The 57,249-nt window shown below is 58.9% G+C and carries 53 protein-coding genes and 1 pseudogene (1 of these 54 only partly in view); 15 read left to right on the plus strand and 39 right to left on the minus strand.

Annotated features, from left to right (window positions below; all coding sequences use genetic code 11):
- Window positions 1-840: 840 nt before the first annotated feature.
- From ACP2AU_RS13820 to mpl, 4 genes are all read right to left on the minus strand, one after another.
- The gene (locus tag ACP2AU_RS13820; protein ID WP_426376785.1) at window positions 841-2,775 is read right to left on the minus strand and encodes a hypothetical protein; all 1,935 of its coding nucleotides are present in this window, start codon (window positions 2,773-2,775) and stop codon (window positions 841-843) included.
- Window positions 2,776-2,921: 146 nt separating this feature from the next.
- Window positions 2,922-4,061, minus strand: a complete 1,140-nt coding sequence (locus ACP2AU_RS13825; protein WP_426376786.1) for an acyl-CoA dehydrogenase family protein — start codon at window positions 4,059-4,061, stop codon at window positions 2,922-2,924.
- Between the two features lie 121 nt (window positions 4,062-4,182).
- The gene (locus tag ACP2AU_RS13830; RefSeq protein ID WP_426376787.1) at window positions 4,183-4,806 is read right to left on the minus strand and encodes a flavin prenyltransferase UbiX; all 624 of its coding nucleotides are present in this window, start codon (window positions 4,804-4,806) and stop codon (window positions 4,183-4,185) included.
- The gene (gene mpl / locus ACP2AU_RS13835; protein WP_426376788.1) at window positions 4,799-6,193 is read right to left on the minus strand and encodes a UDP-N-acetylmuramate:L-alanyl-gamma-D-glutamyl-meso-diaminopimelate ligase; all 1,395 of its coding nucleotides are present in this window, start codon (window positions 6,191-6,193) and stop codon (window positions 4,799-4,801) included. The genes ACP2AU_RS13830 and mpl overlap by 8 nt, the downstream gene beginning before the upstream one ends.
- A 145-nt stretch (window positions 6,194-6,338) precedes the next feature.
- On the opposite strand from mpl, the gene ACP2AU_RS13840 reads away from it, so the two are divergent.
- Complete coding sequence (locus tag ACP2AU_RS13840; RefSeq protein ID WP_426376789.1) at window positions 6,339-7,601, plus strand: 6-phosphofructokinase; 1,263 nt, start codon at window positions 6,339-6,341, stop codon at window positions 7,599-7,601.
- Between the two features lie 65 nt (window positions 7,602-7,666).
- Here ACP2AU_RS13840 and ACP2AU_RS13845 read toward each other — a convergent pair whose 3' ends face one another.
- Window positions 7,667-7,921: a GrxA family glutaredoxin gene (locus tag ACP2AU_RS13845; RefSeq protein ID WP_426376790.1), complete on the minus strand. Its 255-nt coding sequence runs from the start codon at window positions 7,919-7,921 to the stop codon at window positions 7,667-7,669.
- 127 nt (window positions 7,922-8,048) lie between these two features.
- Window positions 8,049-10,175, minus strand: a complete 2,127-nt coding sequence (locus tag ACP2AU_RS13850; RefSeq protein ID WP_426376791.1) for a methyl-accepting chemotaxis protein — start codon at window positions 10,173-10,175, stop codon at window positions 8,049-8,051.
- Window positions 10,176-10,232: 57 nt separating this feature from the next.
- On the opposite strand from ACP2AU_RS13850, the gene ACP2AU_RS13855 reads away from it, so the two are divergent.
- The gene (locus ACP2AU_RS13855) at window positions 10,233-10,661 is read left to right on the plus strand and encodes a YqaA family protein (protein WP_426376792.1); all 429 of its coding nucleotides are present in this window, start codon (window positions 10,233-10,235) and stop codon (window positions 10,659-10,661) included.
- On the opposite strand, the gene ACP2AU_RS13860 is transcribed toward ACP2AU_RS13855, so the two are convergent.
- The 11 genes from ACP2AU_RS13860 to ACP2AU_RS13910 form a co-directional block, all read right to left on the minus strand.
- On the minus strand, window positions 10,658-12,064 hold the full coding sequence (locus ACP2AU_RS13860) for an ABC1 kinase family protein (protein ID WP_426376793.1): 1,407 nt from the start codon (window positions 12,062-12,064) through the stop codon (window positions 10,658-10,660). The two genes, ACP2AU_RS13855 and ACP2AU_RS13860, sit on opposite strands and share 4 nt — an antisense overlap.
- 173 nt (window positions 12,065-12,237) lie before the next feature.
- Window positions 12,238-12,876, minus strand: a complete 639-nt coding sequence (gene lipB, locus ACP2AU_RS13865) for a lipoyl(octanoyl) transferase LipB (RefSeq protein ID WP_426376794.1) — start codon at window positions 12,874-12,876, stop codon at window positions 12,238-12,240.
- A 1-nt stretch (window position 12,877) separates the two neighbouring features.
- Window positions 12,878-13,156 (minus strand): HP0495 family protein, encoded by a 279-nt coding sequence (locus tag ACP2AU_RS13870; protein WP_426376861.1) that lies wholly within the window; start codon window positions 13,154-13,156, stop codon window positions 12,878-12,880.
- A 32-nt stretch (window positions 13,157-13,188) separates the two neighbouring features.
- Entirely contained in the window at window positions 13,189-14,352 is a 1,164-nt protein-coding gene (locus tag ACP2AU_RS13875) for a D-alanyl-D-alanine carboxypeptidase family protein (protein ID WP_426376795.1), read from the minus strand.
- 56 nt (window positions 14,353-14,408) lie between these two features.
- On the minus strand, window positions 14,409-15,296 hold the full coding sequence (locus ACP2AU_RS13880; protein WP_426376796.1) for a septal ring lytic transglycosylase RlpA family protein: 888 nt from the start codon (window positions 15,294-15,296) through the stop codon (window positions 14,409-14,411).
- 109 nt (window positions 15,297-15,405) lie between these two features.
- Window positions 15,406-16,548 (minus strand): rod shape-determining protein RodA, encoded by a 1,143-nt coding sequence (rodA, locus tag ACP2AU_RS13885; protein WP_426376797.1) that lies wholly within the window; start codon window positions 16,546-16,548, stop codon window positions 15,406-15,408.
- Complete coding sequence (gene mrdA, locus ACP2AU_RS13890) at window positions 16,538-18,445, minus strand: penicillin-binding protein 2 (protein ID WP_426376798.1); 1,908 nt, start codon at window positions 18,443-18,445, stop codon at window positions 16,538-16,540. The genes rodA and mrdA overlap by 11 nt, the downstream gene beginning before the upstream one ends.
- Before the next feature lie 8 nt (window positions 18,446-18,453).
- Window positions 18,454-18,924 (minus strand): 23S rRNA (pseudouridine(1915)-N(3))-methyltransferase RlmH, encoded by a 471-nt coding sequence (rlmH, locus tag ACP2AU_RS13895; protein ID WP_426376799.1) that lies wholly within the window; start codon window positions 18,922-18,924, stop codon window positions 18,454-18,456.
- 2 nt (window positions 18,925-18,926) lie between these two features.
- Window positions 18,927-19,277, minus strand: a complete 351-nt coding sequence (gene rsfS / locus ACP2AU_RS13900) for a ribosome silencing factor (RefSeq protein ID WP_426376800.1) — start codon at window positions 19,275-19,277, stop codon at window positions 18,927-18,929.
- Between the two features lie 93 nt (window positions 19,278-19,370).
- On the minus strand, window positions 19,371-20,021 hold the full coding sequence (gene nadD / locus ACP2AU_RS13905; RefSeq protein ID WP_426376801.1) for a nicotinate-nucleotide adenylyltransferase: 651 nt from the start codon (window positions 20,019-20,021) through the stop codon (window positions 19,371-19,373).
- 4 nt (window positions 20,022-20,025) lie between these two features.
- A complete protein-coding gene (locus ACP2AU_RS13910; RefSeq protein WP_426376802.1) occupies window positions 20,026-21,282 on the minus strand; it encodes a glutamate-5-semialdehyde dehydrogenase in 1,257 nt (418 codons plus the stop codon).
- Between the two features lie 138 nt (window positions 21,283-21,420).
- On the opposite strand from ACP2AU_RS13910, the gene ACP2AU_RS13915 reads away from it, so the two are divergent.
- Genes ACP2AU_RS13915 through ACP2AU_RS13925 form a run of 3 tightly spaced genes read left to right on the plus strand, consistent with a single transcriptional unit; the run spans window position 21,421 to window position 24,880 of the window.
- Window positions 21,421-22,437: a GGDEF domain-containing protein gene (locus ACP2AU_RS13915; protein WP_426376803.1), complete on the plus strand. Its 1,017-nt coding sequence runs from the start codon at window positions 21,421-21,423 to the stop codon at window positions 22,435-22,437.
- On the plus strand, window positions 22,434-23,432 hold the full coding sequence (locus tag ACP2AU_RS13920) for a GGDEF domain-containing protein (RefSeq protein WP_426376804.1): 999 nt from the start codon (window positions 22,434-22,436) through the stop codon (window positions 23,430-23,432). Before ACP2AU_RS13915 ends, ACP2AU_RS13920 begins: the two co-directional genes overlap by 4 nt.
- Complete coding sequence (locus tag ACP2AU_RS13925) at window positions 23,429-24,880, plus strand: VTT domain-containing protein (protein WP_426376805.1); 1,452 nt, start codon at window positions 23,429-23,431, stop codon at window positions 24,878-24,880. The genes ACP2AU_RS13920 and ACP2AU_RS13925 overlap by 4 nt, the downstream gene beginning before the upstream one ends.
- A gap of 7 nt (window positions 24,881-24,887) precedes the next feature.
- On the opposite strand, the gene ACP2AU_RS13930 is transcribed toward ACP2AU_RS13925, so the two are convergent.
- Window positions 24,888-25,466 (minus strand): LON peptidase substrate-binding domain-containing protein, encoded by a 579-nt coding sequence (locus ACP2AU_RS13930; RefSeq protein WP_426376862.1) that lies wholly within the window; start codon window positions 25,464-25,466, stop codon window positions 24,888-24,890.
- A 41-nt stretch (window positions 25,467-25,507) separates the two neighbouring features.
- Entirely contained in the window at window positions 25,508-26,761 is a 1,254-nt protein-coding gene (locus ACP2AU_RS13935; RefSeq protein ID WP_426376806.1) for an HDOD domain-containing protein, read from the minus strand.
- A 155-nt stretch (window positions 26,762-26,916) separates the two neighbouring features.
- Between ACP2AU_RS13935 and ilvD the strand changes: the two genes are divergently transcribed.
- The gene (gene ilvD, locus ACP2AU_RS13940; RefSeq protein ID WP_426376807.1) at window positions 26,917-28,752 is read left to right on the plus strand and encodes a dihydroxy-acid dehydratase; all 1,836 of its coding nucleotides are present in this window, start codon (window positions 26,917-26,919) and stop codon (window positions 28,750-28,752) included.
- Between the two features lie 64 nt (window positions 28,753-28,816).
- Here the strand turns inward: ilvD and ACP2AU_RS13945 are convergent, their stop codons facing one another.
- Window positions 28,817-29,221, minus strand: coding sequence for a peptidoglycan-binding domain-containing protein (locus tag ACP2AU_RS13945; RefSeq protein WP_426376808.1), 405 nt, complete (start codon window positions 29,219-29,221; stop codon window positions 28,817-28,819).
- Between the two features lie 116 nt (window positions 29,222-29,337).
- Entirely contained in the window at window positions 29,338-30,420 is a 1,083-nt protein-coding gene (locus ACP2AU_RS13950) for an AI-2E family transporter (protein ID WP_426376809.1), read from the minus strand.
- Between the two features lie 132 nt (window positions 30,421-30,552).
- On the opposite strand from ACP2AU_RS13950, the gene ACP2AU_RS13955 reads away from it, so the two are divergent.
- The 3 genes from ACP2AU_RS13955 (at window position 30,553) to ACP2AU_RS13965 (ending at window position 32,262) form a co-directional block, all read left to right on the plus strand.
- Entirely contained in the window at window positions 30,553-30,903 is a 351-nt protein-coding gene (locus ACP2AU_RS13955) for a hypothetical protein (protein ID WP_426376810.1), read from the plus strand.
- 84 nt (window positions 30,904-30,987) lie between these two features.
- Window positions 30,988-31,239 carry a hypothetical protein gene (locus tag ACP2AU_RS13960; RefSeq protein WP_426376811.1) on the plus strand — a complete coding sequence of 84 codons (252 nt, stop codon included), beginning with the start codon at window positions 30,988-30,990 and terminating at the stop codon, window positions 31,237-31,239.
- 123 nt (window positions 31,240-31,362) lie between these two features.
- Window positions 31,363-32,262, plus strand: coding sequence for a haloalkane dehalogenase (locus tag ACP2AU_RS13965; protein ID WP_426376812.1), 900 nt, complete (start codon window positions 31,363-31,365; stop codon window positions 32,260-32,262).
- 8 nt (window positions 32,263-32,270) lie between these two features.
- Here ACP2AU_RS13965 and ACP2AU_RS13970 read toward each other — a convergent pair whose 3' ends face one another.
- The gene (locus ACP2AU_RS13970) at window positions 32,271-33,059 is read right to left on the minus strand and encodes an acyl-CoA thioesterase (RefSeq protein ID WP_426376813.1); all 789 of its coding nucleotides are present in this window, start codon (window positions 33,057-33,059) and stop codon (window positions 32,271-32,273) included.
- Window positions 33,060-33,257: 198 nt separating this feature from the next.
- Here ACP2AU_RS13970 and ACP2AU_RS13975 point away from each other — a divergent pair, with 198 nt between their 5' ends.
- A complete protein-coding gene (locus ACP2AU_RS13975; RefSeq protein ID WP_426376814.1) occupies window positions 33,258-34,772 on the plus strand; it encodes a DEAD/DEAH box helicase in 1,515 nt (504 codons plus the stop codon).
- Between the two features lie 24 nt (window positions 34,773-34,796).
- Here ACP2AU_RS13975 and ACP2AU_RS13980 read toward each other — a convergent pair whose 3' ends face one another.
- From ACP2AU_RS13980 to ACP2AU_RS13995, 4 genes are read right to left on the minus strand one after another with little or no spacing between them, the layout of a single operon-like run.
- Window positions 34,797-35,312: a dihydrofolate reductase gene (locus ACP2AU_RS13980; RefSeq protein WP_426376815.1), complete on the minus strand. Its 516-nt coding sequence runs from the start codon at window positions 35,310-35,312 to the stop codon at window positions 34,797-34,799.
- A gap of 14 nt (window positions 35,313-35,326) precedes the next feature.
- A complete protein-coding gene (locus ACP2AU_RS13985; RefSeq protein WP_426376816.1) occupies window positions 35,327-36,166 on the minus strand; it encodes a thymidylate synthase in 840 nt (279 codons plus the stop codon).
- Entirely contained in the window at window positions 36,163-36,951 is a 789-nt protein-coding gene (lgt, locus tag ACP2AU_RS13990; protein ID WP_426376817.1) for a prolipoprotein diacylglyceryl transferase, read from the minus strand. The genes ACP2AU_RS13985 and lgt overlap by 4 nt, the downstream gene beginning before the upstream one ends.
- A gap of 10 nt (window positions 36,952-36,961) precedes the next feature.
- Window positions 36,962-37,759 carry a sulfite exporter TauE/SafE family protein gene (locus ACP2AU_RS13995; RefSeq protein WP_426376818.1) on the minus strand — a complete coding sequence of 266 codons (798 nt, stop codon included), beginning with the start codon at window positions 37,757-37,759 and terminating at the stop codon, window positions 36,962-36,964.
- 92 nt (window positions 37,760-37,851) lie between these two features.
- Here ACP2AU_RS13995 and ACP2AU_RS14000 point away from each other — a divergent pair, with 92 nt between their 5' ends.
- The 4 genes from ACP2AU_RS14000 to dxs all read left to right on the plus strand — a co-directional run bounded on the left by ACP2AU_RS14000 (window position 37,852) and on the right by dxs (window position 41,889).
- Window positions 37,852-38,625: an NRDE family protein gene (locus ACP2AU_RS14000; protein WP_426376863.1), complete on the plus strand. Its 774-nt coding sequence runs from the start codon at window positions 37,852-37,854 to the stop codon at window positions 38,623-38,625.
- A 57-nt stretch (window positions 38,626-38,682) separates the two neighbouring features.
- Window positions 38,683-38,940, plus strand: a complete 258-nt coding sequence (locus ACP2AU_RS14005; RefSeq protein ID WP_426376819.1) for an exodeoxyribonuclease VII small subunit — start codon at window positions 38,683-38,685, stop codon at window positions 38,938-38,940.
- Window positions 38,940-39,836, plus strand: a complete 897-nt coding sequence (gene ispA, locus ACP2AU_RS14010; protein WP_426376820.1) for a (2E,6E)-farnesyl diphosphate synthase — start codon at window positions 38,940-38,942, stop codon at window positions 39,834-39,836. The genes ACP2AU_RS14005 and ispA overlap by 1 nt, the downstream gene beginning before the upstream one ends.
- Window positions 39,837-39,957: 121 nt before the next feature.
- The gene (gene dxs / locus ACP2AU_RS14015) at window positions 39,958-41,889 is read left to right on the plus strand and encodes a 1-deoxy-D-xylulose-5-phosphate synthase (RefSeq protein ID WP_426376821.1); all 1,932 of its coding nucleotides are present in this window, start codon (window positions 39,958-39,960) and stop codon (window positions 41,887-41,889) included.
- Window positions 41,890-41,936: 47 nt separating this feature from the next.
- Here dxs and ribA read toward each other — a convergent pair whose 3' ends face one another.
- The 6 genes from ribA to ACP2AU_RS14045 form a co-directional block, all read right to left on the minus strand.
- Entirely contained in the window at window positions 41,937-42,548 is a 612-nt protein-coding gene (ribA, locus tag ACP2AU_RS14020) for a GTP cyclohydrolase II (RefSeq protein WP_426376822.1), read from the minus strand.
- 126 nt (window positions 42,549-42,674) lie between these two features.
- A complete protein-coding gene (gene moaC / locus ACP2AU_RS14025; protein ID WP_426376823.1) occupies window positions 42,675-43,163 on the minus strand; it encodes a cyclic pyranopterin monophosphate synthase MoaC in 489 nt (162 codons plus the stop codon).
- Window positions 43,164-43,251: 88 nt separating this feature from the next.
- Window positions 43,252-44,241 carry a Nudix family hydrolase gene (locus tag ACP2AU_RS14030; RefSeq protein ID WP_426376824.1) on the minus strand — a complete coding sequence of 330 codons (990 nt, stop codon included), beginning with the start codon at window positions 44,239-44,241 and terminating at the stop codon, window positions 43,252-43,254.
- On the minus strand, window positions 44,222-45,439 hold the full coding sequence (gene argJ / locus ACP2AU_RS14035) for a bifunctional glutamate N-acetyltransferase/amino-acid acetyltransferase ArgJ (RefSeq protein WP_426376825.1): 1,218 nt from the start codon (window positions 45,437-45,439) through the stop codon (window positions 44,222-44,224). Before argJ ends, ACP2AU_RS14030 begins: the two co-directional genes overlap by 20 nt.
- A 101-nt stretch (window positions 45,440-45,540) precedes the next feature.
- Window positions 45,541-48,279, minus strand: a complete 2,739-nt coding sequence (secA, locus tag ACP2AU_RS14040) for a preprotein translocase subunit SecA (protein WP_426376826.1) — start codon at window positions 48,277-48,279, stop codon at window positions 45,541-45,543.
- Window positions 48,280-48,368: 89 nt separating this feature from the next.
- Complete coding sequence (locus tag ACP2AU_RS14045) at window positions 48,369-49,325, minus strand: M23 family metallopeptidase (RefSeq protein ID WP_426376864.1); 957 nt, start codon at window positions 49,323-49,325, stop codon at window positions 48,369-48,371.
- Between the two features lie 213 nt (window positions 49,326-49,538).
- Here ACP2AU_RS14045 and ACP2AU_RS14050 point away from each other — a divergent pair, with 213 nt between their 5' ends.
- Entirely contained in the window at window positions 49,539-49,991 is a 453-nt protein-coding gene (locus ACP2AU_RS14050) for a DUF721 domain-containing protein (RefSeq protein ID WP_426376827.1), read from the plus strand.
- An 11-nt stretch (window positions 49,992-50,002) separates the two neighbouring features.
- On the opposite strand, the gene lpxC is transcribed toward ACP2AU_RS14050, so the two are convergent.
- The 7 genes and pseudogenes from lpxC to murG form a co-directional block, all read right to left on the minus strand.
- Window positions 50,003-50,917 (minus strand): UDP-3-O-acyl-N-acetylglucosamine deacetylase, encoded by a 915-nt coding sequence (gene lpxC / locus ACP2AU_RS14055; protein WP_426376829.1) that lies wholly within the window; start codon window positions 50,915-50,917, stop codon window positions 50,003-50,005.
- Window positions 50,918-51,287: 370 nt separating this feature from the next.
- Window positions 51,288-52,277, minus strand: a pseudogene (gene ftsZ, locus ACP2AU_RS14060) (cell division protein FtsZ); the annotation flags it as partial.
- Window positions 52,278-52,378: 101 nt separating this feature from the next.
- Window positions 52,379-53,614, minus strand: coding sequence for a cell division protein FtsA (gene ftsA, locus ACP2AU_RS14065; protein ID WP_426376830.1), 1,236 nt, complete (start codon window positions 53,612-53,614; stop codon window positions 52,379-52,381).
- A gap of 36 nt (window positions 53,615-53,650) precedes the next feature.
- A complete protein-coding gene (locus tag ACP2AU_RS14070; protein WP_426376831.1) occupies window positions 53,651-54,490 on the minus strand; it encodes a cell division protein FtsQ/DivIB in 840 nt (279 codons plus the stop codon).
- Complete coding sequence (locus tag ACP2AU_RS14075; protein WP_426376832.1) at window positions 54,483-55,460, minus strand: D-alanine--D-alanine ligase; 978 nt, start codon at window positions 55,458-55,460, stop codon at window positions 54,483-54,485. The genes ACP2AU_RS14070 and ACP2AU_RS14075 overlap by 8 nt, the downstream gene beginning before the upstream one ends.
- Complete coding sequence (gene murC, locus ACP2AU_RS14080) at window positions 55,453-56,898, minus strand: UDP-N-acetylmuramate--L-alanine ligase (RefSeq protein WP_426376833.1); 1,446 nt, start codon at window positions 56,896-56,898, stop codon at window positions 55,453-55,455. The genes ACP2AU_RS14075 and murC overlap by 8 nt, the downstream gene beginning before the upstream one ends.
- A protein-coding gene (gene murG, locus ACP2AU_RS14085) for an undecaprenyldiphospho-muramoylpentapeptide beta-N-acetylglucosaminyltransferase (protein WP_426376834.1) crosses the window boundary here: on the minus strand, window positions 56,891-57,249 show its final stretch. It continues 733 nt past the right edge of the window; 359 of the gene's 1,092 nt are visible here — the last part of the coding sequence; its start codon lies beyond the right edge, outside the window — the gene reads right to left on this strand; the stop codon is at window positions 56,891-56,893. The genes murC and murG overlap by 8 nt, the downstream gene beginning before the upstream one ends.

Below are 57,249 nucleotides of genomic sequence, written 5' to 3' on the forward strand. Positions count from 1 at the left end.
ACCGAACACGGCCATTGGAGGAGTACCCCCATCCAGGCTGCTGGAGGTAGCTTAACCTCTACTCAAAAGTGTGGTTAAAAATGGGGGGATTACATTCCCAAGGACGACCAAGGATGTTGTCTACAAGGTTTGGCTTCGCTGTTTCAGTTTTTCGCCGGAAGTTGCAGGCATCTTAACCAGACTGACGACTTATCAAGATGAGCTACCACAAGGTTGGAAAACAAGTGGCTACCTTGCAAACCTGGTGTTTTGGGAGCGGGAACCCCAACTGGTTAGCCAACTAGAAAAACAAGGATTAGCCTACAGCCGCTTTATGGATGATATATCGATATCCAGTCGGAGAAGCCTGGTTAATGGAGAAAAGCGCGCAATCATATCCAGCGTTTACGCTATGCTTTTCGGTGAAGGTTACGCGCCCAAGCGTTCAAAGCATTCTATTGTGACACCAGCCCAACCCATGCAAGTTACTAGCCTAAACGTCAACGGCAGGAAACCTACGATTCCAAAGCAACAGCGCCACGCTGTTCGGGCTGGAATCTTTAAGTTAGAAAAGCAAGCACTTGAAGACAACACAACAGACGATTTCTGCAAAAAGTGGAAATCACTATCTGGCAAGGTTGGTCGAATCACCACTCTCCACCCGAAGGAAGGAGTAAAACTGAGACGACGGCTAAATTCGATCAAGCCTCCACTCAATCGCTAACCAGGGGCAGCCCCTGCGAAAATGGCCTAAGAACACTTTCCCCTAAAGTTATTCAGTAATCAGCGTCAATTCATCAGCTGGTTTTATGCTGCGTGAAAAAGCGGCAGGTGTGTTACCCACCGCTCCGCCACTACTCTCTACTCTGACAATTTATTCAGCAGATACTCGGAAAGCGTCTGATACCGGTACTCCACCGTGGCATAGGCCCTCTCCGGGCGGTCCAGAGGGCCATCACCGCAACTGGATGTTGCCACGGCGTCCACCAGGTAGGCGGCCTGCAGCAAGTCGGTTCGCCGGGGATCAAGCTCTTCACTGCTCAAGCCGCGATAAAACAGCTGCCACTGGAATGCGCCATTGGCCGATGCCACTTCCGGCAGGCCCGCCATTGCTTTATCGAAAAACGGATACCTCAACAAACGGGCAAACGAGACGCCGTTGCGTTCATCAATATCGTATTCGTAGGCAGCCGCGCCGAAAAGATCCGGCACGGTGCTATCACTGGTAAACGACAACGGGAACAGCCGGGTAACATACTGGCCATTTCGGGCCTCGTCATTGGTGGACGCACCGGCCGGCTCACACGACGCATCACCCGCCGAGAACAGAACCCCCGACTCCAACTGGCTGGCTGCGGTTTGCCGGTACCCGCTGACCAGATCAAAAGGCGCCTGAGCGCTATCCAGAGCGCTTGTCGGTGCATTGGCAGACTCCAAGGTCAGAACAAGGTCATCCGGGCGGCCCGGGACAGTCTCTACCAGCGTGCCTGCCTCTTCATCCCACTGCCAGGCAATATCACTGACACCATCGAGCTCGGTCACCCCCTGGGCAACACCCAGTGTATCGGCATGGCAGGTGGTGGCGGTATCCAGGCTGGCTTCTCCTTCTTCCCAGGAAAACTCCAGCCGCTCATGCACACCGCCAGCGTCGTATTTATCAGCGCTGTCTGACGACAGGGAGGCCGACGGCAACCACGGCGTTCTCAGGTTAGTCAGATAGCCATTGACCTGAAATACGCGAGCCAACTCAGGCAGGGAGACGCCCATACACCCACGGCTGGAGACCGCCATTAATTGCCCGGCTTCGCTGTATTCGAAGAACAACTCCGCCGAAAGCCCCAGATCCGAGGTATTGGCTGGCACGGTATCGGAACGGGTTGGCCGCGCCGAAATACGCTGGCTCACCAGCAATCTCGGATTACTGATCTCTACATCGACCTCGGGTAATGCGAGGGTTTCAGCATCAACGTTGGCGTAATTACCCCCGGTTGCCGCCGAATTCACCAGTGCCATCACCTCCCCTGCGTTGCGCACCAGTGAATAGCCCAACAGATAAACACCATCCTGTGGCAGGTGCCGGCTCTCGCCACCATCGCTGCCATTATCGACGAGATATTGGTTATAGGCCTCGGGAATCTGGCTGGCCATAAACCGGGCAAAGGCGCGGGCGTAGGCGTGGGCGCGGTCGTCGTTGCCCAGAATATAGTCTTTCCAGAGGTTGATCCCGTCCAGGTCAGCAAGCCGGTAATACTGGATAGGTGCATCGGAATTCCATTGCCCGGCCAGAGCGCGGAATCTGGCCAGAGTGGTCAGTGGCGTGACGTTGGTGACTCCGGGGCTCGCCGACATCACAAACGCCCGGTCAACGGGCTCGTCGCCGTAGTGGCGCTCTTCCAGGGTTTGCCCGGGAATGGCAAGGGCATAGAGCGGATACTCCCGCGGGTCGAGGTCCGGCCCCAGCGACGGCGGAACGTCCAGGGCGGAGACATCGAGAGAGAACTGCCCGCCGGCGCCACTCATAACCGTTGGCTCGCCGGCTTCCAGCCGGTGAATGCCGCCGTTTTCAAGCTCAACCTCGACCGGCCCTGCCGTGTATTGGCCGTTGCCGTCGATATCAAGCCAGACTCTGGCGTTACTGAGATAGCCGTCAATCACACGCCCCTCGTAAGGCGCACGCTCACTGTAGGACACGCCATCGAAGTCGCGGCCATCCACCGGGAGGTCATCGGATTCATCACCACACCCGACAAGGGCGAGTGACAACAGGGGTACGGAGAGACTGATCAGGCATTTCATCGCAGCAACCATTTATCCTTGTTAGAGGTTGTGCTGCTACTGTAGGAGATGTGCCGCCGGGAGACCTTGACAGGCTTGGCAAATTGTAAAGTTTGGTAACGGGCAGACCCCGAAATCTGCCAGGGCCTGCACATTGGCTGGCTTGTTCAGAACGAGCGGGCCACAATTTCTTTCATGATTTCATTGGTGCCCGCGTAAATGCGCTGCACCCGAGAATCCGCCCAGGCCCGGGCAATGGGATATTCCCACATATAGCCATAGCCACCGTGCAGTTGCACGCATTCGTCCATAACCTTGCACTGAAGGTCGGTGGTGTGTTGCTTGAGCATGGCGGCCGTCGGAATGTCCAGCTTCTTGTCCAGATGCAGCTCCAGACAACGATCTGTAAACACCCGCGCGGCGGTGATTTCCGCTTTCAGTTCGGCCAGTTTGAAACGGGTGTTCTGGAACGCAATCACGGGCTTGCCGAAGGCCTTGCGCTCCTTCACGTAATCCAGGGTCCACTGCCAGGCCGCTTCCGCCGCCGCAACAGCGGTCAGCGCCACCTGCAAACGCTCGGCGGGCAGCTCCTGCATCAACTGGAAGAAGCCCTGCCCCTCCCGGCCTCCAAGCAGGTTGTCCGCCGGCACTTCAACATCCTGGAAGAACAGCTCGGAGGTATCCTGCGCCTTCATGCCGACTTTGTTCAGGTTCTGGCCTTTTTCGAAGCCCTGCCATGCTGTTTCCACAATCAGCAAGCTGGTGCCTTTCGCCCCTTCTCTGGGATCGGTTTTGGCGACCACCACCACCAGGTCTGCCAGCTGGCCATTGGTAATGAAAGTTTTCGAGCCATTCAGAACATAATGATCGCCCTTGAGCACGGCGGTGGTTTTCACACCTTGCAAATCCGAACCCGCGCCGGGTTCTGTCATCGCAATCGCCCCGATCATCTCACCGGATGCCAGTTTGGGCAGATAATGCTTTTTCTGCTCTTCCGAGCCGTAATTAAGGATGTAAGGGGCCACGATGTCGGAGTGCAACGTCCAGCCGATACCCGACAGCCCGGCCCTGGAGATCTCCTCCATGATCACCGCCGAGTAGCGGAAATCTGCACCAACACCGCCGTACTCTTCCGGAAGCATGGGGCAAAGAAAGCCCAGCTCTCCGGCCTTTTGCCAGAGTGCGCGGCTAACCTGACCATCCTTTTCCCATTGATCGTGGTAAGGCGCTGCCTCCTGTTCCAGAAACTTGCGAACGGAATCCCGGAAGCCTTCAAGATCGGCGTCAAACAGAGTGCGTGGAATCATTGCTGAACCTCGGTGAACGGGTTGATTATCGTTGTGTTCAGCAAGTCTGTGGCGGGGCGGGTTTTCCCTCAATGGTGAAAACCATCAATCGCTTTGGCCAAAACCATCGCCCCGGGCAGGGTCAGTCTGTTTTTTTATCCCCCCAACGGGGCACCAGGGTTTGCGGCAGATCCAGGTGGTCCAGCATCCGCGCCACCATAAAGTCCACCAGATCGTCTATCGTCTCGGGGTTGTGATAGAAACCCGGGCTTGCAGGCATGACCACGGCTCCCATTCGGGTCAGTCGAAGCATATTGTCCAGATGCACTTCCGAATAGGGTGTCTCGCGCAAGACCAGAATCAGCTTGCGGCGTTCCTTCAGCGCCACATCACCGGCACGCTCAATCAGGTTATTGCTGGCTCCGGTGGCCAGGGCTGACAGGGTGCCGGTGCTGCAGGGGCAGATCACCAGCGGGGCTTTCTCGCCAGAACCGGAGGCCGGCGGCGAAAACCATTCTTCCCGGCCAAACACCTGCACCTGGCCATCGCTCGCTCCCGCATAAGCTGACAGCGCTTCCGCCATGGCCGGCGTTGAACCCGGCAAACGAAACTCGGTCTCTGTGGCGATCACCACCTGCGCCGCCTTGCTGATCATCACATTCACTCGGCACTTCTGCGCCACCAGGCATTGCAGCAGTCGCAAGCCGTACTGAGAGCCGGAAGCGCCGGTAAACGCGAGATTAATCACCGATGATGGTTCAGCCACAACGTGTCTCCAACTCTGCCAATAACTTACGATGAATACCGCCAAAGCCACCGTTACTCATGATCACGATGTGGCAAGTCTCCGGCAGTTGGTCCAGGGCCTTGTCGATCAACGCCCTCACCGAATTCTCTACCGAATGATGATCCAGAGCATCGTGCTCGGCCCGCCAGCCGTCAACCAGCTCCGGCAACCAGTCCATCTCACTGAGGTTGCCCCAGAGCACCCGGTCTGCCGCTTCGGTACTGGGAATCAGAGTCTGCTTGTGCACACCCTGCTTCATGGTGTTCGACCGTGGCTCAATGATGGCAAGGATCGGTTCGTCACCCACCTGGTTACGCAGCCCCTCCAGCGTAGAGGCAATCGCCGTAGGGTGGTGGGCAAAGTCGTCATATACGCGCACGCCGCCAATTTCGCCCACCAGCTCCATCCGGCGTTTCACACCGGAGAACCGGCACAGAGCCGCTACCGCATGGTCCGGGGTAACCCCCACATGGCGGGCAGCGGCAATGGCTGACAGAGCATTCCGGACATTGTGCAGGCCGGTCAGGTTCCACTTCAGTGTCGCCACCGGTTGTTCGTGGTGAATCACCATAAAGCGGCTGCCATCCTCGGCCAGCAGTTCGGCCCGCCAATCGGCAGTGCGGCTGATTTCGCTGCCTATGGCGGTATCCTGTACCGGAGTCCAGCAGCCCTGCCCAAGGGCATTATCCAGGTGACTGTCCAGCGCCGGCCGCACAATCAACCCCTGCGACGGCACTGTGCGCACCAGGTGATGGAACTGGCGCTCAATGGCTTCGACATTGTCGAAGATGTCAGCGTGATCAAATTCCAGATTATTGAGAATGAGGGTGTTGGGGCGGTAATGAATGAATTTGGAGCGTTTGTCGAAAAACGCGCTGTCGTACTCATCCGCTTCAATCACAAAAAAATCACTGGTACCCAGTCGCGCAGACACCGGGAAATCCTGAGGCACACCACCAACCAGATAACCGGCATCGAACCCGGCCTGGTCGAGAATCCACAGCAACATGGCGGTGGTGGTGGTTTTACCGTGAGTGCCGGCCACAGCCATGACCCAGCGGTGGCGCAACACCGCTCTGGCCAGCCATTCCGGCCCCGACATATAGTCAATTCCCCGGTTAAGGACCGCCTCCACTTCCGGATTCCCCCGGGACATGGCGTTGCCAATCAGCACCAGATCCGGCGCCGGCTCCAGATTTTCAGGCCGGTAGCCCTCCATCAACGCAATGCCCTGGGCCTCCAGCTGGGTACTCATGGGCGGGTAGACGCCGTGATCAGAGCCGGTCACGGTATGCCCCAGTTCTCTGGCAATCACCGCCAGGCTGCCCATGAACGTGCCGCAGATGCCCAGGATATGTATGTGCATTAAGGTCTTGCCTCCGGTTTGAAACTTGCCAAGCCTCTACCATACTTTTGGCGGGGTCAAGAGCCGGTATGTGCTCATGAAAAACCGCGGTGTTTGGCGTATCATCTGCGCCATTCGTTGAACCACCAGGAGGCTTCAGCCCGAGATGGCTATCAAGAACGCGTTTTACGCCCAGTCCGGCGGGGTTACCGCCGTTATCAATGCCAGCGCTTGCGGTGTTATCCAGACCGCCCGCAAATACCCGGACCAGATCGGCAAGGTCTATGCCGGCCGCAACGGCATCATCGGCGCCCTGAAAGAAGAACTGATCGATACCAGCCTGGAATCCGATGAGTCGATCCAGGCCCTGATCCACACCCCGGGCGGCGCTTTCGGCTCCTGCCGCTACAAGCTCAAGAACCTCTCCGAAAATCAGCGTGAGTATGAGCGTCTGATTGAAGTGTTCCGGGCCCACGATATCGGTTACTTCTTCTATAACGGTGGCGGCGACTCCCAGGATACCGCCTATAAAGTCTCCCAGCTTGCGGAGAAGATGGGCTACCCGATTACCTGCATCGGCGTGCCCAAGACCGTGGATAACGACCTGCCGTTTACCGACTGCTGTCCTGGTTTTGGCTCTGTGGCCAAGTACATCGCCACCTCCACTCTGGAAGCCAGCCTCGACATCAAGTCCATGTGCGAAACTTCAACCAAGGTGTTCATTCTGGAAGTGATGGGCCGCCATGCCGGCTGGATCGCAGCAGCTGGTGGGCTCGCCGGCGAGGGCGACGGCGAGCCGCCGCACATCATTCTGTTCCCGGAAGTGCCGTTTAACCGGGAGAAATTCCTGGAGCGCGTGGATCACTGCGTCAAAGAATATGGCTACTGTGTGGTGGTCGCCTCTGAGGGTGCCCAATACGAAGATGGCCGCTTTGTTGCCGATGCCGGTGCCAAAGATGCCTTCGGCCATACCCAACTGGGCGGCGTCGCACCGGCGCTGGCCAACATGGTGCGCCAGGCGCTCGGCCATAAATACCACTGGGCTGTTGCCGACTACCTTCAGCGCGCTGCACGCCATATTGCCTCGGCAACGGATGTGGAGCAGGCCTACGCGGTCGGCAAGGCAGCGGTAGACATGGCCCTTTCTGGCAAACAGGCCCTGATGCCCACCATCGTGCGGGAACAGGCGGAACCTTACCGCTGGACCATCGGCGAAGCTAACCTGAGCGAAGTGGCCAATCAGGAAAAGAAGATGCCCATCCACTACATTCGTGATGACGGCTTTGGCATCACCCAGGACTGCCGGGCCTACCTTCAGCCCCTGATCGCCGGCGAGAGCTTCCCTCCGTTTGATAATGGCCTGCCCAGGGTCGCGAAGCTGAAAAACCAGCTGGTTGAAAAGAAACTCCGAACCGAGTTCGAGATCTGATCATCCCCGCCAAAAAAAAGCCCGGCATCAACGCCGGGCTTTTTTCTGTTACACATACCGCTCTGTCAATTGGCCATATCAGCCGTGTGGCGGCGAACATAGGCCGAAAACTCGTCGAAGCCGCCTACATACTCGGACCCCACCAGAATCTGGGGCACCGTGTACACCGGGCGCCCGATGCGATCGGCAATGTCCTGCTTGGTCATGTTCTTTTCAATCATGTCGACCCACGTGAACGGGATGCCACGGGATTCACACAGATTTCTGGCAGCAACGCAGAAGCCACAACTTGTGCGGCCGTAGATGGTGACCTGATCCATAAAACCTCCAAAAATGGGCCGGGGCCATACCCCGCATCGAAACTGATGCCATGATGCCAGCCCTCGCCGGGAAAGGAAATTGATCCTGGCGATGACCACGATAGTGGCCACCGCTACGGACGGCCGATCAGGTTTTCAGGCGGCCCAGTTCGGTATCCAGTACCTGCACCTGCCCATCAAGAGAGTCGCCACTCTGGCGCACTCTCTGAGCCAGTTCCCGCAAGTCATTGGCCGCATCCCCGATCTGCGTCAGATTCCGGTTAATTTCCTCACTGACCGAGCTCTGCTCTTCGGCAGCGGTGGCCACCTGCGTCACGTGCTCGACAATCGTGGCAATACGCTCAACCACCGTTGCCAGCGAATGGCCGGCTTCGCGGGTTCCGTCGACGGCGCTGGTTGCCCGTTCAACTCCAGCCCCGATAACCGTGACCGCGCCATCCACATCCTCTTTCAGGCGCTCAATCATGTCGCTGATTTCATCGGTCGAGGTCCGCGTGCGCGAAGCCAGTGTCCGCACTTCATCGGCCACCACGGCAAATCCCCGGCCTTGTTCACCAGCCCTCGCGGCTTCAATCGCAGCATTCAGTGCCAACAGGTTGGTTTGTTCCGCAATGCCCCGGATCACCTCGAGAATGCGATTGATTTCTTCGCTACGCTGGGCCACCTGACCAATGGCCGTACTGGCCTGCCCCATATCTTCCGCCAGTGCATCCACGCCCCGGGTCGCGGTGTCCAGCGTATCCTGAGTAAATTTGATGCCGTCCCGGGCGGCCCTGGCATTATCCGCCGCTTCGCCGGCAAAGCCGGCGACCTCACCGGCCGCGGCCGACATCTCGTTCATGGCGGTGACCACGCTGTCTATGTCATTGTGCTGGCGACTGGTCTGCTCGTCGGTATCGCGGGCGATCGCACCCACGTCGGCGGCCTGGCTGCGCACCTGGGCATTGACCCCCTTCAGATCGTTGATCATGTCGCGCAATCGCGCCAGAAACGCGTTGAAGCCACCGGCCAAATCAATCAACTCGGCATGGGTGTCAATATCCAGTTCGTGGGTAAGGTCGCCCTCGGCGCTTGCCAGGTTGCGCATCCGGTCGCGGATTTCATCCAGCGGACGGGTGACCGAGCGTACCAGCAGAATCAGCACACCAATGGCCAGCACCACCACAAAAATACCGACCAATAACTGGCGGTCGGCGGTGGCGCCAATCTCGGCCTTCAAAAGGTTTGTAATGTCGTCGACCTGCGCCAAAGCAATGTCTCTTGGCAATTCAATCAGCAAAGACCAGGTTCGGCCGGGCAGTTCAATCTGAATCGGATAGGCAACGGCCAATTCGTCACCAATTTCAAGGTGACCGTCCTGCAGGTGCAAAGATGCCAGCTCGGCTGCCAGTTCCGGTATCGCCTCTCTCAGGGGGCGCCCCAGTTGCTCCTGATAATGGCTGGAGGCTACGATCAGCCCTTTTTGGCTCAGCAGGGTAACTTTCGACTGTCCGTCGTATAGATCACGGCTCACCTGCTCAATGGTCGGCTGCAACGTCGACAGGTTGATGTCGGCACCAACCACGCCCGCAAACCTCCCGTCCTTCAACAGGGGCACAACGAGACTGGTCATCAGGGCAAAGTAGCCTTCGCGAACCTCTTCTTCGTATGGCTCAATCAGGCAGGGTCTCAGATTGTCACGGGGGCAGAGATACCATTCTGCGGTCCGGGTACCGAACTCATCCCGGTCATCCTCATATTTCTCGGCGGGATCTTCGGTCCGGGCAAACTCGACGCTACCACCCTGCTCCCGGTAATACGCGATTTCCAGCGTACCCTCGTCGCTGCTGTGCTCCTCCACACCCCCGGTGAAAAAAATATCCTCGTCATCGTAGGCATTGGGCTCAAAGTGGGCATAAAGCGAATCAAGATTTTCACGGGATTTCAGCACCGCGCCAACGGCTTCCTGCAAGTCCCGACGGCTCAGCCGCCCCGAGCTGTCCGCGTCAAAATTTCGGCTGATCATACTTCGTACTACATCAGGAGTCTGGTAGGCCGTCGACAGAAAGCCCGACACCACTTCCCCATACTGTCCAGACACGGCGTCTAACTGGTCAACCACCACCTCTCCCACGGTGGCCCGGACATCCTCCGCCAGCCGACCTTCCATCGAATTGAGCGACATCGTTGAGGTGACTATCATGCTGGTGCCCATGACCAGCAAAAGCGCGATCACCAGCACGTAGAGCTTGATGCGAAGAGAGAGATGTTTCATATACATTGAAACCTTTTTCTGTGAGGCTTAACCAACATCCTAGAGCATGGAGGCATTTTGGCCTATCTGACCCTGTTCCTGACCTCCTTTGCCGCTGCAACACTTTTACCCGCCTACTCCGAGATACTGCTCGGCACGCTGGTCGGCCAGAACTATTCCCTGCTCTGGCTCTGGTGGTGGGCAACGCTGGGCAACACCCTGGGGTCGGTTGTTAACGGGGTTATCGGCCGGCAGGTGGATCGCTTTAAGGACAAACGCTGGTTTCCGATCACCGAACTGCAACTGCACAAGGCCAGAAACCGGTTTAATCGTTACGGCCAGTGGTCATTGCTGCTGGGCTGGCTGCCGCTGGGTGGCGATGCACTCACCCTGGTGGGCGGCATCATGCGAGTGCCCTGGCTGAATTTCATCATCTTGGTGGGTATCGGCAAGGGGCTACGGTACGGCTTTGTGATCTGGGCCGTGCAGACCGCGACGGGGCATTAGGCCTCGCCGTCGTCGTAGAGATATTTGCGCAGAAGCTCCTCGCCATTGAACTCGGAATTCAACACCGCAATAAACGTGTAGACGCCAATCAGTTTGCGATTGAGAAACACAAACTCCTTGGGTGGAACCCGAAAATAACGGCTGATGGCCGATCTCGCCGCCTGTTTGGCCACCCGCGACGGTAAATCGCTCTGTTTCCAGCGATACTGGCCACGGCTGTTAACCGCATAATCCGGCCATTGGCCGCGGTCTTTCGCCAGAGGCTCGAGCACCGACATACACACCTTGCCGAATTTCTCCAACACCTCTGGCGGCCAGTCCTTACTCATAAACCGAAGCTTAACGCCCCCCTCGATGACCTGCGCAAGATCCTCTTCGTAGGACGCCCGGATCATCTGGATCACCGGCTGCAGGAATTCGGATGAGTAACTCTGTACCGCCCCGAAATCCAGCAAGACAATGCGGTCGGTATTCGGGTCTTCGCCCTGTTCGCCGGCAATACGAATGCGATAATTGCCAAAATTGGGGTCGGTCTGGATCTCGCCCCACTCGAACAACTCCCGGAAGAACAGCTCCAGCGCCGCCTGCCCCAGGGCACTGCGCCTGTCCAGGGGCAACTCCCGCACCGCCACGGAACTCACCGAGTGACCGTGTTCATAGGTAGACGCAATGATGTGGTCGGTCGAATACTCCGGCAAGACCCGTGGAACCACGAAACGGAGATCGTGGCGGAGCATCTGCCGGAATTTTTCGGTGGTTCTGGCCTCAAGCCGGTAATCCACCTCCCGGTGCATCATCACCCGCACTTCTTCAAGCCAGTCATTAAATTCCGGGCCGAAGCTCACCAGCCGGGCCACTTTCAGCAGATGGGCAACGGCATTCAGGTCGCTGTCGACGGCATCGGCAACACCCGGGTACTGTACTTTCAGTACCAGTTCCAAACCATCACTGCGGCGAACGGCGCGATGCACCTGCCCCAGTGAAGCCGCACCAATCGGCTCGGGATCAACCTCAAGCTCCGCCAGGCGCCCGGCACCGAGTTCTTCTTTGAGTACCCGCTCGATGGCCGGCCACTCAAGCGAGGTCGTCTGGTCTTCCAGGGTATGCAGGGCTTCGGTGACTTCTTCCGGCAAGAAGTGCTCACCGTACAGGGCCATCACCTGGCCAATTTTGACCACGCTGCCCTTTAAACGGCCAAGCTCGTCCACCAGAAAGCGAGCCTGGCTGGACAACATGGCCCGGTGCCGCTGCTCACGGGTTTCTTTGCTGCTGAACCAGTTGGTCGCCATGTGCGAGGCCATGCGGGTGCCGGCATACAGTCCGGCCCGGGTCAGCGAAAGCCTGCGCTCAAAGCTACCGGTTTTGATGCGGGAGACGGATTTTCCGGATCGGCTGGAAGACATGAGGAACCTGTATCTGTCAGGAAGAATGAATACCTTGATGCACCTGACTATTATACGGATCGAAGCGGACAACAACCTAACCAAGTCGGCGCATCCGGGCCGCTGTGGCCCAAGAAGCACGATATCAAGCCATCATGTCGGGGCTAAATGAGGCTTCTTTGGGGTTCGGCCCGTCACCAACCCTGGCGATGCTCTACCCTCTGGTGCCCGAGACCTGCAACCAACTCTGTGATCAGCCGCCCTTCCAGATCGTACACCGAGGCCCCGGGCTCGAAGTCACTGACCTGACACATCGACATCCCGGCATATCCGCAGGGATTAATCCGGGAGAAAGGCTCCATATCCATGTTGACGTTCAGCGCCAGGCCGTGGAAAGAACACCCCCGCCTCACCCGTAATCCCAGCGAGGCGATCTTGGCCCCGTTCACGTAGACACCGGGTGCATCGGAGCGCGGCGCCGCGTCAATACCGGAAGGCGCCAAAGAACGCACAATGGCTTGCTCGATGGCACTGACAAGGTTACGGACACCCAGTTTATGGCGCGTCAGGTCAATCATCAGGTACACCACCAGTTGCCCCGGCCCGTGGTAAGTCACCTGACCGCCGCGGTCTACCTGGATGACAGGGATATCGCCGGGCAACAGAATGTGCTCAGCCTTTCCCGCCTGGCCCTGGGTGAACACACGGGGGTGTTCCAGGCACCAGAGTTCATCCACCGTGTTTTGGTCCCGGTTGGCGGTGAACGACTTCATCGCCTCCCAGGTTTCCATGTACGGCTGCTGGCCGAGCGACCGGACAATCAGATCGGCCATGTCACAACACCATGTGCACGCGGCCGCTGGCTTTCAGTTCCTCGAACAATGCCTTGAGCTGGTCTTCTCCGGTCGCCACAATTTTTAGCTGGACCGAAGAAAAACGCCCCTTGCTGCTGTCCGTTACGGAAATATCCGCCTGGGTTAAGCCGGGAGAATATTGCTCGACCACTTTCACCACAAAGTCGGTGAAATCGGGCGCGGCATCGCCAATCACTTTGATGACATAGTCACAGGGAAATTCAATTTTTGGTGCTTTCGGCTCACTCATGCCGCAGATTACTCCCAGTCGGCGTCAATAACGCGCCAAACTCAGTTAAACAGTTGAACAAAAAATAGCTTGATGGCATCCCAGATGCGCTTGAAGAACCCGCCCTCGGGCACTTCAGTCAGCGCCAGGACAGGCTCATCCACCACGGTTTCACCGTCCAGCACCACGCGAACGCGGCCAAGCTCGTCTCCGACTTTAATGGGTGCTTTGATCACAGAATCAAGATCAACAACCGACTCCAACTGGTCACGGGAACCGCGGGGAATGGTGACGTACACATCCTCGGGCATTCCAACAGACACAGAATTGACCTGCCCACCCCAAACATGCGAAGACATCAGCTCCTGACCGGCTCCGAACAAGCGCGCCGTTTCGAAATACCGGAAGCCATAATTCAGCATCTTCTGTACTTCCTGAGCCCGGGCTTCGGCACTGCTTGTGCCCATCACCGTCGCGATCAGACGGGTGTTATTTCGCTTTGCCGATGCGACCAGGCAGTAACCGGCTTCCTGGGTGTGCCCTGTTTTCAGGCCATCGACACTGTCGTCACGCCACAACAGGCTGTTGCGATTGGGCTGGCGAATGTTGTTGTAGGTAAAATGCTTCTGCGCGTACAGGGGATAATTCTCGGGGTAATCCTGAATAATGTGCTGTGCCAGAATGGCGAGATCGTAGGCGGTTGAGAAATGGTCGGCCGACGGCAGGCCGGTCGCATTCTCAAAATGACTGTCCTTCATGCCCAGCAACTGCGCCTGCTGGTTCATGATGTCAACAAACGCGCCCTCACTGCCGGCAACAAATTCCGCCAACGCCACCGAGGCGTCGTTGCCGGACTGGATAATGACACCTTTCAGGAGCGCCTCCACCGGTACAGACGTCCCTTCCTGCACAAAGGTTCTGGACCCCTCGGTGCGCCAGGCCTTGACACTGATCGGCACCATGTCCTGCATAGTGATCCGCCCTTCGTCCAGCTCGCGCTCGACGATATAGGCCGTCATCATCTTGGTCAGGCTGGCCGGGGGTAAGCGCTCATGGCTGTTGTGCTCCATGATCACCCGCCCGCTGAGCGGATCCATCAATACCCAGGAACTGCCGGCAATCTGCGGCGGCGACGGGATCAGTACGGCCTGGGCCGAGGCCTGACCAGTCATCAGCAACAGGGAGAAAACCAGAAACAGGGTTCGCGTAACAGTTTTAAAAGCCATGGATAGTTTCATTCGTCGTCAGATGTATGTCTTATGGAATTCTGAACTCAATCGGTTCAGTGCGAATCGGTCAGAACGATAGACTGCCGGAACCCTCTGGATTCAAGCAAATCCTGTGCGTAACGCGCGTCGACCTCATTATTGAACGGTCCTACCTGGACCCTGTGGAAGCGGCCATTATCCGTGGTAATTTCACGAACTCTCACCGGGTTTTCCAGCACGCCTTTCAGGCGCTCGCGCATGGCTTCAGCCGGGTCCCGCTGGCTGAAAGCACCGAGTTGCACAAACAGCGCATCGCCAGGCGCAGGTACCGTTGCCGCCGGCTTCGAAGACACCTCAGGCGATGCCGTTCCGGCCGGACCGAAGGGAGCTCCCGCCAGGAACATACGGCCGTCGGGGCGAATGGTGATGGCCGCCACCTCCACTCTCGCCGTTCCATGTGACTGGTAACCCAGCTTCTTGGCTGCAGCATAGGACAGATCAATCAGCCGGTCACCATGAAAGGGCCCCCGGTCATTCACCCGCACGATCACTGAGCGGCCATTATCCAGGTTGGTCACGCGAGCGTACCCCGGTATCTGCAGCGACTTGTGTGCCGCAGACATGGCATACATATCGAAAATCTCGCCGTTGGAGGTTTTGTGGCCGTGGAACTTTTCGCCATACCAGCTGGCCGTGCCACGCTGCACATACCCCTCGTTGCTGTCGAGCACATGGTAGCGCTTGCCCCAGACGGTATAAGGCGATTTGTTACCCGCCGTTCTAGGGGCCTCGTAGCGGGGAACCGCATCGGCCAGGCCCGTGGCATCAAAGCTGCCGGAAGGCGCCCGATCCTGTTTCAGGGTATAACGGGAGGAATGATCAACCTCAGGGCTGCTGGCGCAGCCTGCCAGAAGTGCGACTAGAGCCAGTGCGGGAAGCCGCTTTTCTGAAAGCCTGATCATGTCCGTTTGCTACCCCAACCCAGTGTATGAAAACCGCCACTACTGACCGTCAATATTGTAACGGGTTCCCTGACCTCTGCACCATTACCGGGTGGCCATCATTACCCGCTCAGGCCGTGATCATCCGGCGATGGGTATGAATGGACATCAACACCCCGAACGCGGCCATCAGCGTGACACTGGACGTACCGCCGTAACTGATCAGCGGCAGAGGGACTCCCACCACCGGTAATAGCCCGCTCACCATGCCGATATTGACAAAAATGTAGATGAAGAACGTCATGGTCAGAGCACCCGCCACCAGGCGACTGAACGAATCCTGAGCGGTCACCGAAATATACAGACACCGCAGGATAATCAGGAAGTACACCGCCAGCAGTATCAGCATTCCGACAAATCCGAACTCCTCTGCCAGCACCGCGACGATGAAGTCTGTGTGGCTCTCGGGCAAAAACTCAAGATGGGACTGAGTCCCCTGCAACCAGCCCTTACCCTCGAGCCCGCCGGAACCAATGGCCGTTTTCGACTGAATGATGTTCCAGCCGGCGCCGAGCGGATCACTCTGAGGGTCCAGCAGTGTCAGCACCCGCTGCTTCTGATACTCCCGCATGACAAAAAACCACATCAGCGGGGCTGACACAGAGACCATGGCAAGGAAGGCAGCAATCAGCTTCCAGCTGATGCCTGCAAAGAACACCACGAAAATGCCCGCCATCCCCACCAGCAGAGAAGTACCAAGATCGGGCTGCTGGATAATCAGAAACATGGGAAGCAGAACAATTACCAGCCCTGCCATAATGCGGGGGAAAGAAGGTGGCAGGTAATAGCGCGACAAATACCAGGCGGCCATCATCGGCACAACGAGTTTCATGAACTCCGAGGGCTGGAATCGGGGCAGGCCGGGCAACGCCAACCACCGCTGGGCACCCTTGGCCCCCACCCCCATCACCAGCACGGCCACCAGTCCAACCAGCCCCATGCCATACAACCAGGGCGCCCAGCGACGGAACACCGCAGGGTCTAGCTGGGCAAACACGAACATCACGACAAACGCGACACCAAGGCGAATACCCTGGGCTTTCACCACCTCGATATTCCGGTCGGCGCCACTGTATAGAACGAAAAGGCCGCCCCCAACGAGCACAAGCAAAAGCCCGAGGAGCACCGGGTCCAGATGCAGCGCCGACCAGACACTGCGAGGCCGGCCAAGTTCGCTGCGACTTTGCCCACTCCAGAGATGACTACCGGCCATCGGCGTTCACCTCTGCCAGCCCCGAATCGCTCACCACGGAGGCAGGCTCGTCAGAAGGAAACTCTTCCAGCCAGGCATCAAACAATGCCCGGGCAACCGGGGCCGCAACACTGCTGCCACCCCCACCGTTTTCAACAATAACAGCGACCGCAATTTCCGGAGCCTCGGCCGGGGCAAATCCGACAAACAGGGCATGGTCACGTAACCGTTCACGGATTTGCTCCTCGTCGTATTCTTCATCCTGAGCGAGACTGAACACTTGCGCGGTACCGGTCTTTCCGGCCATCCGGTAACTGGCACCCTGAGCCGCCCGCCTCGCGGTGCCCCGGGCACCGTGCATTACTTCTTCCATGGTATCGACCACGTATTCCCAGGTTTCCGGGTCCTTCAGTTGCAGAGGCTCGCGGGTCGGCTCGGGCAGCAGCTCTTCCACCGGACGATCGCCCCGGACGTCTTTCAGCAATCTCGGCTCCACCCAGTCCCCCCGATTGGCTATCAGCGCGGTCGCCGTCGCTAGCTGCATGGGCGTTACCAGTAAAAATCCCTGGCCGATGCTCATGTTCACCGAGTCTCCGGGGTACCAGGGTTCATTTTTCACTGCCCGTTTCCAGTCTGCGGTCGGCAGCAGACCATTCAAGGCGCCGGAGACGTCCAGCGTGGCGTCTTCACCGAAACCAAAGCGGGCCAGGTAGTCCGACATCACGTCTACCCCCATATCCGCGCCGACTTCATAAAAATAAACATCATTAGACCTGGCCATGGAATACTTCAGATCCACCCAGCCATCGCCCGACCGGTTCCAGTTACGAAACCGCCGGCCGCCCTCTCGTAACTGGAAATACCCGGGGTCCCAGATTCGCCGGTCCTTGTCGGTTACGCCGCTGTCCAGCGCGGCGACCGCCATCATCGGCTTGATGGTGGATGCCGGTGGATACTGCCCCCGAAGGGCGCGATTAAACAACGGCTTATCAATGCTCTGGCTGAGCGCACGATAATCTTTGACACTGATGCCCGTCACAAACTTGTTGGCATCGAACCCGGGCACGCTGGCCAGGGCCAGAATGCCTCCGGTCGACGGCTCAATGGCGATAATGGCACCGCGCCGCCCCTCCAGAAGTTCATAGGCACGGCGCTGCAAGCGCAAATCCAGCTGCAGCTGAAGATCTTCACCGGGCACCGGGTTCACGCGTTCGAGGACACGGAGAATACGGCCCCGGGCATTGGTTTCAACGTGCTGATAGCCCACTTCCCCGTGCAGAGCCGCTTCATAGAAACGCTCAATACCGGATTTTCCGATGTAGTTGGTGCCGGCGTAATTGACCGGATCGATGCGCTGCAGCTCTTCCCGGTTGATACGGCCGACAAATCCCAGCACATGGGCCGTCAAGTCACTGTGCGGGTAATAACGCACAAGTTCCGCCTCTACCTCAACACCGGGAAAGCGATGTCGGTTCACTGCCAGGCGGGCCATTTCGGTTTCGTCGAGGTCGTAACTCAGGGGGATGGCCTGAAACGGACGCCTGGGTTCACGCAACCGGCGCTCAAACCGCTCCAGGTCCTCATCAGAAATACTCAGATCGCTGGTCAGGCGAGCCAGGGTATCATCCATGTCGCCAACCCGCTCCGGTGTGACCGTCAGGGTGAAGACGGGCCGGTTCTCCGCCAGCAGAACGTTGTTCCGATCATAGACCAGCCCCCGGGGCGGCGGCACCGACTGCACCTGAACGCGGTTTTTATCTGACAAGGTCGTGTAGGTGTCATGCTCGACAATCTGCAGCTGATACATCCGGGCCAGCAAGCCCGCCATCAACAGCATGACAAACATCAGCATGACCAGCGCCCGTCGCTGAAACAGCCGGCGCTCCGCAGCGGTATTTTTCAGTTCGCCCCAGGCCATGTAATGTCCTAGGCCCGGTGGTATGGGTGATTACGGGTGATGGTCCAGGCCCGGTACAGTTGTTCGGCCAGAACAATTCTGACCAGAGGATGGGGCAAGGTAAGGGGAGACAACGACCACTGCTGGTCCGCCCGCTGGCGGCAGGCCTCTGCAAGGCCGTCCGGGCCGCCCACCAGAAAGGCCACGTCCTGGCCGTCCTGCTGCCAGTTTTCCAGCTGCGACGCCAGTTTTTCCGTCGACCAGGGACGACCGCCCACTTCCAGTGCCACCACGCGGTCACGGGGGCCCAGCGCAGACAGGATGGCATCGCTCTCGCGCTGCATCAGCCGCGGAATGTCCGGATTTTTACCCCGGTGGGCCGTGGCGATTTCAGTCAGTTCGAGGGGCAACTCAGGCGGCATCCGGCGAGCGTAATCGTTGTACCCCGCACTGACCCAGTCGGGCATTTTCTGCCCTACACAGATCAGACGCAGGCGCATAACTATTCGCTACCTGCAGCACCAAGATCCGGAGCATCCCGCCAGAAGCGTTCCAGATCATAGAATTCCCGGGTCGCGGGCATCATTACGTGAACAACGACATCACCCAGATCAACCAGAATCCAGTCGCTGCCACCATCACCCTCGACATTTGCGGCTCTGACGCCCTGCTCTTTGGCTTCGATCACCACCGAATCCGCGAGGGATTTGACGTGCCGGTTGGAGGTACCCGATGCCAGAACCATAAAATCGGTCACGCTGGTGCGGTCGCGAACATCAATGATGCTAATATCCTGGGCCTTGATATTTTCCAGTGCGTTAACGACCAGATCTTTCAGTTGTTCAGCCTGCATAATTACCCTGTTGTACGGGTACCGGCCGGAATGGCCACCCGATCAATGTTATTCAAACGCGATTGTAGCATCAAAGACTGCTGTGAATAACTCCTAACGCACCTGGCCGCTCCGGGCACCGTAAAGCTTCCAGGCATCAATGTTCTGGCACACGACGTCCGGAGTGAGGTAACGCACCGAGCGACCGGCCGCAATACGTTGCCGGATACCGGTTGCAGAAATGTCCAGTAACGGCGGGGCCAGTTCCAGCGCAAAACCGGCCGGGCGGGAATGCAAGTCAGCCGGACACCCCGCGCGACGCTCTTCCAGGATTCGCGCAGCTTCACTGCCCATGGGCAATTCTGAGCCAGGCCGCTGCACCACCACGATATGAGCAAGTTCGGGTATTTGCTCCCACTCCCGCCAACGGTGAAACGACGAGAACGCATCGGTCCCCACAACCATCACCAGCGGGCAATCCGGGCCAAGTTCGGCACGCAAATGTCGAAGTGTATCGGCCGTAAACGATGCCCCGCCCCGGCGCACTTCCTGTTCATCAAGGACCAGGGCCGGCTCGGGGGCAATCGCCTGCCGGATCAGCTCCAGCCGTTGCTCCGCGCTTGCGCCGGTCTCGCCCCGGTGAGGCGGAATATGACTGGGCACCAGGTGGATGCGGGCTACCGACAACGCCTCGGAAACCTCCAGTGCCAGCCGAAGGTGACCGTGATGAATCGGGTCAAAGGTCCCGCCATAGATCACGTGCACGACGTTATACCCGAACGTGTCCGTCGCCGAACACCACGTATTTCTGCGACGTCAGCCCCTCGAGACCAACCGGCCCACGGGCATGAATTTTGTCTGTAGAGATACCGATCTCGGCCCCCAGACCATACTCGAAACCGTCAGCAAACCGGGTTGACGCATTCACCATAACGGAGCTCGAATCCACCTCTGTCAGGAACCGGCGGGCCCGGGTGTAATTTTCGGTAATGATGCTTTCGGTGTGCTGGGAACTGTAGTGGTTGATGTGCTCGATAGCACCGTCAAGCCCCGCGACCACCCGAATCGCGAGAATCGGCGCAAGATACTCCGCGTGCCAGTCCGCGTCGGTGGCCGGAACAATGTCTCCCACAATGGCACAGGCCTGCTCGCATCCCCGGAGTTCTACCGATTTACTGCGGAACTGCTCCGCCAGCAACGGCAACAGGTCCCCGGCGATCTCCTGATCAATCAGGAGGGTCTCCATGGTGTTGCAGGTGCCATAACGCTGGGTTTTCGAATTAACCGCCACTTTCAATGCTTTTTCAGGGTCCGCGTGGCTGTCGATGTAGACATGACAAACACCATCCAGGTGTTTGATCACCGGCACCCGGGCGTCGCGGCTGATGCGTTCGATCAGACCCTTGCCGCCGCGGGGTACAATGACATCCACGTATTGCGGCATGGTAATCAGCTCTCCCACGGCCGCGCGGTCCGTGGTATTCACCACCTGGACAGCCGCTTCCGGCAGCCCGGCGGCAGCCAGCCCCTGTTTGAGACACAGGGCAATGGCCTGGTTGGAATGGATGGCTTCAGACCCGCCGCGTAAAATAGTGGCGTTACCGGATTTCAGGCAGAGACTGGCCGCCTCGACGGTCACGTTGGGCCTTGATTCGTAAATAATGCCGATGACCCCCAATGGCACCCGCATTTTACCCACCTGAATGCCTGATGGACGGTAGGTCATATCACTGATCACGCCCACAGGGTCCGGCAGTGCTGCCACCTGGCGCAGCCCTTCAATCATGGTATCAACCCGGTCAGGGGTAAGCTCGAGGCGGTCCAGCATTGCGCTGTCCAGGCCATTTTCACGGCCGCGTTCCAGGTCCTTGCTGTTGGCCGTCACAAGCTCTGCGCGGGCGGCATCAAGGGCGTCGGCAGTGGCCAGAAGTACCTGGTTCCGTTCCGCCGTGGAGGCGCGCGCGACGGCCCGTGAAGCGGCCCTGGCCTGCTGTCCGAGCTCCGACATGTAGGTTGCTACATCCATTGATTTACCTTCCGTTATGCAAACGTTTTCCGACACAAGAGGCGGTTACTTTACCTTTCCCGTTTCAAGTCCGCACCCCAAACGACTATTATAGCGCTGCACAGGATTTCATGGACGCGCCAGCGAAGGACAGAGCCAATGCCCCAAACCGCCGAAAAATTTCTCCCCGGCAAGTTTTCCCGCAGCGGGTTCATTGCCTTTGGCCTTACCACCGGGCTTTGTCTGGCCGCGGGAGAGTTGCTGGCAGGCGTTGCAGCGGCCGCTGCTGCCGGCTTGTGCCTCGCTGGCACGCACCGGGGCAAGGACCGCCAGGGCCGGCCCTGGACGCAACTGAGGGCTTTTTTCCTGGTCACGCTGGTGCTGGCCCTGGTTGCCGCCATCTGGACCGGGCCCTGGTCTCTCAGCCACTGGCTTTATGCGCTGCCTCTGGTGCTGTTCGCGATGGCACCGGTTTATCTTGCCGCCCCCGTCACGCTGGCGTTCATGTTTTTCGTGCTGGCCGGAACCCAATGGGCGGTTGCCCTTCCGGACCGCCACCAGATGATGACCGCCCTGGTGCTCACCACCCTCCTCGGGGCGATACTGGTGTTCATGCGTGAGTACAAATCCCGCCAGCTGGCTCCGCTGCGCCGTACCGACGAACTGACCCAGGCCGCCAGCCGGGAGTATCTTTCAGCCGATCTGCACAAAGAAATCCAGCGCAGCGAGCGGGAAGGCACTCATATGTCGGTGATGATGATCGGGCTGGATACCCACCTCAGCGATGTCGATCCGGATGCAGACATCCGGGCCATTCTGCCCCGGATTGGCCGTTACCTGCATTCCCAGCTGCGGGACTTTGACACTTACTACCGGGTCGCCGATTTGCAGTTTCTGGTGATACTTCCCGGCACCAACACGGCCGAAGCTGCCCGCACCGCCGAGCAGGTTCGAGCAGGCCTTTGCACACTGCTGGCCTCTCATGGCCTGAAACTGACCGTCAGCACTGGCGTCGCCGGCCTTAACATCGGAGACGACGCCGACAGCCTGCAACAAAGTGTGGCCAATGCCCTGCGCCGCGCCCAGCAACAGGGCGGTAACCGCACACAGACCTACAGCAATCCCGCCGCGCCCAACAGCGCCGGTGAGCATCCAGCCTCGGGGGGCCACCAATGACCGAGACACGGCTCAGAACCTGGACTCATGCCGCCGGCTACAGTCTTGCAGCACTGTTTACCATAGCCCTGGCGCTGCAGAATCTTCGCTACGGCTTTTATCAGTTATTCTATCTGGCTCTGGCCATGACGGCACTGCTGCTTGGCGGGCTGGTGTATACCTGGTTATGCCGGCGCCAACAGTTATCGGCACCCGGGCACCTGATCATCCTGGCCGGATTGAACAGCGGCCTTATTGCCGGTGTCCTGACCATGGACGCACCGGGCATCAGCCACTGGGCCATGCCATTACTATCGCTGAACCTCCTCATTCTGCCGTTACGCCACGGGCTCACCCTCTCTGCCCTGCTACTGGCACCGGTACTGGTGGTGACCTGGCTGTCGGGCCCTGCGGCCACCGCACTGCTCACCACAATCGGCTTGCTGGCCTTGCTGGCGATCACGGCGATGTATATCTGGCACTATGACCACATGGCGCAGTCGGCCCAGGACCTCGCCATCACAGACCCGGTCACCGGGGCCCATAACGCGCGGTTTCTGGACGAAACCCTGCAAAAAGAGATCAGTCGGGCTATTGCCACCGGCCACGCCTTGTCAGTCGTCAGCCTGAGCGTGGACCATGCCGATGAGATCCGCGACCTTCACGGCAAACCGGGTATGCATACACTGATGCGCCACATCACCGGGACCCTGTTCGACATCATCCGCGCCGGCGATTCTCTCTACAGCATCAATGGCTCGGATTTTTTCCTGATACTGCCGTTTACGCCGGAGGAAGGTGTCCGGGTGATTGCCGAACGTATTCGCCGGACCCTCAGCGAACATGACTGGCCCGAGGTGGGCAAGATTTCGGTGAGCCTGGGCTGCACCACACGGGGCAATGGCGACACCAGCACGCATTCACTGCGTGACCGTTCGCTGGCGGCCATGCAGCAAGCCCGGAAACGGGGGGCGGATTCCGCCTGGTACAGCCCGGGAGAGCCCGTCAAGGCATGACCGAAAACTGGCTGAACGAGCTCACAGACTGGGTCGCAGGCAACCCCGGCTGGTTAGTCGCTGCCCTGTTCCTGACGGCTCTGATCGAATCTCTGGCGATTGCCGGCATCATTGTCCCCGGGGTGGCCCTGTTGTTCGCGTTTGCCGCCCTGGCCGGGAAAAGCGGCCTGCCCTTGTCAGAGGCCCTGCTCTGGGCAGGGCTTGGCGCCGTGGTTGGCGATGTCATCAGTTTCGCGATCGGTCGACTGCTGCAGGGGCGACTGAACACAGTCTGGCCCTTCAGCCGATATCCCCGCCTTATCGCCCGTGGCGAAACCTTCTTTCGGGCTCATGGCGGCAAAAGTGTCGTCATTGGCCGTTTTGTTGGCCCGATAAGACCGGTTATCCCGCTGATTGCCGGAGCGCTCACCATGAGTTGGCAGCGTTTTCTGGGCTTTAATCTGCTCTCGGCGGTTGGCTGGGCTCTTGTGTATATTCTGCCGGGTTTTTTCGTGGGCTCGGCACTCGCCAACGAGATCAAGCCACCACCTCACTTCTACCTGGTTCTGGCGACCAGCGGTGCCGCGCTGGTTGTGGTGTATCTGGTGGTGCTGCGGGTGCGACTGGGCGTGGGAGAAGGCAGTTGGTTGTATGGGTGGCTGGAATCCAGAATGGCCCAATACGACACCACCCACCGTTTCTGGCGGCTTTACAGCAACGAACGGCCCTCGCACCAGGGCGAATTCCCCCTGCCGTCGCTCTTGCTGACCATCACGACCCTTGCGCTTTTCGTGGCCCTGGCTCAACTGGTGGGAGTCACGGACCAGATAAAATTCGTGAACCAGCAAGTACTGCTCTGGTTTGGCGCGTTACGGCAACCATTGCTGGATCTGCCGATGATTGCCTTCACCCTGCTGGGGGATCCGCCCGTGCTGCTGGCGGCTGCCGTGCTTGCGGTTCTCGTGCTGTCGTTCCGGGGCTATTACGCCGCTGCCGTCCATATCGCCATTGCCGCCACGGCCACGGCCGTAAGTGTCTGGTTGCTGAAGGAAGGCGTCGGAATCAGCCGGCCACAGGAAGTGCTCTCAGCTCCGGACTCGAGCGCCTACCCAAGCGGGCATACCGCTGGAATAACGGTTCTGGTAACGCTCGCCGCCAGCTTCATTGCCAGCGAAAATCGCAATACCCAGCGCTGGCAACAGTATCTTTTCCTGTCCCTGCCCATATTGCCGGTCGCCCTGAGCCGGCTCTACCTCGGTGTTCACTGGGTCACCGATGTGCTCGGTGGATTGCTGCTGGGCCTGGCGATCACTGGTGCCATCCGCGCCAGCTACAGTCGGTACGACCGGGTTCCACTCAGCCCGGACGCATTGACCTGGCTCGCCGGGGCCGGCTGGCTGGCGTTTGTGGGCGCTTACATGATGATTACCTGGGACACTGCGATCCTCAACTACACGCCGCTACCCTGACAGCGCACTAATCCTGCTCGAGCGCTTCCAGTAACTGCTGCAGGCGGTCAAGGCGCTCCAGAGGGTCCTGGAGCTCAGCAAGGCGCTGTTTTTCCTGCTTGTCCAGCGGCAAAAGCTCCGTGAGGCGCCAGCCAATATGACGGGCATCGTCATAATTCACATCCATTTCCAGATCCTTGACCACCGGATGCCGACAAAGCGCATGCAGCACCGACGGCAACTCGTGATAACGCTCGGGAACCGCGCTTTCCGCCTCGTCAATCAGCGTCTCGACATCCCCTACGTTCAGGCCATCCTCTTGCTGCCAGGTGCGGACAACCGTCACCTTGCTATCGCCTTCCACGGTGATTCCAAGAAGACCATTATCAAGTTGCTGAAAATCAATAATGCGCACGTAGGTGCCCATGTCGTAGAACGCAGCACGGGCCTCGGTTTCCCCGCCATCCCGCAGCAACACCACAACAAAACCGCGGTCTTCTTTCAGGCATCGGGTGAGCATATCGAGGTAACGCGGCTCGAACAGCTGCAGCGGAATTCGCCCGCCAGGCAAAATGATGGAATTCAGGGGAAACAAGGGTACGTTCATAAAGTTATCGGTCACTGCCTGACGGCTCCTGATTATGCGGGTTATCGTATCGACAACAGCTTCTGCACCTCGTCCACCCTTTCCCGGGCTTCACTCAGCAATTGCAGGCTTCTGGATGCATTCAGCTGCAGTTCCCCCAAACGCCGCCACGCCGGCACCTGGTCAAACTCTGGAAGGCCCCGGTTCTGGCTCGACCCGATCATTGAATGCAATTGCGCCACGATGACCACATCCGCCAGCTGGGGCGCGGCCTCCGGGCACTCGTGATGCCAGTCCTCCGCGTGACGCACGGCCTCAAGGAACGCTTTCGGGAAGGACCAGTTCTCAAGGACAGCGCATCCCACATCCGCCCGCAATTCAGCCATGGCGTGATGCAGATTTTTTTCATCGGCAAACAGATTCACGTGATGCTCCGCCTGCACCAGCACCGGGACCACCCCGATGTCGTGAAGCAAACCGGCCAGCAGGGCTTCCTCAGGATCAATACGGGTCACGTGATCCGCCAGCACCCAGCACAAGGCGGCCACTTCCCGCGAGTGGCGCCACAGCTGTTCCATTTCTCTTTGCAACGATGCCCGGCGGGTCTTGAAAACTTCACGCATGGCGAACACCGTGACCAGTTGCCGGGTGGTGCGCATCCCCAGCCTTACGACGGCCTCGCGCACATTGCGGACGTCACTGAAACCGCGATACAGCGGGCTGTTACAGGAACGCACCAGCTTGGCAGCCATCGCCGGATCCGCCGACACGGCCGAGGCCACCTCGGTGGCCGAGGAGTCTTCCCGGTCGACTACCCTCCGAACCTTCCATGCCACATCCGGCACACTGGGCAGCTGCACCTGGTTTGAGCGCAGCTCCGAGTAAAACTCCATCAACAGGTGATGCTCTTCACTTTGCTCTTCGTCGGCATCCGACGAGTCCATCTCCAGCTGCGAGATGGGCGCCGTGCGCAGCATCTGGTTCAGAATTTCCTGCTCGACCACCAGAAATTCGCAGGGTTTAACGGCGGTGACGTCATACATCCTCGGCTGAAGCCGGGCTACCGGGTTCAGCGCTTTGTCGGTCTCCGCGTCGATCGTCGTCCTGCGGCCATCCACGGATTCCAGTTCCACGATGCCGGCGAGCAAAAAATAGTCCAGCCCATCGCGAACGCCACGCTCCATCACTCGCTGCCCCGGCCCATGGGTCCGGCGCTCCGCCCGGCTGGCCAGTAACACAAGCTGGTCATCGGTCAGACGACCCAGCGGTTGAAAACGTTTCAGACGACGTAACGGCAGGCTTTCCTGGCCTCCCATAGGCAGACTCCCTCTGAACTGCGGTTTAAAAACAGGCAACCTCTGTTACGCATTGTAATCACCACTCGTGAAAACAGCCATGCCAGGCTCGTCGAATCTGTTATCCTCTGTTTTTTCCAATACTGTCCAATGCCACAGGGAGAGAGCCGTCTACCATGCCCCAGTATCGTTCACACACATCCACCGCCGGCCGTAACATGGCTGGTGCGCGCGCCCTCTGGCGTGCCACCGGCATGAAGAACGAGGACTTCGGCAAACCCATTATTGCCGTTGCTAACTCCTTTACCCAGTTCGTACCCGGGCACGTTCATCTGAAAGACCTCGGGCAGCTGGTGTGTCGTGAGATCGAAGCCGCCGGCGGCGTTGCCAAAGAGTTCAATACCATTGCCGTGGACGATGGCATCGCCATGGGGCACGACGGCATGCTCTACTCCCTGCCGTCCAGGGAAATTATTGCCGATTCCGTGGAATACATGGCCAACGCTCATTGCGCCGATGCGCTTGTTTGCATCTCCAACTGCGACAAGATCACCCCGGGTATGCTCATGGCCGCAATGCGCCTGAACATTCCCACCATCTTCGTGTCCGGCGGCCCGATGGAAGCCGGTAAAACGAAACTGTCCGAGCACAAGCTTGATCTGGTCGACGCCATGGTCATCGCCGCCGACCCGAACGCCAGTGACGAACAGGTGGCTGAATACGAACGCAGCGCCTGCCCCACCTGTGGCTCCTGCTCCGGTATGTTTACCGCCAACTCCATGAACTGCCTGACCGAGGCCATTGGTCTGGCGCTTCCGGGCAATGGCTCCATGCTGGCCACCCACGCAGATCGGGAGCAACTGTTCCTTCGGGCCGGCCGACAAATTGTGGAGAACGCCAGGCGCTATTACGAGCAGGACGATGCCAGTGTTCTGCCTCGCAGCATTGCCTCTGTCGAGGCGTTCGAAAACGCGATGACCATGGACATTGCCATGGGCGGCTCCACCAACACGATTCTGCACCTGTTGGCCGCAGCCCAGGAAGGCGGCGTCGAATTCACCCTGGCAGATATCGACCGCCTATCCCGAAAGGTGCCCCAGCTCTGTAAAGTGGCGCCAAACAGCCCTAAATACCATATGGAAGATGTCCACCGGGCCGGTGGCATCATGGGCATTCTCGGAGAACTGGAGCGCGGCGGCCTGGTCAACGCGGACTTGCCCACCACTCACAGCAGCACCATGCGTGAAGCGCTGGAGACCTGGGACATCATGCGCTCTCCGACCCCCGAAGTCGTGGAATTCTACAAAGCCGGCCCGGCGGGCATTCCGACCCAGACCGCGTTCAGCCAGAACACTCGCTGGCCGAGCCTGGACGGAGACCGGGCCGAGGGCTGTATCCGGTCCGTGGATCATGCCTATTCTTCGGAAGGCGGTCTGGCGGTGCTTTATGGCAACATCGCACAGGATGGCTGCGTGGTTAAGACTGCGGGTGTTGACGAAAGCATCTATGTCTTCGAAGGCAAGGCACGCGTTTTCGAGAGCCAGGATTCTGCCGTCGCCGCCATTCTGGGCGACGAGGTGCAGGCCGGTGACGTGGTGATTATTCGCTACGAAGGGCCGAAAGGCGGGCCGGGTATGCAGGAGATGCTCTATCCGACCAGCTATCTGAAATCAAAGGGGCTGGGTAAAGACTGCGCGCTGCTCACCGATGGCCGCTTTTCGGGCGGGACCTCCGGGCTCTCCATTGGCCACGCCTCGCCAGAAGCCGCAGCTGGCGGCGCGATCGGATTAATCGAAGATGGCGACACCATATTGATCGACATCCCCAATCGCGCCATCAATGTCCAGGTCAGCAACGAAGAACTGGGCCAGCGTCGCAAAGCCAGAGATGCCAAAGGCTGGAAACCCGAGCTCGCCCGTGACCGGAAAGTGTCTGCGGCCCTCAAAGCCTACGCATTGCTCGCGACCAGCGCCGATAAAGGTGCCGTGCGGGATCTGAGCAAACTCGACTGAGCAAAGCCAAAAAAAAGCCCGTAAAGCGTTTGCTCTACGGGCTTTTTTTTATTTCTCGGTGCTGTTACCACAGCGACCAGCCACCGTCATCATCTTCTTCAATGGTGTCTTCTGCAGAGGACTCTGCCGGTGCCGGCTCGGCAGGCGCTGATTGCGCCGTCGATGCAGGAGCCGCCTGCCCCGCATTCGCCGCCGCCTGCTGTACCGTAATCAAACCCAGGGCTTTTTCGGTTTCTTCATTAAGAATACCGGTGGCCGCAAGGCCATTTTCTTTCTGGAAGCGGGTCAACTCCGACCGGGTTGCGTCGTCCATGGCCGGGTCGACATTCGTAACATCGTAACCCGCCCCGTACAGTGCGTGCTTGAGCGCAACCACATCGTTGGCCTGTGCGACGGATGTCATCCCCAGCAGGGCGACCGCTCCGGCCGCCAACGCCGTCTTGCCGATATGACGGGTGACTGTTTTCATGATTCTCACCTGATCTACTCCTGGATATCTCTGTGACATCTGCTGATCTGTTTTTATAGTGTGACGCCCAAGCATACGTGCTGGCGTGCAAATTACCATATCACAATTTAACGAGCTCAAGCCGGGCCATTCTCCCGTTTATCCGCATCCGCGGTTGACGGCTGCCCGAATTCACGGATAAAAATGCCCCAGAACGCCATGAACAGGGCAGCCACAAGAGGCCCCATAACAAAGCCGTTAATGCCGAACATCACAATACCACCCAGAGTCGACAAGAGCACAAGATAATCCGGCATTTTGGTGTCACGCCCCACCAGAACCGGCCTGAGCAGGTTGTCGGCAAGTCCGATCACCACCACACCAAACACCGTCAGCACGATGGCCGGTACAAGGTCGCCGACCGCCGCGAGATAGACTGCCGCCGGCACCCAGACAATCGCCGCGCCCACCGCCGGCAGCAAAGAAACAATGGCCATGACCACGCCCCATAGCAAAGCCCCGGTGATGCCCAGAATCCAGAAAATCAGTCCGCCGAGGGCGCCCTGAATAATGGCGATCAGCAAGTTGCCCTTGACCGTGGCCCGGGTGACTTCGGCAAACTTGGCAAACAGCAGACGCTCGCGCTCATCGCCCAGCGGCAGCGCCTGGATCATCAGTTCCGTCAGTTTCTGACCATCACGTATCAGAAAAAACGCCAGGTAAACCATCAATGCCAACCCGAGGAAAAACTGAAAAGTATTCTGCCCGATCCCCAAGGCCTGTTTAGCCAGAAACTGGCTGCCTCCCAGGAAAGCGCTGACAGCCCGGTCTCTCAGATCGGCAAAATTGACATCAAACTGGGCCAGAAAGGCCTGAATGGCGGGAAAGGAACGGTTAACCTGATCAATATACTCGCCCGGGCGAATTTCCCCGGCCTGAATCTGCTGGTAAATCCCCATTCCCTCCGCAATCAGCGCCGCTCCCAGCACCAGCACGGGAATGACCACAATCGCCATGCAGACAAACAACGTGATAAGGGCGTTCAGCGTGGGACGATCACCAAACCTGCGCACCAGCAACTGCTGCACCGGGTGAAAAATCAGGGCGATGGCGACCGCCCAGAAAATCGGCCCGAAAAACGGCTTCATCAGCAGAATGAACGCAAGCGACACCCCAAGAAGCATCGCCAGAAAAGTCCGTGTCTCAAGTTTAGCGTACATAGAATCTGAATCCTGTGAGGGAACACGCCCAACCGGGGCTGTCACGACATAGCAGACTACCACGATAGCGTGGCCACTGTGGCGGAGTTCGGGTTATAGTGATGGGTTATTGATCAGCCGACAATACAGGATATGTCATTGGAAGCAGACAACTTTACCGTGGAGAGCGCCTTGGAGGCCGCGCTGGAACTTCAGAAGGTCCTGGCCGCCCGCACCCATCGCCGCAAGGTCATGGGGCAGGATGTGCTGGTGCCCGGCCAACTCGGCGAAGCCCTGAACCTGCCGAAAACCATCAGCCGGCTCCGGGGCAAACAGCAACGGTTGAGGGACCGGGGCCTGGAAGACTTCCAGGAGCTGTGGCCAACACTGTCTGCGCTCACCCGTAAACGGGTTCTGGACGGCCTGGGGTGGTACGACCCGACGGAACTCGACTGGGAAGACAAGCGCTCAAACCGCCGGCCAGTGGTCGACCCTGACGCGTGATGCGTATACCTGTGCTGAGCTGATCCCAACTGACACGGAACGGTCACACTTGGTCTATACGGTAGTAAAATAAGGAGGACAACCATGACAACAGAAACCAATCATTACATCGCAATACTGACCGAAGGCAGCGCGGTGCCCACGTTGCTGTGCGGCCATTGCCACTCGATCCTGTCGCGCACCCGGATGTTCCGGAATCAGGGCGAAGCCCGCCTGCCACTGGAATGCAACACGATCGGACTGTGCTCCGCGGACGACTGCGGCGCGGTGAACTGCTGTGATCAGGCGCTGGAAGGCATCGACAATCCGGAACGGCTGTTTGATATCGCATCCTGATTCAAAGCGGCAACGCTCTGTTACGCAACTCAAACACACAAAACGCCCATCTGCTTTATCCTGACCCATTGACGATTGTCGTTCCGATAATCACGCAACCACTCAGTCAGGACAGTCGATGGCATGCGTATTCTGAGAACCGACGAAGCCCGCTTCGCAGGCCTTCCGGATTATCCTTTTCCAGCGCATTATCTTGATGTCGAGCCCGGCCTGCGGATGCACTTCGTTGATGAAGGCCCCGCCGCCGCTGCGCCCGTTGTGATGCTGCACGGAGAGCCCTCCTGGTCGTACCTCTACCGGCACATGATTCCGCTGATTGCAGAGGCCGGCCATCGCGTGCTTGCTCCGGACCTTATCGGGTTCGGCAAGTCAGACAAGCCTGCAGACATCGGCGATTACAGCTACGACAATCACATGAAATGGCTGGCTCACTGGCTCGAAACACTGGACCTGACCAACGCCACGCTGATTTGCCAGAACTGGGGGTCGCTGCTGGGCCTGAGGCTGGCGGCAGAACATCATCGCCGGTTCAGCCGGATCATCGTAGGCAACGGAATGCTGCCGACGGGCGATAGCCGGGTACCGGCGGTATTCCGTTTGTGGAAAGCCTTCGCCAGCCATAGCCCGTGGTTCCCGATAGGGAAAATCGTCCAGCTCGGCACCGAGCGTTCGCTCAGCCCGGCGGAAATGGCAGCCTATGAGGCGCCCTTCCCCTCGCCAGAATACAAAGCCGGCGCCCGGGCCTTCCCGGCCTTGGTACCGATGTCGCCAGACGATCCGGCGAGTGCTGCCAACCGTGAGGCCTGGCGCGCCCTGGAGAAATGGCGCAAACCCTTCATTACCTGCTTCAGCAGTGGCGACCCGATTACCCGGGGCGGCGACCGCTACATGCAAAGGCGCATTCCCGGTGCCTTTGGTCAGCCGCACATTACCCTGAATGGCGGCCACTTCCTGCAAGAGGACTCACCTCGCCAGTTTGCCCGGGTCATCCTGGATGCGCTTAAAGCCGAAATGGCGGCCTGACGACTGCATTAGCCAAACACTGTGACGGTTTGCCGGCTGAGCGCCACCAACTCGCCCTCTGCGGTCCAGATTCCGGCGTGCGTATGGCCATATCCGGCGTCGGCCTGGTCGATCGTAGCCCGATACAAAAGCCAATCGTCCGGCTTGATGTCCGGCCGCGGGTGAACAATTTCCAGCGCCCAGCTCAACGAACTTGCCGGCGCCGGCCCCTTCAGGTGCGGTAGCAACGCCGGCGGCCAGGCATCGACAAGCGCGACAATATGAGCATCCGTGATACGTTCGGGGGCTTCCCTGAACTTCATCCAGCCGCCCATTTCACGGCCGCCCTTGCCTGAAAACGGCATATGCCCAAACGCCCATCGCATTTCTATATGACGGGTAAACTCGGGCGTCACCTTCGGAATATGCGGCAGCGACTGACATTGGTCGGCAGGCGTTGCTTCCGGCGCGAGCGTTGGTGCCACCCGGACAGCCGACTCGCGGCCACCGCCGAAACTGCCCAGGCATACCAGCCGTGGTTCGCCGTTCTGGATGATCCGCCCCTGAACCTGGGATACCGCCTTACCCTCCCGCAGGATCTCTGCCTCGACGCGGACCGGAACATCGGGCTCCACGGGCCCGACAAAGGATACCTGAAGCGCCCGCATGGCCCGGCCCTCGGTCACCTTGGCGGCCATCGCCTCGAAGACCAGAGCGGCAACCAGACCACCAAAGGTGGCACGCCCCTGGCCCCAGTCTGGCGGAATCACGGCTTCACCACTATGACGGACATTGTTGAGAATTGCGTCGAAGGTCATCTGCTTGAATTCCTGTTCATTAGTTTGCAAACCGACAAGACTGCACCAGTTACGGGAGGCTGACAATAGGCCAGCACCGGCAACTACCTATCGATTGCCGCACAATAGCCGTATAAAAGACTCCTCAAAGCGACTATAATGCAACAAAATCATGCACTGTATCCGCAGTGCGATACCCTCCGAATACCGAGTACGTTCATGTCAGAATTGTCTTTTGCCGAACTGGGGCTGGATCCAGCAGTACTGGAAGCCGTCTCCGCCGTTGGCTATGAAACCCCGTCGCCCATCCAGGCGCAATCCATTCCAGCGCTGCTGGCCGGCAATCATCTACTGGGTGTGGCCCAGACCGGCACCGGTAAGACCGCAGCCTTTGCCCTGCCCTTGTTGAGCCGGATTGACGCCAGTGTCGCCGAGCCCCAAATTCTGGTGCTGGCGCCCACCCGGGAACTGGCCATCCAGGTCGCCGAGGCTTTCACTACTTACGCCAGCAAGTTCCGCAACTTTCACGTTCTGCCGATTTATGGCGGGCAGGATTTTGCGCCGCAGATCCGCGGCCTGAAACGCGGAGCGCAAGTCATTGTCGGAACGCCAGGCCGGATGCTCGACCATCTGCGCAAGGGCACCCTGAAACTGGGCAGCCTGAAGGCACTGGTTCTGGATGAAGCCGACGAAATGCTGCGTATGGGCTTCATCGACGATGTGGAAGCCATTCTGGCAAAAACACCAGATACCTGTCAGCGCGCCCTGTTCTCCGCCACCATGCCACAGCAAATCAAAAAAGTGGCTCAGACGTACCTGAAGAATGCGACTGAGGTGAAGATTGCCAGCGAGACCCGCACGGTCGAGCGCATTGCCCAATTTGTGCTGCCGGTTTATGCCGAGCGCAAGATCGACGCCCTTACCCGCATTCTGGAAGTAGAGCCGTTCGACGCTGCCATTATCTTCGTGCGGACCAAGGCGGAAACCACGTTACTGGCCGAGAAGATGTCAGCTCGAGGGCACGCAGTGGCCCCGCTGAACGGCGATCTGAACCAGCGCCAGCGTGAACAAACCGTCGAAGACCTCAAGCGCGGCAAAAAAGACATCATCATTGCCACCGATGTTGCCGCCCGTGGCCTCGATGTGCCCCGGATTACCCACGTCATCAACTATGACGTACCTTACGATACCGAGGCGTACATTCACCGGGTTGGCCGTACCGGTCGTGCTGGCCGCACCGGTAAAGCGATTTTGCTGGTGACTCCCCGTGAGCGCAGCTGGCTGCGCACCCTGGAACGGGCCACCAACTCGCCGATGGAACCGTACCAGTTGCCCTCCCCTGCCGCCCTGCAGAAAATGCGGGTAGAGCAGTTTGAGTCCCAGCTTCTGGGCTTTACCGACGATCCCCGTGCAGCCAAAGCCATTGCTTTGCTGGATGAGATCGCGGAAAGGAACGACATGGATATGGCCGCTGTTGCCGGCGCTCTGGCCTGCTGGATGGAAGCATCCCAGCCGGATTCTCTGCCGCTGGAACAACCGGAAGCCCTGCCGGAAATTTCAGCAGCTCCGCGCCGCGACCGCAAAGGCCCGCCACCGGGCAAAGGCGGCTTCCGTAAAGGCGGTCCCGGCAAGAAGTTCAACAAGGACGGCAAGCCCGGCTTCCGCAAAAGTGGCCCGAAAGGCGCCAAGGGTGGAAAGCCGGCAAGCAAAGGCCCCAAGCGTGCACCGCGCTGAGGGCCCGGCCCGCAGCCGGTCAGATCATTCTGGCCGGCTGCGCTGGTAAACCACAAAGCTGTAATCGTATGGATTGTTGTCGGACGCGGAAAAATCTTCGCGTCCGATTTCTTCCCACTCGCTCCAGTCCACCTCCGGAAAATACGCATCGCCCTCCACGTCGGCGTGCACCTGGGTGACGTACATCCGGTCGATCATCGGTAGCGCCTCGGCATATATCTGCCCGCCGCCAATAATCATGACTTCCTCCCCGCCTTCCAGCACCGCCTGGGCCTCGGCTTTCACCAGCGCAGTATCGAGTGATGCCGCCGCAACCGTGCCAGCCGGCGCCTGCCAGTCCGCGTTGCGCGAAATCACTACGTTCATCCGCCCCGGCAACGGCCGGCCAATAGAGTCCCAGGTTTTCCGCCCCATAATAATGGGCTTGCCCATGGTGGCCTGCTTGAAGTAACGAAGATCACCCGGCAGATACCACGGTAGCTTGTTGTTGCGACCAATCACCCGGTTTTGGGCCATGGCCACGATGAGGGCCTTACGCATAGGGAACTCCTTGATCAGATCGCAATGGGGGCTTTGATAACCGGATGCGGGTCATAGCCATCGAATTCAAAATCCTCAAGCTCATAGTCAAAAATCGACGCCGGCTTGCGCTTGATCACCAGTTTCGGCCGCGCTCGCGGCTCGCGTTTGAGCTGCTCGAACACAATGTCATCCGTCAGATGGTTCTGATAGATGTGACAATCGCCAAACGTATGCACAAACTCCCCAACGTCGAGATCACACTGCTGGGCGATCATGTGCGTCAGCAACGCGTAGGAAGCGATATTGAAGGGCACACCGAGGAACAGATCGGCGCTGCGCTGGTAAAGCTGGCAGGAAAGCTTGCCGTCGGCCACGTAAAACTGGAACAGACAATGGCACGGGGCAAGCGCCATCCGGCCGGCCCGCACGTTATCCTGGGGGCTGACCGATTCATCCGGCAGCTCAGCGGGATTCCAGGCCGAAACAATCAACCGCCGGGAGTTGGGCTTGCTGCGAATCTGTTCGATCAGGTCACTGATCTGATCCACTACGCGGCCATCGTGACACTGCCAGCTGCGCCACTGTTTGCCGTAGATCGGCCCCAGGTCGCCATTGTCCAGGGCCCATTCATTCCAGATACGGACATTACGGTCGGCCAGCCAGGTATTGTCGGTGGAGCCTTTAAGGAACCAGAGCAGCTCATAGATGATGCTGCGCAAGTGAACTTTCTTGGTGGTTACCAACGGGAACCCCTGCTGCAGGTCAAAGCGCATCTGGCGACCAAAAACCGACCGGGTACCGACCCCCGTCCGGTCACCTTTATCCAATCCGTTATCCACCACATCCTGCATCAGATCGAGGTAGGCTTTCATCGGGCATCTCTCCGGTAAGCAAGGAACATCAGGGCGGCGCCGGCAGCGATCATCGGCGTCGACAGCACCTGCCCCATGGTGAGCCAGTCAAAGGCCAGATACCCCAGCTGGGGGTCTGGCTGGCGAACGAATTCAACCAGAAAACGGAAAATGCCATAGCATACGAGGAACAGTCCGGATACCGCCATTTTCGGCCGCGGCTTCGATGAGAACCACCAGAGAATCGCGAACAGCACCACGCCCTCCAGCGCAAACTGGTACAACTGCGAGGGATGTCTGGCGAGGCTGTCCGGTGCGTTTGGGAACACCATGCCCCAGGCGACATCGGTAGGCTTACCCCAAAGCTCGCCATTGATAAAGTTGCCAATGCGACCGGCCCCCAGGCCGACGGGCACCAACGGTGCGACAAAATCGGCAATTTTCCAGAAGCCGGCGCCCGTTTTACGGCCATACCAAGCCATGGCCAGCATCACCCCCAGAAGACCGCCATGAAAGGACATACCGCCCTCCCAGACCCGCAGTAACCACAAGGGATCCGCCAGAAACGCATCAAAATTGTAGAAGACGACATAACCAAAGCGCCCGCCCAGAATAACGCCCAGGGCCAGATAGAACAGCAGATCGCCTACCTGCTCTTCATTGAGGGGTGACCATGGTTTATGGGAGCGAAGACGCCCGAGCCACCAACCGGCGGCAAAGCCGACCAGATAAGTCAGACCATACCAATGGATTTTCAACGGCCCGATAGCGATCGCCACCGGATCAAACTGTGGATGCTGCAGCATGAATGCTCTCTTAGCTCAGAAGAAATCGTAAACCAACCAGTACCAGTACAATGGCGAAAATGCGTTTTAAAAGACGCCCGTCCAGACGATGAGCCAGGCGAGCGCCAATCCGGGCGAAAAACACACTGGTGGTAACCACGCCCACCAGTGCCGGCAAGTAGATAAAACCAAGGCTGAAATCCGGCAGGCCGGGGTTCTGCCAACCCGTACCGACGTTCGCCAGCGCCCCGGCAATGGCAATCGGAAATCCGCAGGCTGCCGAGGTTGCCACAGCCTGCTGCATCTTGACATTGCACCAGCTCAGATAGGGTACGGTCAGGGTGCCTCCGCCAATGCCAAAGATAGCCGAGGCCCAGCCGACAAGGCCACCGGCGACACCAAGCCCGGCGGTACCCGGCACCACGCGGCCCGGCCTGGGATTCACTTCAAGGATCATTTTAAGCGCCACCAGAATGACGAAGATGCCGATAATGGTCTCCAGCGCCGGCCCGCTCAACAGAGCTGCCGTCCAGGCCCCCAGTACCGCGCCGAACACGATTCCGACCGTCATGGGACGAAAAAGATCCCAGCGCACAGCACCATGCTGGTGGTGAGTGCGTATCGAGCTGATCGACGTGAACATAATGGTGGCCAATGACGTACCAACGGCCAGATGGGCGGCAATCTCGGGGCTGATCCCCTGCAGCCCGAAACTGAAGATCAGCACCGGCACGATAATCAGCCCGCCACCAATCCCGAACAGGCCGGCCATCGTGCCTGCCAGTGAACCCAACAGAAGATACAGTACGATTATGCCTGCCATGCTCATGGTTACAGATCACCCCGGCTCAAATCAGGCTGGTATGATACGCAGGAATGCCCCTGACTGCAGCCCACGCACCCGAGGAATTGCCCAGATCCATGTGCCTTATCACTTTCGCCATCGGCCAGAATCCCCGTTTCCCCCTTGTGGTTGCCGCCAACCGCGATGAATTCTTTCACCGCCCCACGGCGACAATGGACTGGTGGCAAACCGACAGCGGCCAGCACATTCTGGCAGGTCGGGACCTGGCTTCAGGCGGCACCTGGCTTGCCGTTGCACCGGACGGCCGGGTAACAGCGGTTACCAATGTGCGGGAAGGCAGCCCTGAAACGGGCCGGTATAGCCGGGGCGAACTGCCCATACGCGCGCTCGCGGAACCGGAAGGCAAACTGCAAGCCGGCCTGGCGGCAGACACCGAACGGTACTCGGGCTTTAACCTGGTCGCTCTGGCCGAGCACGGCGGCTGGTATTTCAGTAACCGCGATGCCCACCCCGGTCGTCAGCTCTTTCGCGGGCACTACGGACTGAGCAATCACCTGCTGCAGACACCCTGGCCAAAATTACTGCGGCTTCGCTCAGCGTTTGCCCATGCCGTCGAACAGGCCAACCCCGACACCAACGCCTTGCACACACGGCTGCTGCCGCTGCTTCAGGACACCAGCCCGGCACCGGACCGGATGCTGCCGGATACCGGCGTTGGGCTGGAAACTGAACGCTTCCTGTCTTCCCCTTTTGTTGTTGGCGAAAACTACGGCACCCGCGCCACTACGATTATCACACAGGACATAGATGGCCAGCTTACCGTGACCGAACAGTCCTGGGGCCCCGGCGGCAAGATGCTGGAAAAACGGCAGTTCAGCTGGCAGCGGTAACAAATGGACTCTGATATAATTCGCGCACTTTCAGAAACCCCGACCGGAGGTCGTCCCATGGCCGGCGAGAACACCAACAGCGCTTCAATAGCCGACTTTGAGAAATCCCTCAACGAACTCGAACAGCTGGTTCGCGATCTGGAAAAGGGCGAGCTTTCCCTGGAGCAGTCACTGGCGGCTTTTGAGCGCGGCGTAAAGCTCACGCGCGAGTGCCAGAGCGCCCTCAAATCGGCAGAGCAGAGAGTTGAGCAACTGGTCCAGAACAGCGATGGAACACTGGAAACCCGGCCCTTCTCCACAGATGACGAACAGTGATGGACAATCGTATCAGCCGGGCCACGGCCTACCTTGAACAGTGCCGCCAGCAGATCGATGAAGAACTGGAGCTCTGCATCAGCCGGCACTCTGCCTCACAACGACTTCAGGACACCATGCGTTACTGTGTACTGGGAGGCGGCAAACGGGTGCGCCCGGCGCTCTGCCTGGCAGCCGCCCGGGCCATGGGCGTAGACGACAACGTTGCCCTGATACCGGCGTGCGCCCTGGAACTGATTCACGCTTATTCCCTGGTGCATGATGACTTGCCTGCCATGGACGATGACGACCTTCGTCGCGGGCGACCGACCGCACATATTGCGTTCGATGAAGCATCGGCGATTCTCGCTGGCGATGCCCTGCAGACACTGGCGTTTGCATTGCTCTCCGAGGCCCCGACACTGTCAGACCGACAGCGAGTGGCCATGGTGGCAGAGCTGGCCCGCTCAAGCGGCCACCAAGGCATGGTGGGCGGACAGGCCATTGATCTGGAATCGGTTGGCCAGTTGCTTGATGTGGAACAGCTGGAAACCATGCATCGGCACAAAACCGGCGCTCTGATTGTCGCCAGTGTCCGCCTCGGCGCCCTGACCGCCGAGAAAGTAACCGAGCATCAGCTGACAAGCCTGACCCGATACGCAAGCGCCCTCGGGCTGGCTTTCCAGGTGCAGGATGATCTGCTGGATATTGAGGGCGACACGCAGGTGATTGGCAAACGACAGGGCTCGGATGCCGCTAAAGCCAAACCCACGTATCCGGCTCTTCTGGGGGTCGACGGAGCCCGCCAACACCTGGCAAGGCTGCTACAGGAAGCGCTTGACGCACTCGCCGATTTTGGCCCGGAAGCCGATACCCTCAGGGCCATGGCAGACTACGTGGTGGCCCGAAGCCATTGAGGCCTTGCGCCACCGGCGCATCACGATTTTGTAACAAGGGGCCAAGGATGTATGAAACCGGGCCGCTTGTTACCTTATAATGCCAGCCATAGAACTCACATTCCGATAAAGACCCGAGCTGATGCAGGACACATATATTTTCAGGGAAATCCCATCCCAGCGCCCTAATACGCCGCTGCTCGACGGGATAGACGTGCCATCCCAGCTGCGTGAGTTACCCGCCGAGGATCTGCCCCGGCTGGCCAGGGAGCTCCGCGCCTTTTTGCTCTGGTCAGTCGGCCAGACCGGCGGGCACTTTGGCGCCGGCCTGGGCGTGCTTGAACTGACCGTGGCCCTGCATTACGTGTTCAACACACCGGAAGACCGGCTGGTCTGGGATGTGGGCCACCAGGCCTACCCCCACAAGATTCTGACCGGGCGCAAGGAACACATGGGCAGTATCCGCCGGCAAGGCGGCCTGGCCGGGTTCCCCAAGCGGGCGGAGAGTGAATACGATACGTTTGGCGTGGGCCACTCCAGCACCTCCATCAGCGCCGCCCTGGGCATGGCCATTGCCGCCCGTATGCAGAATACCGGGCGCAAGAGCATTGCGGTTATCGGTGATGGGGCAATGACTGCCGGGATGGCTTTCGAGGCCCTGAACCACGCCGGACACCTGCATTCCGATATGCTGGTGGTGCTGAACGACAATGATATGTCGATCTCCCACAACGTGGGCGGGCTTTCCAACTATTTCGCCAAGCTGCTGTCGAGCCGTGCCTACAATCAGGTTCGCGATGGCAGCAAAAAAGTGCTTAAAGGCGCGCCTCACCTGATGGCTCTGGCCAAGAAGACCGAAGAACATTTCAAAGGGATGATCGCCCCCGGCACGCTGTTCGAGGAACTGGGCTTCAATTACATCGGCCCGATTGATGGCCACGATCTGCCCCTGCTGGTCGAGACTCTCGAAAACATCAGGGAACTCGAAGGCCCGCAATTCCTGCACGTGGTGACCACCAAGGGCAAAGGTTTTGCCCCGGCCGAAGCCGACCCGATCGGTTACCACGCCATCAACAAAATCGAACCGGTACCCGCCAGCAAGCCTGAGCCGGTCAAACCCAAACCGGCCAAGCCGAAGTACGCCAACGTCTTCGGCCAATGGTTGTGCGACGCCGCAGAACAGGATGCACGCGTAGCCGGCATAACCCCGGCCATGTGCGAGGGTTCGGATCTGCTGGCATTCTCTAAACGTTTTCCAGAGCGCTATTTTGACGTCGCCATTGCCGAACAGCACGCGGTAACGCTCGCCGCTGGCCTGGCGTGCGACGGCGCCAAGCCGGTCGTCGCCATATATTCCACATTTCTGCAGCGGGCCTATGATCAACTGATACACGATGTCGCCATCCAGAACCTGGATGTGCTGTTTGCCATTGATCGGGCCGGCCTGGTTGGCGAAGACGGCCCCACCCATGCCGGGGCTTTCGACATCAGTTATCTGCGCTGCATTCCGAATATGGTGGTGATGACGCCATCCGATGAAAACGAGACCCGGCAGCTGCTGCAAACCGGCCTGCAATTCCAGGGTCCGGCCGCTGTTCGCTACCCCAGAGGCACCGGGCCCGGCGCCGAGATCCAACAGGCGCTCGCCGCTCTGCCAATTGGAAAAGGCCGGAGGGTGCGTGATGGCAACGGTGTGGCCATACTCAACTTCGGGACCTTACTGGTTCCCGCCATGGAAGCGGCAGAGGCATTGGGCGCCACTGTCGCGGATATGCGCTTCGTCAAACCGCTGGATGAAGCTCTGGTGCTGGAACTGGCAGAAACCCACGACTTGCTGGTAACACTGGAAGAAAACGTTATTGCCGGCGGTGCCGGCAGTGCCGTAACCGAATTCCTGAACGCCAGCCAGGTTACCATGCCGGTGCTGCAACTGGGGCTGCCAGACACCTTCGTTGACCACGGTCAGCACAAACAATTACTGCGGGATTGCGGGCTGGACGCAGATGGCATTCGCCGCCGTATTGCCACACGAATGAACAAACTGGGTCATCCAACCGCTCTGGCGGCGAAGTAACGCTGAATCGGGGCGGGGCGGACCTGAGCTGATCCGCCGGGGGCAGATCAGACCGGGTCGTCGTCCTGGTGGGTTTCCAGCCAGTGCCCCAGCTTACTCTGCTTGGTATTCAGGTAGTGCTCGTTGTGTGGGTTACGGCCAACGTGCAATGGCACTCTCTCGGTAATCTGGATGCCATAGGATTCCAGCGCCTTCACCTTACGCGGGTTGTTGGTCATCAGCTTCAAACTATTGATGCCGAGATGCTCGAGCATATCCCTGCACATACTGTAATCCCTGAGATCCGCACCAAACCCCAGGCGCTCGTTCGCTTCCACGGTATCCGCCCCCTGGTCTTGCAGCCGGTAGGCGCGGATTTTATTGAGCAAGCCAATACCCCGGCCTTCCTGACGCAGATACAGCAGTATTCCGCGACCCTCGCGAGCGATGCTGCGCAAGGCCTCTTCCAGCTGGTAGCCGCAATCACAGCGCATACTGTACAAGGCATCACCGGTCAGGCACTCGGAGTGGGTTCGGGCCAGCAGGGGTTCTCCGCTATCAATATCACCCAGCGTCAGTGCCACGTGCTCCTTCCCGGTGTCCGGCTCTTCAAAGCCGTGCATATCAAACACACCAAAAGGCGTTGGCAAACGGCAGGTTTCAATGTAACGGACAGCCACTGTGTTTCCTCGTGGTTCGGACAAATTGGGCGGGCATTCTATCATGTGGCTGCTTACCTGGCGTAGTGTCGACACGGTTCCCCTCCGGTTAATCGGTGCCAAGAGGGTTACGGTCCGGGCTGTGCATCAGATCATTGACCCGGGAGCACGCCAATGACCCGAGCGCCCACCCTTTTTTTCCAGCAGGCGCAGGTTGTCTATCACCATACCTTTATCAACAGCCTTGCACATATCGTAAATCGTCAACGCCGCAACACTCGCCGCCGTCAGCGCCTCCATCTCGACGCCAGTCTGACCCGCCAACTTACAGCGCGTCTCGATCGCTACCGATTCACCATCAGCGCCCGCGCTCAGCTCCACTTTTACAGAGGTCAGATTCAGCGCATGGCACAGCGGGATCAGGTCATGGGTTCGCTTGGCGGCCATGATGCCGGCAATACGGGCCGTTGCCAGAACATCGCCTTTCGGATGCTCGCCTTCGAGTATCATTCTGAGGGTTTCCGGCGTCATCCGGACACACGCCTCCGCACGGGCCTCGCGCTCGGTCACGGCTTTTTCGGTGACATCAACCATGCGGGCCTCGCCCTTGTCATCCAGGTGGGTCAACTTAGTCACAGCAGGCTCCCGTTCATTTGATCAAACATTCACTATGGCATGACCGGCAGGGCGATGGCATCCGTAGTCGCCTCCGCCCGTTTGGTCGTCACCACCAAAAGCTGATACCAGCCACACCCTGTCCGCCGAGAGCACGAACCCGGGGCTCGTGCTCAGGGCCGAGGCCACCAATGCCATACACCGGCACGTTTGCCGTGGCCACAAGCTCCCGGAACAGGCTCCACCCCATACCAGGCTGCCCCGGATGACTGGCCGTTTCCAGGACACTCCCCAGCAGGACGTAGTCTGCCCCCAGGCGCTCGGCATGGCGCATCTGTTCAGCACTGTGGCAGGACACTCCCAGCCAGAGATCCGTCTCTACAGGGCGCTCAGAGAGCTGCTCTGCCTCATGCCAGGGCAGGTGCAGGCCGCCAGCCCCGGGCACAAGGCCGCTCAGAGCTGCCGGGCCGTGTAAAATCAGGCCCACACCTCGTTCCCGGCAGAGATTCCCTGCAGCCGATGCCAACTCCAGGTAAGCCTGCTGTGGCAGCGCCGGAGCACGCAGCACTACCAGCGAGCCCGGCTCTATCCTGTCAAGCGCCGCTCTGAACCGGGCATCGCCCGCCGGACCGTTCTCGACAACACCGGTCACCGCCAGCCGGTGAGGCAGCCGCAGTGCTCTGATGATCGGCCGATTGGCCGCCGGAAAGTCCTCATCCTTCAGCGTATCCGGGCTCACCCAGCTCACTGGCTGCCCTTCCTTGCCCTCAGGTTCGCCATGAGCCGAGTGGCTGAGCCAGACGTCCAGAAACACGCACTTGTCGCCATAGTCATGACGTATCCCGATAACCGGCTCCAGACTGCTCTCAGACAGCACCACCCCTGTTTCTTCAAGGATTTCACGGCACAGGGCCTGTTGCACGGTTTCCCCTGCCTCTACCTTGCCACCCGGGAATTCCAGTAATCCTCCCTGATGCGCGCTGTCCGGACGCCGCGCAATCAGCACGCGGCCGTCGCGCACGACCACCCCGACGGCCACATGAACCACCTTGCGGATGTCAGAGCCCGGCATATCGGTTTCAGGTACGGTATTCAGCATTGATCGTTACATAATCGTGGGAAAAGTCGCAGGTCCAAACGGTTTCCCGAACACTGCCCCGCTTGAGATCGATAGCAATCGTGATCTCTTCCTGGTCCATCACGGCCTGACCACGGGACTCGGAATAATCTTCAGCGCGCCCCCCGTTGCGCACCAGGCATACATCTCCCAGAAAGATCTCGAGGGCCGTCAGATCCAGGTTTTCCAACCCCGCCCGGCCAACGGCGGCGAGGATGCGCCCCCAGTTGGGGTCTGAAGCGAACAGCGCCGTTTTGACCAACGGGGAGTGTGCCACCGTGTAGGCAACATCCAGAGCCTCTTGCTGATGGGCTGCGCCCCTGACATCGATGGTTACAAACTTGGTCGCACCCTCACCGTCCCGGACAATGGCGTGAGCCAGCTCCAGATACACCTCGTGAAGCGCGTCCCTCAATACCGGCAGCAGCGGGCTGTCTGCCGTGATCTCCGGCCCGCCATACTGGCCACTGGCCATGAGCATGCAGGCATCGTTGGTGGAGGTGTCGCCGTCAATGGTAATACGATTGAAGGACACCTCACCCAACTCGGACGCCAGCATTTGCAGAACGTCAGGCGCCAACCGGGCATCTGTGGCGATAAAACCCAGCATGGTTGCCATGTTGGGACGAATCATTCCTGCTCCCTTGCTGATTCCCGAGATAGTTACCTTATGACCGTCCAGGTCCAGCTGGCGGGACGCTCCTTTGGGGCGGGTATCCGTGGTCATGATCCCCGATGCGGCTTCTGCCCAACGGTTCTCCCGGGTATCTGCCAGGGCGTCCGGCAGGGCGGTCACAATTTTTTCGGTCGGCAGGGGCTCGCCAATGACCCCGGTGGAAAACGGCAACACCTGGTCTTCCGAAACGCCCGCCTGTTTTGCCAGCGCTGCACAGCAGGCCTTCGCATCTGCCAGCCCATGCTCTCCGGTGCCGGCATTGGCGTTACCGGTATTGATCAACAGAAACCGCGGTGCCGCTTGAGACAGGTGAAGACGACTGAGAACCACGGGCGCTGCGCAGAACTGGTTGCGGGTAAAAATACCTGCAACCCGGGTTTCCGGGGCCAGATCGAACACTACGATGTCTTTTTTTCCGGGCTTTTTGATGCCCGCACTGGCAATGCCCAGCTTGATTCCCGCCACCGGGAAAAAATCGGGTAAGGTTCCGGGGCCTACGGCCATGCCTGTCTCCTTGATTTTGGCTGTTCGTTAAACGACAGAACCCGCAAACGCCGGTGTGCTGGCGAGTTGCGGGTTCTGGTCTCCGGGTTACTGGCGGCTGGTCAGCTCACCTTTCCGCAGCACTGCTTGTATTTCTTGCCAGACCCGCAGGGGCAGGGCTCATTACGGCCAACCTTTCGCTCCTGGCGGACAAAGGTTTCCGGGGTAGCCTGGGGATTCTGCTGGCCACCAGCACCCTCACCCTCGGCATCGGCAACACTGGCCTGCTCGTGCTGGAGTTTGGCCCGGGCCATTTCCCGCTCCAGCTCTTCCTTGCGCCGGCGTTCAATTTCCGCCATTTCTTCCTGGCTCTGAACCCGCACATGACACAGAATTCGGGTGACATCGCGCTTCATGCTGTCGAGCATGGTTTCAAACAGGTTAAACGCTTCGCGCTTGTACTCCTGTTTCGGGTTCTTCTGGGCGTAACCGCGCAAATGAATGCCCCGCCGCAGATGGTCCATGTTGGACAAATGCTCTTTCCACAAGGTATCGAGCACCTGCAGGAACACCTGCTTTTCAAACTTGCGCATGGCTTCCGAACCGGCCACTTCTTCCTTGGCCTTGTACTCTGCCACAATCGCTTCAAGGATTTTCTGGCGAAGGTTATCCTCATAAAGCTTGCTGTCGTCTTTCAGCCACTGCTGGATCGGCAATTCGATGGCCAGCTCGGACTGCAGCTGTGCCTCAAGCCCCTGCACATCCCATTGCTCGGGCATACTCTGGGGTGGAATAAACTCGCTGACGACAGAATCGACTACATCTTCCCGAATGGTATCGACCATCTCGGACACGTCGTTAGACGCCATAACCTCGTTACGCTGCTCATAGATGACGGTACGCTGGTCGTTTGCCACGTCATCGTACTCAAGCAGCGTTTTACGCATATCGAAGTTGCGGCCCTCAACCTTGCGCTGCGATTTTTCAATGGCGTTGGTGACCATGCGGTGTTCGATCGCCTCGCCTTTCTTCATGCCCATCGCTTGCATCAGGTTCTTCACGCGCTCCGGCGCAAAGATCCGCATCAGGTTATCTTCCAGCGACAGGAAGAAGCGAGATGAACCCGGGTCACCCTGGCGACCCGCCCGGCCGCGAAGCTGGTTATCGATACGCCGGGATTCGTGGCGCTCAGTACCAATAATGTGCAAGCCACCGGCATCCAGTACCTGGTTGTGCCGCTCGGTCCACTCCGCCTTTCGGCGAGCCACTTCCTCTTCCGAGGGGTTCTCCATGGCAGCAACTTCGTATTCCCAGTTACCACCCAGGACAATATCGGTCCCCCGACCAGCCATGTTGGTCGCGATTGTCACCGCACCCGGCTGGCCTGCCTGAGCAATAATCAACGCTTCGGATTCGTGCTGCTTGGCGTTCAGAATCTTGTGCTCAATCCGCGCCTTTTTCAGCAGCATCGACAGCAACTCGGACGCCTCAATAGACGCCGTACCCACCAGGATCGGCCGCCCTTCCCCGGTCACATCCTTGATCTCATCAATGATGGCGTGGAATTTTTCTTCTTGTGTCAGGTACACCAGATCGTTGTAATCGATCCGCTGGATTGGCCGGTTTGGCGGAATCACCACCACATCCAGGCCATAGATCTGGCGGAACTCAAAGGCTTCGGTATCCGCCGTACCGGTCATGCCCGCAAGCTTTTCGTACAGACGGAAATAGTTCTGGAAGGTGGTGGAGGCCAGCGTCTGGCTCTCTGCCTGAATCTTCAGCCCTTCTTTCGCTTCAATGGCCTGGTGCAGGCCTTCGCTCCAGCGACGACCCGGCATGGTACGGCCGGTATGCTCGTCGACAATGACCACCTGGCCACCCTGGACAATGTAGTCGACATCTTTCTGGAACAGATGGTGGGCGCGAAGGGCGGAATGCACGTGGTGCAGCAAGCTGAGGTTGGCCGCCGAATACAGGCTTTCGCCCTCTTTGAGCAATTCCTGGCTCAACAGCAGCTCTTCCACTTTTTCGTGGCCCGACTCGGTAAGTTCAACCTGGCGGGACTTCTCGTCGATGGTGAAGTCACCCGAGGCTTCACCCTCTTCACTGACTTCACCTTCCTCAAGATTCGGCACCAGTGCATTAACGGCCTGATACATCTTGGATGAGTCTTCGGCCGCACCCGAGATAATCAGCGGGGTACGGGCCTCGTCGATCAGAATCGAGTCTACCTCGTCGACAATCGCGAAGTTGAGGCCGCGCTGAACCTTGTCTTCAATACTGAAGGCCATGTTGTCGCGCAGATAATCGAAACCGAATTCGTTGTTGGTGCCGTAGGTGATGTCGGCCTGATAAGCGGCACGCTTTTCTTCAGGCGGCTGGCCGGAGGCAACCACCCCCACCTGCATACCCAGGAAACGGTAAAGTTTACCCATCCATTCCGCATCACGGCGGGCCAGATAATCGTTCACTGTAACCACGTGCACGCCCTTGCCGGAGAGCGCATTGAGATACACGGAGGCGGTCGCAACCAGCGTTTTGCCCTCACCGGTTTTCATTTCGGCGATGCGGCCTTCGTGCAGGGTCATGCCGCCAATCAGCTGAACGTCGTAATGACGCATCCCCATCACCCGCCGGCTGGCCTCGCGAACGGTGGCAAATGCCTCGGGCAACAGGCTGTCGAGCGAGGCGCCTTCATCAAGCCGGCGACGGAACTCGACTGTCTTACCCTGCAACTCAGTGTCGGACAGTGCACCAAACTGTTCTTCAAGTTCATTGATACGCAAAACGACTTTGCGCATCCGCTTGATTTCTCTGGCGTTCTTACTGCCGAACATCTTGGTTGCAAGCTTTGTGAACATAGACCACTGCTTCTTCAGTTAAACGGAGGAAGCCGGCATTCTAACCTTATTTGGCGAAAGGACAAAAGGCGGGGTTCACGGGAATGGAATCAGCGGCTTGCGCGCTGGATATATTTCACCGGATTTTCCGATTTACCGTTCCGGATTACTTCGAAGTGTACGTGAGGACCTGTCGACCGGCCTGTACTGCCCATCAAAGCGACAACCTGGCCCTTCTGAACCACGTCACCCACGTTAACCTTGATGGTCTTGGCGTGCGCATACCGGGTAACCAGACCATCACCATGGTCGATCGCAACCAGATTGCCATACCCGTAACGCTCGCTCGCCCAGGTTACCACGCCGGCGGCCACCGCAATAATGTCACTGCCTTCCTTGCCGGCCAGGTCAACACCGGCGTGCCACGTGCGCTTGCCGGTAAAGGGGTCTGAACGATAGCCGTACTTGGAGGACAACCAGCCCCAGGTAATGGGGCGGCCCTGAACGTACAGTTCGTCCTCGAGCTTTTTGCGCGATGCCACTTTATCAAGCAGCCGCAGCTGCTTTTCGCGGTCGTTGATCTGTCGCTCAAGCTGGTTGATCATGTCTGTCAACTCGGGCGCCGTGTAGGAATCACCCGGAAGCGTGTCTTCCTCGGGACCACCCACAGCGGCCGGCTTGTCAAAGTTGAACTCGTCGCTGGTAACCATGCCCGATTCCACGAAGCGCTGCCCCAGGGCATCCAGCCGCAAGAGCCGGCCCTGGATCTGGCCGAGCCGCAAAGTCAGCGCATCGATCTGATCCTCTACGTCTTCCCGCACACGAGCCACTTCAGCCTGCTGACTTTCCAGCTTTGCCTTCCACTCTGCAACGAGCTCGGACTTGCCAGGTTGCCGGGCTTCAAACTGGCTGACGGCCATCTGATAGCCCGCCCACATGGCCGCGGCAAGAATCGCCAGCGCCAATACAGCCAGACCACCCAGCAGTGCCCCATTCAACGGTATCGCCCTGGACTGGCCATGGCGTTTACCCATGAAGATTACGTTCATATCATCTTTCGATTTCATCATTGAGCCGCAACTATATCCTTGTAGTGCTGCGGCCCGGAAATATTCCGAGCGGGTCTGCTATCCTTGGCAACAACTACGTACTGAATAATCGCAGCGCCCGGTAGACACTCTTGGTTCTGACAATGTAAAACGAGTGTGATAACGGTGCTACGGACAAAGCGTGCCGAAGTGTAACCAATCGTAAACAGGCTCGTCGAGAAAAAAGCGACCATGACCGGAAAAAACGATCAGAAAACGATCTTCAGCAAAGGCCCGAGCAGTGGCAACCGCACGCTAAGGGAGCTGATGTCCAGAGCAGAATTGCACCTGCAGGCCGAACAACTGGTTCTGGCTGCGATCCCCACGGAGCTGGCCGAAGGTACCCGTTTTGTCAGTTGCAGCGACGGCGAACTCGTGCTGTCTGCGGACAACGCCAGCAAGGCCACGCGGCTTCGCTTTCGGCAACACGAAATCATGTCGGCACTGAGGGAAAATGAGCTGTTTCGGTATGTCTGGAAGGTAAAGATCAAAGTCAGCCCCCCCAGATTTACCCACCGGAGCAAACCCGTAAAGGAGCTTCTGAGCAAAGAAAATGCCCGGCTCCTCCAGGAGGAAGCCGGGCACACGAAGGATAAAGCTCTACGCGAGGTTCTCGAAAAACTCGCCAGCCACGTCCGGGATTAAGGCGTCCCGCCTTAACCCACCGCCAGCACAGGTTTCATGTAAGAGATAGGTGCAGTGGCTTCATCATCGAAGGTCACCACTTCCCATGCATCTTCTTCTGCCCTGAGCTTGCGTAGCAGCTTGTTGTTCAGGTCGTGACCTGATTTGATGCCACGGAACTCACCGATCAGGCTGTTGCCCAACAGGTAAAGATCGCCGATAGCATCCAGCACCTTGTGCTTGACGAACTCGTCATCGTAGCGAAGACCGTCTTCGTTCAAAATCTTGTAATCATCCACTACGATCGCATTATCAACGCTGCCACCGAGAGCCAGGTTCATGGCACGCAGCTTTTCGATATCGCGCATGAAACCAAAGGTTCTCGCCCGGGACACTTCCTTCACAAACGATGTGCTGGAGAAGTCCACCGTGGCCGTTTGAGCCCGACCCTTGAACACCGGGTGATCAAAATCAATGCCGAAGCTGACCTTGAAGCCTTCGAAAGGCAGGAAGGTGGCTTTTTTATCGCCCTCTTCCAGGGTGACTTCGCGCTTGATCCGGATGAAGCGTTTCGCCGCATCCTGCTCCGAAATTCCCGCAGACTGCAGCAGGAACACGAAAGGCCCGGCAGAGCCATCCATAATCGGCACTTCGGCTGCGCTGAGTTCGACAAAACAGTTGTCAATGCCGAGACCAGCCATGGCGGAGAGCAGATGCTCTACCGTCGCCACACGGACACCGTCTTTTACCAGCGTCGTGGACAGCATGGTCTCACCGACATTTTCCGCGCAGGCACGAATTTCGACCAATGGGTCCAGGTCCGTGCGGCGGAAAATGATCCCCGTATCAACAGGTGCGGCCTTCAGGGTCAGGTAAACCTTCTCTCCCGAATGCAGGCCGACACCGGTCGCGCGGATGGTGTTTTTGAGTGTCCGTTGTCTGATCATCGGTTCATTATTCCGTCACAAAAAGTCGATATTCTGAGCAAAAATCTGCCCGCAGAATATCAGAATTCAAGACTGAGTACCATTTAACCAACATGACTTCGCTTAACCTCTGCAATAGTCACGCGCTATGGCCTGCCTGCTCAACTTAGACAAAAGCTTCGAGCTTGATGAACCCGGTCTTTGCCATTGCTGAGCAACAGTATCAATCAGCCTGCCGGCGCAGGAATGCGGGAATATCGAGATAGTCCACACCCTGCTCATCATTTTCTTTGCTCTGATCCAGCGCCACGTTGCCCTGTGAAACCGCGCGACGACGCAATACCGCCGGGCGATCCAGCTGGTTATAGTCGGTCTTGCCGTCCAGGGTGCGGGTGTTGTCCACGACTTTGGCGGGCTTCTCACGCTCCCCACCCAGACCGGTAGCAACCACAGTGACCTTGAGTTCGTCGGTCATTTCCGGGTCGATTACGGTACCGACAACCACGGTGGCAGAGTCCGACGCAAACTCCCGGACAATGTCACCCACTTCGGAGAACTCACCGAGGTTCAGGTCCATGCCAGCTGTAATGTTAACCAGGATGCCCTTGGCGCCCTGCAGGTTGATGTCTTCAAGCAAGGGGCTGCGCACTGCGGCTTCTGCCGCTTCACGAGCACGATTCTCGCCCGTGGCGCGACCGGTGCCCATCATCGCCATGCCCATCTCGGACATCACCGTTTTAACGTCGGCAAAGTCGACGTTGATCATGCCGTTGCGGGTAATCAGGTCGGCAATACCCTGAACCGCGCCCAGCAGTACGTCGTTGGCCGAGGCGAACGCATCCAGCAGGCTGGTTTTCTTGCCCATCACCGCCAGCAGCTTTTCGTTGGGAATGGTGATCAGAGAATCCACGCTCTCTTCCAGTTCTTTCAGGCCGGACTCGGCTACGCTCATGCGTTTGCCACCTTCAAACTGGAACGGTTTGGTTACCACGGCAACGGTCAGGATGCCCAGCTCCCGGGCAACCTCGGCAACTACTGGTGCCGCCCCGGTACCGGTACCACCACCCATGCCGGCGGTGATGAACACCATATCCGAGCCGCTCAGGGCTTCGGCAATGCGATCCCGGTCTTCCAGGGCCGACTGGCGCCCCACTTCCGGGTTGGCGCCGGCACCCAGACCTTTGGTGATGTTACCCCCCAGCTGGATGATCTGGCGGGCATCCATATCGGTGAGCGCCTGGGCGTCGGTGTTGGCGCAAATGAATTCAACGCCTTCTACGTCGCTGTTGAGCATGTGCCGGACAGCGTTGCCGCCGCCGCCGCCAACACCGACGACCTTGATGACTGCGTTCTGCTGAACATTATCAACGAGTTCGAACATATCCCCTACTCCTTCGTGCTGTATCCGGCCTTTCCAGGCCGGTGGCTTCAATCATTGTGTTTTTTTTCGAGAGACCTTCGTGTATCACCACCGGAACACCGTCAGAAATGACCGGTGAACCAGGCTTTCATGCGCTCAACCAGTGAGGGAGCATCCTCACCTTTGAGCACCGGCGCCCGGCCAAGATCCATTTGCCGGAAACCATGAATCAGCAACCCGACGCCTGTGGCGTATATCGGGTTGTTGACCACTTCCGTCATGCCGGAGACCGCCTGCGGACAGGCCAGCCTCACCGGCATATGGAAGATTTCTTCGGCCAGCTCCACCACACCTTCCATCGTGGAGGAACCACCGGTAATAACGATGCCGGCGGGAATCAGGTCTTCGAACCCGGACCGGCGTAACTCCGACTGCACCAGGGTAAACAGCTCCTCATAGCGGGGCTCGACCACCTCCGCCAGTGCCTGTCGGGACAAATCCCGGGGCGCCCGATCACCCACACTGGGCACCTTGATGGTTTCTTCCGCCCCCGCCAGCTGGGTCAATGCGCAGGCGTACTTGATTTTGATTTCTTCGGCATTCTGGGTCGGCGTGCGCAGCGCCATGGCAATGTCATTGGTCACCTGGTCGCCGGCAATCGGGATAACCGCGGTATGACGAATCGCGCCCCCGGTAAATACCGCAATGTCTGTGGTGCCGCCCCCGACATCCACCACACACACACCCAGCTCCTTCTCGTCCTCGGTCAGGATGGCGTGACTGGAAGCCAGCTGCTCCAGAATGATGTCATCCACCTCCAGCCCGCAGCGCTTGACGCACTTTTCAATGTTCTGGGCCGCGTTCACCGCACAAGTCACCAGATGGACCTTGGCTTCCAGGCGCACACCGGACATCCCCATGGGCTCCTTGATGCCTTCCTGGTTATCAATCACGAATTCCTGGGGCAGGATGTGCAGGATCTTCTGGTCTGCGGGAATCGCCACCGCCTGGGCCGCGTCAATCACACGGTCAATGTCCGCCTGGGTCACTTCCCGATCCCGGATGGCCACAATCCCATGGGAGTTCAGGCTCTTGATATGGCTGCCGGCAATCCCGGCGTAGACCGAATGAATACGGCAACCCGCCATCAGCTCGGCCTCTTCAACGGCACGCTGTATGGCCTGCACCGTGGTTTCAATATTCACCACAACGCCACGTTTGAGCCCCCGGGACGGATTTGAGCCGATACCAACCACTTCGATGGTTCCGTCCATCTTGCGCTTACCGACAATCGCCACCACTTTGGAGGTGCCGATATCCAGGCCGACAATCATGTTTTCCGTTTCAACCGATGACATGTATTTCACCAAATCCCAGGTTCGTAATATTCGTGATCAGGATTTCGGAGTGGCCTGCGCCACATCCGCTTTCCATTGCACCGCTACTCCGTTCGAGTAGCGGACATCTATCCGACTGACTTCATCAACTCTTGACGCCAGACGGTTTTCGTAAACGGTGATAAATCGTTCAAATCGCTGTTCTACCTGGTCCCGCCCCAACACCACGTCGATGCCATTGCTCAGAGTCAGTGTCCAGGCGCCCCGCTGTTCCAGCGCCAGCCCGGCGAAACCCAGGCCATAGCCAACCAACTGTTCGCTCATGGTACGTGCCATGGCGATGACGTCTCTCACCCGCTCGTCTGGTCCCGCCAGCCGTGGCAGCTTGCCGGCCACTTGCGGATTCGGCGGCGAGAACAGCTCGCCGGACCGGCTGACCAGCCGACCGTCGCTCCAGTAAGCCAACGGTTTTTTCTCGCGAATGTCGATTTCCAGCCGGCCGGGCCAGACTCGCTTTATGGCTGCCGAGGCCACCCAGGGACGTCGCTCCAGCTCCGCCTTGATATCCGCCAGGTCGGTCGCGAAGTAGCTTTTGCCAATCCAGGCACCGGCGGCTCTCTCAATAGCTACCCGGCTATCACCGATAAATTCACCCCGGACGTCAACGGCCAGAATCTGCTGATCCATCGCTGTCAGCATCCGGTCGGTTGCCCAGGGCACCATCGCAGCCACAAGCACAACCGCGGCCCCAACCCCCACCTGCAACCAGGGGACGGCGGCCAGTACGGCCTTCAACACACCAAACCGGTCCCGCTCAGGCCCGACTGAGGTTGCCCCCCGACGACGTGGCGGCTCGGACGGTACCGCCCGGCTCCGGATCAGCGGTGTCTCAAGCATCAACATCCTCCGACAGGGTATCCCTGAGTATGCGTACCACCAGTTCCTCGAAACTGATACCGGCGGCTTTCGCGGCCATGGGCACCAGGCTGTGGTCCGTCATCCCCGGAACCGTGTTCGCCTCCAGCAACCAGAACTCCCCATCGCCATCCTGCATGATGTCGACCCGGCCCCAGCTCCGGCAGCCCAACACGCGAAACGCTTCCAGAGCCAGGTGTTGAAGCCTCAGTTCATCTTCCGGCGCCAGGCCACAGGGAATCCTGTAACGGGTATCGTCGGCCAGATATTTGGCATCGTAGTCATAAAATGCGTGATCAGTACTCAGACCAATGGCCGGTAAAGCTTTGTCCTGCAGAAGGCTGACGGTGAACTCGGGCCCCTCGATCCATTGCTCAACCAGCACCAGATCGTCCAGGCTGGCAGCCACGGTATAAGCATCCGCCAGATCCGCCACACTGTTCACTTTCCGGATGCCAATACTGGACCCCTCATGGGCCGGCTTGACACTCAGAGGGGTACCCAGCGCAGCAACGATGTCCTCAGCCTCGCAAACCGATGTCATGGCCCGGAACGCCGGCGTAGGCAGGCCGCACCCCTCAAAAACATACTTGCTGCGCAGCTTGTCCATGGCCAGGGCCGATGCCAGTACTTCGCTGCCGGTATAGGGGATACCGGCCTGGCCCAGAATAGCCTGCAAGGTGCCGTCTTCTCCGCCGCGACCGTGAAGCGCGATAAACACGCGGTCGAAGTCGGGTTCATCTACCGTGCGCAGCAGGCAACCCTGAACGTCTCTGCCCACGGCATCAACCCCCGCTGACTGCAATGCCGCCAATACGGCTTGTCCACTCTTGAGCGAGACCTCCCGCTCTGCGGAATCCCCCCCCATGAACACCGCCACGCGCCCCAATGCACGGACCAGCTCGGGGGCTGCCTGATACGGCTGAATGTCGTTATGGCCCAACTCACTCACCTGCCTTGACTCCTGCTGCTGCCAGTCTTGCCGCCACACCACCGATATCACCGGCGCCCTGAGTGATCAGCAGATCCCCGTCTTGCAACATATTGACCAGCAAGCTCTCGATTTCCCGGTTCTCCTCCACAAACACCGGCTCCACCTTGCCGCGCTGCCGGATGCTACGACACAGAGCGCGCCCGTCGGCACCCGGAATAGCGGGTTCGCCAGCGGAATACACATCCATCAGCAACAGGCCGTCCACTTCGGACAATACCCTGACAAAGTCCTCGTAAAGATCCCTTGTTCGGGTATATCGATGCGGCTGATACAGCATCACGATGCGCCGCCCGGGCCAGGCATCGCGCGCAGCCCGGATGACCGCCTCGACTTCCGTCGGGTGATGGCCGTAATCGTCTACCAGGGTCGCGCTCGCTTTCCCGGTCTGATACTCCCCGTAAACCTGGAAGCGTCGGCCAACGCCGGCAAAACCGGCCAGACCGCGGCAAATCGCCTGGTCATCCACGCCCTCATCAGTGGCTACGGCGATGGTGGCCAGGGCATTGAGTACGTTATGACGGCCCGGCATTTTCAGCTCGACGTTGAGGTCCGGCCGACCGCCGGGGCGGCGCACCAGAAAGCGGGTTTTCAGGCCATCCGAAGTGATCTGTTCGGCCCGGTAATCGGCATCCGGGTTGTCAATCCCGTAGGTAATAATGGCCCTCGAAATACGCGGGATGATTTCCCGCACATAGGCATCATCCACGCACATCACCGCAACGCCATAGAACGGCAGGTTGTGCAGAAAATCGACGAAGGTCTGCTTGAGCTTTTCGACATCCCCGCCGTAGGTGTCCATGTGATCGGCTTCGATGTTGGTGACCACAGAAATAACCGGGGTCAGATGCAAAAACGAAGCATCGCTCTCGTCCGCTTCGGCCACAAGGTAGCGCGAGCCGCCCAACTGCGCATTGGTACCCGCACTGTTGAGCTTGCCGCCAATCACGAACGTTGGATCCAGGCCGGCCTCGCCCAATACCGACGCGATCAGACTGGTGGTGGTGGTCTTGCCATGCGTTCCCGCTACGGCGATGCCGTGGCGGTAGCGCATGATTTCCGCCAGCATTTCAGCCCGGGGCACAATCGGCACCCGCCGCTCACGGGCAGACACCACTTCCGGGTTATCGGCAGTGACTGCTGAAGACACCACCACAACATCCGCCTGGTCGGTGTTTTCTGCCCGATGGCCAATCTGAACATCTACACTCATGGCCCGGAGGCGCGCAGTGACGGCACTGTCCCGGATATCCGAACCAGAGACGTCATAGCCCTGATTTTTCAGCACCTCGGCGATGCCACTCATGCCAGCGCCGCCAATCCCGACGAAATGAATACGACGGATCCGGCGCATTTCCGGCACCTGATAAACCAGCGGCGGATTGGTTGCATCAGCCATTGGCGGCCTCCAGACAATAATTCACGACTCTCTCCGTTGCATCGGGGCGGGCCAGCGATCGGGCGGCCTTCGCCATCGACAAAATTTGTTCACGATCTGTTGCCAGATCCTTCAGGGTTTGCGCCAGTCCATCAGGGGTCAGTTGCGGCTGAGGTACCAGAATCGCCGCCCCGGCCTTGACCATGTGCTGACCATTACGGGTTTGATGGTCGTCAACCGCGTGCGGAAAGGGCACCAGAACCGCGCCAACGCCGGCAACACACAGCTCGGAGACGGTTAACGCTCCGGCGCGACAGACCACCAGGTCCGCCCAGTGATAGGCCTCGGCCATATCGCCGATAAATGGCTCCA

Source organism: Marinobacter sp. VGCF2001, assembly GCF_049943275.1.
Taxonomy (GTDB): Bacteria; Pseudomonadota; Gammaproteobacteria; order Pseudomonadales; family Oleiphilaceae; genus Marinobacter.

Bases quoted from the DNA above. Each gene is read 5' to 3' on its own strand.
- ispA (WP_426376820.1), top strand. From the start codon at position 38,940: ATGGACAATCGTATCAGCCGGGCCACGGCCTACCTTGAACAGTGCCGC.
- ACP2AU_RS13935 (WP_426376806.1), bottom strand. From the start codon at position 26,761: ATGGGAGGCCAGGAAAGCCTGCCGTTACGTCGTCTGAAACGTTTTCAA.
- argJ (WP_426376825.1), bottom strand. From the start codon at position 45,439: ATGGCCGTAGGCCCCGGAACCTTACCCGATTTTTTCCCGGTGGCGGGA.
- ACP2AU_RS13910 (WP_426376802.1), bottom strand. From the start codon at position 21,282: ATGGATGTAGCAACCTACATGTCGGAGCTCGGACAGCAGGCCAGGGCC.
- rodA (WP_426376797.1), bottom strand. From the start codon at position 16,548: ATGGCCGGTAGTCATCTCTGGAGTGGGCAAAGTCGCAGCGAACTTGGC.
- ACP2AU_RS14070 (WP_426376831.1), bottom strand. From the start codon at position 54,490: ATGCTTGAGACACCGCTGATCCGGAGCCGGGCGGTACCGTCCGAGCCG.
- ACP2AU_RS13850 (WP_426376791.1), bottom strand. From the start codon at position 10,175: ATGAAACATCTCTCTCTTCGCATCAAGCTCTACGTGCTGGTGATCGCG.
- ACP2AU_RS13930 (WP_426376862.1), bottom strand. From the start codon at position 25,466: ATGAACGTACCCTTGTTTCCCCTGAATTCCATCATTTTGCCTGGCGGG.
- ACP2AU_RS13915 (WP_426376803.1), top strand. From the start codon at position 21,421: ATGCCCCAAACCGCCGAAAAATTTCTCCCCGGCAAGTTTTCCCGCAGC.
- ACP2AU_RS13845 (WP_426376790.1), bottom strand. From the start codon at position 7,921: ATGGATCAGGTCACCATCTACGGCCGCACAAGTTGTGGCTTCTGCGTT.
- ACP2AU_RS13880 (WP_426376796.1), bottom strand. From the start codon at position 15,296: ATGATCAGGCTTTCAGAAAAGCGGCTTCCCGCACTGGCTCTAGTCGCA.
- rlmH (WP_426376799.1), bottom strand. From the start codon at position 18,924: ATGCGCCTGCGTCTGATCTGTGTAGGGCAGAAAATGCCCGACTGGGTC.
- ACP2AU_RS13995 (WP_426376818.1), bottom strand. From the start codon at position 37,759: ATGAGCATGGCAGGCATAATCGTACTGTATCTTCTGTTGGGTTCACTG.
- ACP2AU_RS13975 (WP_426376814.1), top strand. From the start codon at position 33,258: ATGTCAGAATTGTCTTTTGCCGAACTGGGGCTGGATCCAGCAGTACTG.
- ACP2AU_RS13955 (WP_426376810.1), top strand. From the start codon at position 30,553: ATGTCATTGGAAGCAGACAACTTTACCGTGGAGAGCGCCTTGGAGGCC.
- ACP2AU_RS13965 (WP_426376812.1), top strand. From the start codon at position 31,363: ATGCGTATTCTGAGAACCGACGAAGCCCGCTTCGCAGGCCTTCCGGAT.
- mpl (WP_426376788.1), bottom strand. From the start codon at position 6,193: ATGCACATACATATCCTGGGCATCTGCGGCACGTTCATGGGCAGCCTG.
- ACP2AU_RS13825 (WP_426376786.1), bottom strand. From the start codon at position 4,061: ATGATTCCACGCACTCTGTTTGACGCCGATCTTGAAGGCTTCCGGGAT.
- ACP2AU_RS13840 (WP_426376789.1), top strand. From the start codon at position 6,339: ATGGCTATCAAGAACGCGTTTTACGCCCAGTCCGGCGGGGTTACCGCC.
- ACP2AU_RS13960 (WP_426376811.1), top strand. From the start codon at position 30,988: ATGACAACAGAAACCAATCATTACATCGCAATACTGACCGAAGGCAGC.
- ACP2AU_RS14030 (WP_426376824.1), bottom strand. From the start codon at position 44,241: ATGCTGAATACCGTACCTGAAACCGATATGCCGGGCTCTGACATCCGC.
- ACP2AU_RS13985 (WP_426376816.1), bottom strand. From the start codon at position 36,166: ATGAAAGCCTACCTCGATCTGATGCAGGATGTGGTGGATAACGGATTG.
- ACP2AU_RS13950 (WP_426376809.1), bottom strand. From the start codon at position 30,420: ATGTACGCTAAACTTGAGACACGGACTTTTCTGGCGATGCTTCTTGGG.
- ACP2AU_RS13925 (WP_426376805.1), top strand. From the start codon at position 23,429: ATGACCGAAAACTGGCTGAACGAGCTCACAGACTGGGTCGCAGGCAAC.
- ACP2AU_RS13860 (WP_426376793.1), bottom strand. From the start codon at position 12,064: ATGTCTTCCAGCCGATCCGGAAAATCCGTCTCCCGCATCAAAACCGGT.
- ACP2AU_RS13970 (WP_426376813.1), bottom strand. From the start codon at position 33,059: ATGACCTTCGACGCAATTCTCAACAATGTCCGTCATAGTGGTGAAGCC.
- ACP2AU_RS14045 (WP_426376864.1), bottom strand. From the start codon at position 49,325: ATGAAATCGAAAGATGATATGAACGTAATCTTCATGGGTAAACGCCAT.
- lgt (WP_426376817.1), bottom strand. From the start codon at position 36,951: ATGCTGCAGCATCCACAGTTTGATCCGGTGGCGATCGCTATCGGGCCG.
- ACP2AU_RS13820 (WP_426376785.1), bottom strand. From the start codon at position 2,775: ATGAAATGCCTGATCAGTCTCTCCGTACCCCTGTTGTCACTCGCCCTT.
- ACP2AU_RS13920 (WP_426376804.1), top strand. From the start codon at position 22,434: ATGACCGAGACACGGCTCAGAACCTGGACTCATGCCGCCGGCTACAGT.
- lipB (WP_426376794.1), bottom strand. From the start codon at position 12,876: ATGGCCGATCTGATTGTCCGGTCGCTCGGCCAGCAGCCGTACATGGAA.
- ACP2AU_RS13980 (WP_426376815.1), bottom strand. From the start codon at position 35,312: ATGCGTAAGGCCCTCATCGTGGCCATGGCCCAAAACCGGGTGATTGGT.
- lpxC (WP_426376829.1), bottom strand. From the start codon at position 50,917: ATGATCAGACAACGGACACTCAAAAACACCATCCGCGCGACCGGTGTC.
- mrdA (WP_426376798.1), bottom strand. From the start codon at position 18,445: ATGGCCTGGGGCGAACTGAAAAATACCGCTGCGGAGCGCCGGCTGTTT.
- murC (WP_426376833.1), bottom strand. From the start codon at position 56,898: ATGGCTGATGCAACCAATCCGCCGCTGGTTTATCAGGTGCCGGAAATG.
- ACP2AU_RS14000 (WP_426376863.1), top strand. From the start codon at position 37,852: ATGTGCCTTATCACTTTCGCCATCGGCCAGAATCCCCGTTTCCCCCTT.
- ACP2AU_RS14050 (WP_426376827.1), top strand. From the start codon at position 49,539: ATGACCGGAAAAAACGATCAGAAAACGATCTTCAGCAAAGGCCCGAGC.
- ilvD (WP_426376807.1), top strand. From the start codon at position 26,917: ATGCCCCAGTATCGTTCACACACATCCACCGCCGGCCGTAACATGGCT.
- ftsA (WP_426376830.1), bottom strand. From the start codon at position 53,614: ATGTCATCGGTTGAAACGGAAAACATGATTGTCGGCCTGGATATCGGC.
- ACP2AU_RS14005 (WP_426376819.1), top strand. From the start codon at position 38,683: ATGGCCGGCGAGAACACCAACAGCGCTTCAATAGCCGACTTTGAGAAA.
- dxs (WP_426376821.1), top strand. From the start codon at position 39,958: ATGCAGGACACATATATTTTCAGGGAAATCCCATCCCAGCGCCCTAAT.
- ACP2AU_RS13875 (WP_426376795.1), bottom strand. From the start codon at position 14,352: ATGGCTTTTAAAACTGTTACGCGAACCCTGTTTCTGGTTTTCTCCCTG.
- rsfS (WP_426376800.1), bottom strand. From the start codon at position 19,277: ATGCAGGCTGAACAACTGAAAGATCTGGTCGTTAACGCACTGGAAAAT.
- ACP2AU_RS13945 (WP_426376808.1), bottom strand. From the start codon at position 29,221: ATGAAAACAGTCACCCGTCATATCGGCAAGACGGCGTTGGCGGCCGGA.
- secA (WP_426376826.1), bottom strand. From the start codon at position 48,279: ATGTTCACAAAGCTTGCAACCAAGATGTTCGGCAGTAAGAACGCCAGA.